This is a genomic window from Bdellovibrio sp. ZFWA1 (genome assembly GCF_056175665.1).
Genome location: NZ_JBJKJH010000002.1, coordinates 172,870 through 230,540, shown reverse-complemented (window position 1 = coordinate 230,540; position 57,671 = coordinate 172,870). Strand labels below are relative to the sequence as shown.

Here is a 57,671-nt window from a genome sequence, read left to right as displayed (position 1 = left end):
AATCCTGAGTCGGAGAGCTGCCAGGGTTAAAATCCGTTGCTAATGCCACCCGAGCGCCTTGATCGATCAAACCTCTTGCCGGCGGATAAGCCATCTTCATGTAAAGATCGGCAGCTGGCAGAAGCACTGCTGTCACTTCGCTTTTTGCGATCTTACGAATGCCGAGTTCATCCAATTGCACTAAGTGATCCGCTGAAAGCGCAGACAACTCGATCGCTACCTCATGCCCCCCGCTTAGCTGTAACTGATCGGCATGAACAACAACCTCAAATCCTAGCTTCCGCGCTTTTTCTAAATAGACTTGCCCTGCAGCCTTCGGAAAAAAGCCATTTTCGATAAAGATATCTACCCGCTCGGCTAATTTTTTCCTGGCGATCACTGGTAAAACTTCTTCAGCCAAAAAATTTAGATAATCCTCGTAGGTCTTAAATTCTGGTGGCAAGGCGTGAGCCCCCAAAAAGGTATTTATCACACGAGCCGACCGAGTCCTTTGATCTAAAAGCCTTCCTACCTCTAGCATCTTCAGTTCATCTTTTAAGTTCAACGCATAACCCGATTTAGATTCAACTGTCGTCACCCCTTGCGCGACAAAATGGTCTACTCTTCGAACTGCAGAATCAAAAAGATCATTCTTTCGAGCTTGCCGGGTTTCCCGCATAGTCGACAAAATACCGCCGCCACGCTTTGCAATTTCTTGATATGAAACCCCTTGGTTGCGCATTTCAAACTCGGCGGCTCGATCCCCGCCATGAATCAAATGCGTATGACATTCAATAAACCCAGGCAAAACTGACGCCGCATTCAGCTCAACACTTTTCGTAATATGCTTTCTTATTTCTCGCGGAATTTCTTTGCGGACGCCAACCCAAACAATCTGCCCTTTTTTAACGGCGATGGCACCATCTCGCAAGCATCCCAAATCGATTTCTTGAATATGTCGCCCCTGCTTTTGGGCCGCAGGCGATAAAGTTAGTAGCTGATCAATATGCGTAAATAAAGTTGTCGACATACCCCATCCTAAGGTTTGCCCGCGAAGACATCAACCGCTTTGTGTCCAGCGCACCAGGCAAGATAATAAATTGCGGCGAGATACTGGCTTTGGTAGATGTTCGTTACACCCAGCCTCTAGAGACGCCTGCTTCTCTTCCCTCAAGGCCTGCGCAGTTAAGGCAATAACCACGGTGGGCGGTAGCTGCCGCTGAACTTCGATTTCTCGAATTTTTCTAGTCGCAGAGTTTCCATCCATACCTGGCATTTGAATATCCATCAAAATTAAATCCCAGTTCGGAGAATCTGAAAAAATTTGTATGGCATTTTCGGCATTTTCAGCCTCGACCACCTCAACCGGTAATTTCTTCAGATAGGTTCTGACGATGATTCTGTTTGATGCCGTGTCATCAACCAATAAGACACGGACCGGTCGCTGGATCTTGGCCATCAACTGCTCATCGGTTACTTCTTTGACGATATCCTGCGGCGGCAAACTAGCACGATAGGGCCAAGTAAAATAGAAAACGGTTCCCTCATTCGGCAAAGACTCAAAACCAATTTGACCATTCATCAGCTCGACGAAACTTCTAGAAATCGTCAACCCCAAACCCGTTCCTCCGTAACTGCGAGTGATCGAAGAATCCGCCTGAACGAATTGCTCAAAAAGCTGACCTTGCTTATCCAACGGGATTCCCACTCCCGAATCTCTAACAACGATATGTAGTAAATTAGAATCATCAGGATGAAGACAAATGCGAACAAAAACCTCGCCGCGCTCAGTGAATTTAACCGCGTTCCCTACGATATTAAATAGTACTTGTCTGAATTTTTGCCCATCCGTCAATTGATATGCGGCAATTTCGGGAGCTACATGAAATTTCAATAAAATATTTTTTTCCTGAGCCTTGACCCGCAACAACGAATCAACCCCCGCGACAAGCTCGCGAAAATGTACAACTTCCTCGTGAACCTCCATCTTGCGCGCTTCAATTTTTGATATGTCTAAGATGTCATTAATCAAACCCAGTAAAGATTCTCCGGATTTTTTAAAGAGCAGAATGTACTCTTTCTGCTCATCGCTAAGTGCCGTATCCATTAGGATGTCAGTCACCCCAAGAATGGCATTTAATGGCGTTCGAATCTCGTGCGACATATTAGCCAAAAAATCACTTTTTGCCTTAGAGGCAGCCAATGCTTCTTCTTTGGCTCTGACTAAGTCCAGATGGGCTTTGCGTAGCTCTGTCACATCTGACAGAGCCAAAACTTTTAAGCCCTCCACTCCATCATTTAAAAATGACCATGAAGCTAAAACCGGAACCCACTGTTTTCCTGCTTTAACCTCGGCATCAACACCGCTATTTTTATTTTCATTTAACAATTTTAATTGATTATCGCCAAAGTGACCTGAAAAGCGGAAATACTGATTAAGATTGTCACCTACGATATCGTCCGCAGAACACCCAATCAATTTTCCCGCAGCTGGGTTCGCCTTTAAAATTACAAAACCCTGCTCAGTTGTTCTCAATACAAAAAGAAGATCTTGAACCGTATCGAAAACATCGGAATAAAACTTTCCATGACGAGCCAAACTTTCGTTAGCAAGTAGAAGCTCTTCAAAGCCTTCTATCGAGTTAGAGTCTGAAAAATATTTTCTCGATCGATCATCACTCACACGTCACCCTCACCTTAAGCGGCTTGAACCCGTGCTTTAAGGCGATGGAGTCGATCTGCTAACAGAGGATAACTATTTTCAAGTTGGGTCACCACGATGTCTGCCTCGAGACCAGAAACCTTATTCTGCTTAATACCCGCATCCAAATCACCACAGGCTTTCATAAAACCCACCATCCCCAAAGTTCCGCTGGTAGACTTTAGACCATGCGCCAAGCGCCCCACTGCCTGTAAATCTTTGGCAATTAAAGCAGACCGCATCTCACGCAAGATGCGAGGAGTGTCCTTCATAAACATATCCGCCAAAACACTCACCAGCGGCTCGCCTGTGTCAGCTTCGACAGCGCGTAAATCTGCAATGATACTCTCATCGATCAGAAGGCAGTTCATGAAATTCCACTCCTTTTCAGAGTACCTATCGGAATTTCTCAACCGGGGATTGAATTAAAACTTGGAATTTAATATTCTTGCCCAAAGCCCATTGAGCGCCTCAAAATGCGACGATTTCCATCAAAGACCAAACACAAGTTTAAGTCCATATGAATTAATTTGTTCTTGATACAATAAACAGGTTCCGTCAGGACTTAAAATCTGAAACAAAAAAGAAACCGAGGCCTGCTCAAATGGACTGCCGTCACTTTTTAAAATACGCCCCTGAAAAGTCATGGCCGACGGGATCGCAAAAGCCGCACAGGGCAGTCCCAAAAATAGACCCAAAAATACGAGCCGCAAATGCCAGGTCAACATTTGATTCCTCCGAAAAATACCAATTCCTCAAACTTATCTTTATTATGTTAACCTGAGCTTTTTGTAACAATCGTAATAATAATTCAAATCTAGATTATAAACTTTATTTAATAAACTTGACCCAATCAGAGACGGCAAAAAAACCGCCCCCAGCGTGGATAATATAGAGCTATTACTTAGCTTTCCCTTGATTAGCGACGGCTTCGATTGCGGCCTGCACTTCTTCCGGGTCACCAATGAATTCCTTCTTCAGGACTTTAAACTGAGAATCCAATTCGTACATCATCGGAATCCCAGTTGGCATGTTCACACCCATGATTTCATCAGGAGTCATGTTTTCAAGGTGCTGCATCAAGGCTCGCAGAGAATTTCCATGAGCCACAATCAGGACTTTTTTCCCAGCCTGAATCTGAGGTTTGATCTCGTCATTCCACATTGGTAAAAAACGAGCCACAGTATCTTTCAACGACTCTGCCGATGGGAGCATCGCAGAGGACACAGAGGCATAGCGAGGATCGTGGCTTGGATGACGAGGATCCTTCGCCTCCATCGCTGGAGGTGGAGTGTCATAACTGCGTCGCCAAATTTTAACCTGGTCTTCCCCATGACGGGCCGCGGTCTCGGATTTATTCAACCCTTGTAAGGCCCCATAGTGTCGTTCATTCAAGCGCCAGTCTTTTTTCACTGGCAGCCATAACAAATCCAACTCTTCCAAGGCCAAGTGACAGGTCTTGATTGCGCGTTTCAACATTGAAGTATAGGCGACATCAAAACTAAAGCCTCGCTCATGTAGGGCTTTGCCTCCTTTTTGAGCTTCTGCTCGACCTTTCTCAGAAAGATCTACGTCCTGCCATCCCGTAAAACGGTTTTCTTGATTCCAGACACTTTCACCGTGGCGAATAAGCACCAGTTTATACACGTTAAACTCCTTCATTTTCGACAATAAAAGAGCTAACATAATTAAGCCTTTCAATACAAAAAGCTTTTACCAAGCGTTGCAATCTGGCGCCTCGCATTAGATCGTGACCATGACTGAAGTTTTTGAAAAAAGAATGGCACAACATGAGAGCACCTAAACCACAACGAGGACCTTGTGAACAACAACGGAATGAATACATCCAATCTTGATTATATTGAGGGACTATACAGTCAATACAAAGCAAATCCAGACAGCGTTGACTTCGAATGGAAAAGATTTTTTGAAGGCGTTGATTTTGGAGCTGCCTCCAATCTTGGTCTGAGTGATAAAGAACTAAGTGTCTATAATCTGATTCAAGCGTATCGCGATTATGGCCACGAAGAGGCCAATCTAAATCCGCTAGGCACACCAACAGCTTCAGACAATTTGTCTTTGAAAAATTTTGGCCTTTCTGAAAAAGATCTAGATCAAAAATTTCAAATTGGTTCTTTGATTGGAAAGAAAAATGCCAGCCTCAAAGAAATTGTAGCGACTCTCAAAGCAACTTATTCCGGAACTGTCACGGTTCAAACTAAACATACAGAGCCTGCCGTACAAAAGTGGTTTATTAAAAATTTCGAAGCCGAAAATTATAAACTATCTAACGAGCAAAAGAAGGCCGCACTCAAAAGCATTACCAATGCCGAGGCCTTTGAAAAATTTGTTCACACTCGCTACGTTGGTACCAAGCGCTTTTCCGTTGAAGGCGGAGACGCTCTGTTGCCAATGATGGATACCTTGGTTGATAAGGGTTCAGAAAAAGGCGTTAAAGAAATCGTTATCGGAATGGCGCACCGTGGGCGCGTGAACATGCTGGTGAATTTTATGGGTAAAGGGCTCGAGTATGTCTTCGGAGACTTCAACGGCCCGCTTGAGTCTGAAGCTGTCATCGAAGACTTCGACAACGACGTTAAATATCACCTTGGCTACTCTAAAGAAAAAAAATCTGTCAGTGGCGCAGCAGTAAAATGCACGATGGCCTTTAATCCATCGCATCTTGAAACTGTGAACCCTGTCGCTATGGGTATGGCGAAGGCCTATCAAGCTCGCCTTGGCGATAAGAATGGCCAAGCCGTCGTGCCAGTATTGATACATGGTGATGCTGCTTTTGCCGGTCAAGGTATCGTTCAAGAATGTCTTCAAATGTCAGGTGTCGAGGCCTACAATGTCGGCGGCGTACTGCATATCATCATCGACAACCAAGTGGGCTTCACAACGTCTCCAGATCGTGCTCGCTGCACTCGATATTCCTCGGACGTGGCGTTAGGTTGGGGCATCCCCGTTATCCACGTTAACGGTGACGATGCGGAAGCCTGTGTTCGCGCAATGGACTTAGCTATTCGCTACCGCCAAGAATTCAAGAAAGATGTCGTCATTAATCTGATTTGTTACCGTCGTTTCGGGCACAATGAAGGCGACGAGCCTGCTTACACTCAGCCTAAGATGTACGACATCATCCGTAGCCACAAAACTCTGCGAGAAATTTACGGAGCCAAGCTTGCGGCTGAAAATGTGATCAGTCAGGCCGAAGTCGAAGCCCTGATGAACGGACGCATTGATGAAATCCAAAAAATCTACGACGAGACAAAAAAGAATCCGCCTAAGTTAAAAAACTTTAAGTACGAAGGCGCTTGGAAAGGTCTTCGCAAGGCAAAGGCTTCTGATTTTGAAAAGTCTGCTGATACTTCATTTGATCTTAAAAAGCTTCAAAGTGTTGGACAGAAAATCGTCGAATTCCCAGCTGGATTTGCTCCGCACCCGAAATTGAAAAAGCTAATCGAAAGCCGCTTGAATGCCATTCAAGGTAAGGAAAATATCGACTGGGGAACTGCAGAGCTTTTAGCCTACGCGACTTTGCTATCTGAAGGTCATCCAGTTCGCCTTGTCGGTGAAGACGTTATGCGCGGGACATTCACTCATCGTCACGCCGGCTTTGTTGACGTCAATAATGGACAACGAGCATTCCCAGTGGCTCAGGTGAATCCTCAGGCTGAACTTTATGTTGGTGAATCCATTCTTTCCGAGTACGCAGCATTGGGTTTTGAATACGGCTTCTCTTCTGCGGATCCTCAGTACTTAACGATGTGGGAGGCCCAATTTGGTGACTTCGCGAACGGGGCACAAATTGTTATAGACCAATATATCGCCGCTGCTGAAACAAAATGGCAACTAAACAGTGGCCTTGTTATGCTTCTTCCGCACGGCTACGAAGGTCAAGGCCCCGAGCACTCTTCAGCACGCCTAGAAAGATTCTTGCAACTTTGTGCTCAGTACAACATGCAAGTCATCAATCCGACGACATCTGCCCAAATTTATCACGCGTTAAGACGGCAAGTTCGTCGCGATTTCCGCAAGCCATTGATTGTGATGTCTCCGAAGAAACTACTTCGCTACCCATCCGCAGGCTCAAATATTGAAGAACTTGCAAAAGGCCGCTTCCAAGAAGTGATTGGCGACAGCAAAGTCGATGCTAAGAAAGTCACAAAAGCGATCTTTGTTTCGGGTAAGTTCTATTACGACCTTGCTGAAGAGCGAGAGAAAAATAAGCGCGAAGATGTTGCCATCATTCGGCTAGAACAACTTTATCCATTCCCGGAAAAGCAGGTTCTAGAGCTACTGAAACAGTATCCAAATCTAAAACAAGTCGTTTGGGCTCAAGAAGAACCAAAAAACATGGGTGCCTTCCAAAGCGTCTATTTCAATTTTGTTGAAATCATGTTGAGCGCAAATATCAAGGCCAACTTCGCCTACGTAGGACGTCCAGATCGAGCCTCTCCAGCGACAGGTTCTGTCTATCGCCACGCAAACGAACAAGCCGAAATCATAGCAAACGCATTTAAGGGGTAATTAAAATGAAAATTGACATCAAAGTCCCTTCCGTAGGTGAATCTGTAACTGAAGCCACTATTGGTTCTTGGAACAAAAAAAGTGGTGAATTTGTAAAACGAAACGAAGTTCTACTATCCCTTGAAACAGACAAGGCCTCTGTGGAAGTGGTTGCTGAAAACGATGGTGTATTGACGATCTCGGCCAATGCCGGCGACGTTGTTCAAATTGGCGCCACAGTCGGAAGTTTAGACACTTCGGCTTCAGCTCCTGCAGGTGCACCTGCCCCTGCGGCAGCTGCAGCACCAACTCCCTCAGCTACGCCAGCAGCACAAGCTGCACCAGCCTCTACGGGCTCTATTCATCCTGATTTAAAAAATCATTTGTCTCCGGCAGTTCAACGCGTGGTAAATGAAAAAGGCATCGACCCGTCTGGAATTTCAGGCACAGGCAAAGACGGTCGCCTGACAAAAGCTGATGTTATGAGTGCGAATCCCGCACCAGCAACTACGGCGGCTAAACCTGCCACCCAAGCAACACCTGCTTTCGTTGCGCCAGTTTCCTCACGCCAAGGAGATAAAAAACTGGTGCCAATGACGACGATTCGCAAGCGCATCGCCGAGAAACTAAAAGAAGCTCAAAATACGGCAGCACTTTTGACAACCTTCAATGAAATCGACATGAGCAAAGTGATGGAACTTCGTGCGAAGTACAAAGATTCCTTCAAAGAAAAACATGGTCTAAGCCTTGGCTTTAATGGTTTTTTTGTAAAAGCGGCAGTCGAAGCTTTGAAGGCTTATCCAGCGGTCAACGCTTGGATCGCAGGTACAGATCTTGAGTACCATAACTACTACAATGTCGGAATCGCCGTTTCGACAGAAAAAGGTTTGATGGTTCCCGTAATTAAGGATGCTGATCTATTGTCTGTTGCCGGCATTGAAGCTGCGGTTCGCAACTTGGCAGTCAAAGGACGTGACGGCAAAATCGGAATTGATGACCTTACGGGCGGCACTTTTTCAATTACCAATGGTGGCGTTTTTGGATCTTTACTTTCAACTCCGATTCTCAACTTCCCTCAGTCTGCGATTTTAGGACTTCATAAAATCCAAGATCGACCTGTTGCGATCAACGGCAAAGTCGAGATTCGCCCAATGATGTATGTTGCTTTGACATACGATCACCGCATTATCGATGGTAAAGAAGCAGTCAGCTTCCTGGTAAAGATCAAAGAGCTTGTAGAGGATCCAGAAAGACTTCTTCTTGAAGTGTAACAGTAACAATAAAATCATTTATACAAGGCCCTGCGGGAATCTGCGGGGCTTTTTTTATTGCTAATTATTACTCGCTTGCTAGGATCTTTTTAAATAAGGGATCCATCATGTTGTCTCGATTTTCGTTCATATTTGCGGTGATACTCGTGCTATCTTTGCCAAATTTAATCCAAGCTGCAAATCGAACTCTTGTAACCTTTCATGGCCCCGAATCAAAACTCGACGTGCGCTATAAATTTCATTGGACAATTCTTGAAAAGGCTTTGGAAGTTACCACCTCCGAGTATGGCCCCTTTGAATTAAAGCAGGGACTCTTCATGACTGAAGACCGTCAACTCGAGTTAATGAAGTACAAATCCTCGTCCCTTCAAGTCATGATCCGTGAAGATTCAGACCTTCTAGAGATATTACTTGAACCCGTTCGCCTCCCCATAGATCGCAACCTGATCGGATACCGCATTTTTTTAATCAACAAAAATCAGCAACAACGATTCAACAGTATTAAAAGTCTTGAAGATTTAAAGTCTCTGACTCTAGTTCAAGGGGCTGGCTGGGGCGATGTGCAGATTTTAAAACGTGCGGGTCTTAATGTAAAAACGGAAGTCTATTACGATGACCTGTTCAAGCTAACAGCTTACGGTCGCTTTGATTCATTTCCACGAGGCCTCAATGAGGTCGGCCCTGAATTCGAAAAGTTTAGCGGACTTTTTCCAAGTTTGACGATTGAAAATAACATTCTTTTATTTTATCCCCTCCCTACCTATTTTTGGTTTCAAAAAAATCCACAAGGTCGTCGCTTAGCCCAAAGAGTCGAAAAAGGTATGCTCAAGTTAGTAAAAAATGGAAGCTACCAAAGAATGTTCGCAGAGTTTTACCTTTCAGATTTGAAAAAATTAAATTTAACAGGCCGTCGGCTTATCAAAATACAAAACTCTTTATTGCCCGCCCAACAACCAGCCCTTGATGAGTTCTGGTTTTTCAATCCTTTGGATGGAAAAATTTAATGCCGCGCAATATTTAGGTTCTCTTGCCTTCAAATTACCAAAGTCACCAAATTAATGTTAGGCTATTCCCATTGAATAAAAATCGAGGTCACATATGTCAGAACAACAATTTGATTTAGTAGTTATTGGCTCGGGTCCCGGCGGTTACGTGGGTGCCATTCGCGCCGCTCAGTTAGGATTAAAAACAGCAATCGTTGAAAAAGACAAAACATACGGTGGAACTTGCCTGAATGTTGGCTGCATTCCTTCTAAAGCACTTTTGCAATCGTCTGAACACTATCATGCCGCCCTTCATGATTTCGAAGCTCATGGTGTAAAGATCAATCGCGTTGAACTTGATTTAAAAACGATGATGGCCAGAAAAGATAAAGTCGTTCAACAAAACACTGAAGGCATCGCATTTCTTTTCAAAAAGAACAAAATCACTCCTTTCCAAGGACTGGGTAAAATTCAAGGACAAGGTAAAGTAGAAGTAACAGCAAACGATGGCAGCAAAACGATTTTAAATGCAAAAAACATCATGATCGCTACGGGCTCGGTGCCTGTCGAATTGCCATTTTTGAAGTTCGACGAAAAGAAGATCGTTTCGTCAACTGGCGCACTTTCACTTTCTTCAGTTCCAAAGAAAATGGTTGTTGTGGGTGGCGGAGTCATCGGCCTTGAATTAGGTTCTGTCTGGGCTCGTCTTGGATCTCAGGTAACAGTGATTGAATATGCAGATCGTTTAGGTGGCGCCATGGACCAAGACTGCATGAATGTGCTTAAAAAATGTATGCAAAAAGAAGGCGTCTCGTTCTTAATGTCTACGAAGGTCACAGGCTCTCAACCTAAGGGCGAGCAAGTTGAATTGACCTTTGAAGCGCTCAAAGACGGAAAAACAGATAGTATCGTTGCTGATGCTGTATTGGTTTCTACCGGTCGTAAGCCATTTACCAATGGGTTGGGCTGCGAAGAGGCTGGAATCGAAAAAGATCCTCAAGGTCGCATCAAAACCAATTCACACTTTCAAACTAATATTCCCGGAATTTATGCGATTGGTGACGTAATCCAAGGCCCAATGTTGGCTCATAAAGCTGAAGAAGAAGGTGTTGCTTGTGCCGAATTTATCGCAGGCAAGCATGGCCATGTAAATTACGGTACAGTTCCTTCAGTGATCTATACTCACCCAGAGATTGCATCCGTGGGAATCACTGAAGAGCAGGCCAAAGCGCAAGGAATCGAAATCAATGTTGGGAAATTCCCTTTCTTAGCAAATGGACGCGCACGTGCGGTTGGCTTTACTGAGGGTTTTGTTAAAATTATCGCAGATAAAAATACAGATAAAATCTTGGGTGGACATATTGTAGGCCCGATGGCTTCTGAACTTTTGGGTGAAATCACAGTTGCTATGGAATTTGGTGGCTCGGCAGAAGATCTTGCTAGGTCTTTCCATGCTCACCCAACCCTATCTGAATCTATCCGCGAAGCTGCTTTGGCCGTCGACAAACGTCAACGCCAAATGTAGTTACTGCTTCTATAGGAATATAGGCAAAAACAATAACCCCTGAAGCTGTTGATACTTCAGGGGTTTTTTATTTACCTTTGTTTATGATCTTAAACATAACTGGACATATTCAAAATAAAGTACATTCTTATAGTATAGCGGCAACGCCACAACAAAAGGAGGCACCATGGCCGTCATCGAACTTAATAAGAACAACTTCCAATCCACAGTTCAAAGCAGCGAAATGATCTTCTTGGACTTTTGGGCTCCATGGTGTGGACCTTGCCGTCGTTTTGCTCCTACATTTGAAGCCGTTGCTGAAAAAAACAAAGATATTGTCTTTGCAAAAATCAATACGGAAGATGAAGTTGAGCTTGCCGCAAACTTTCAAATCAAATCTATTCCCACACTGATGATTATTAAAGACGGAGATATTATCTTTTCTCAACCCGGAGCGCTTCCAGAAGACGTGCTTCAGCAACTTGCGGACAAAACACGCGAAGTAAATATGGATGAAGTGCGAGCTCAAGATAGCGAGTAATCAGAAGCCCCACTGGAACATCAAAAGCCAGTGGGATTTTTAAATTCATTTTTTTTAATCCAAAGGAATAGAGACATTGTCTAAACTAATCCATGCATTAGACGACATCGTCTCTACATACATCACTCCGGTGGGACCAATGATGATATTCGCAGTCCCCGAAGGCGCCGCCACCGAAAACTCAACAATATACTGAGGACGATATCCAACGGGCAAAGTAAAGAAGGCATTTGCGGAACCTGCCGCCCCGTTCTTGATAAGCCCCCGCAAGCGTAGATATCCCATACTATCAATGCGATATCCAAAGTTCGCATAACCAAGACCGTAATTAGACCATCCGTTTGTTAAAGTCGGATAAATCCAAGGCGCTTGTTCAAGTTTTGTCGTCCCACCTACAACTTCTAATTTATTTGTGGGTGCAGCAGTTCCAATTCCTAATCGATTATTGGCTAAGTCATAATTTAAACCCGAATTACCGACAAGAACTCCGCTGTTATTTATCTGAACTTGGCCAGTAGAGCCTGCTGCTGCATTAGAGGGAGTGCCTGAAACATAGGGAATCCAAAAGATAGCATCGGGAGCACAACTATAGGTCGTTGTCACTTTCCAGTAATCATCTTTTTTTACAGGAATCGTCGCACCAGCTTGTGATCCCCCAGTCGCATATGCTTTGCCCTTAATTCTTTCAGTCGTAGGTGGATTGTTTGAATCTGAAAATACGGAATAGTATCCATATCCACAACTAGATGGGTTCACGACAACAACACCGTCCGACGGTGCCTGATAAACAGTATCGGCAGATCGAGATATCCAAGCGCCAAAGACCACCCCAGAAGAACCCGAAGCAGCCGTCGTTTGCGTACTTCCATCAGGAAATTTAATTCCGCCCGCCGTGGATTCAATCACCCCGGCAACTGAAAGCTTCTGCCCCGGTATTGCCGTACCAATTCCAACATTGCCACCTGCGTAATTAATTCCACCAGTTGCAGCAGACCAATAGGTCGCCGAAGCTGGAAGGCGAGCACTTGCAATGGTTCCCGATGCAATCACTGCGGCATCTAAGTTTGCGATATTTGCGCAAGTAAATGCATCCGTCACTGCAGACCAAGTTAAAGTCTGCGATGATGTACAGCTGGTTGAAAATTGAGATGCCCCTACAGATGTTCGTAAATCATCAACACCAAAATACACAGGTTCAAATTGCGTGGTACTGTTGTTGTATCTATAAACTTGCCCATCTAACGGAGTTGTTGAGACAACCGTCACTCCGCGGATTTTATTCACTGATGGGTTTGGATATGTTCCACCTAAATCCCCCGCTGCTGATCCAGTCGGAGTTCTAGAATCCGTAAAGCGTGCATCATTTCCTGCCGCCAATGTGTTTGCCACGGTGCCTACGTTGGCTGTGATCGTGGGCGTAGTTCCACTATTAGCAACCGTTAAATAAGCATTCGCGCTACTGACATTGGTCACCGTTCCACCACTCGCCGCTGGCCATGCTGAACGACAATCTGCACCGATACAAAGCTGAGTTGCTTTAATATTGCCATTAACTTCAAGTTTTTCAGACGGATTTGTCGTATTAATTCCAATGTTACCATTAGAATGAACACGCATCCTTTCCGACCGAGAAGCACTTCCAACCGCTGTGGTTTCAAAAATAATTCTATTGCCACGATTCGTCGCACTTTGATCTTCACTAGCTGAAACCTCAATGGCCGCGGACGTTGTTCCAGTACCAGCACCATCATGAGCCCTAAAGTAAAAACCGCCGATTGTATCATTATTTTGAACACTGACTCCGCTGGCTACAGATCCACGAGTCCTGGTCATCATCAATGCAGCCCCATCGTTAGCTCCATTCGATGCATGATAGAGCCTTGCTTGAAACGCACCTGAACTTTGTACATCTAAAGGAAAGCTTGGCGAATTCGTACCGACCCCTATATTTCCCGATGTCGTTAAAGTACCAGTCATTGAGTCGCCGGCTTTGGCTACGTAGCTGTTTAATGTCGAACTAAGTGTTGAACTCGAAACGGCATCCGTGATTCCATACCCCGACAATGTTGTGGGTTTGCCCGAGATATTTGCCCATGCTGCCGCCACCGTCGCACACTCGATGCGATCTGTTGCGCTCACATAAGTCAAAGCTGTGCCTGCAGCACAAGACGGCGTCGTGTTCAAAAAACTCAGTCCACCAATGGAAGAATAAATATCATTGATTTTTAAAGTTCTAAAACTTGGGGCCCCCGCAGAACCACTGGGGGCGGCAAATACAGTATTTGCTGTTTGCGATGCTAAAGAGACCGCCAAAGTTCCACTTGAAGTCACCGGTCCACCACTGACAGACAAAAATGAAGGCACCGATAAGCCAACCGAAGTTACGGTCCCCAATGTGGGATTCGCCGCCGACCAGTTACTGCCATCAAACTTTAATACTTGCCCAGTCGTTGGAGCTGGACCCGAAACGGCGACTCCTTTAATTTTATCAACCGAAATCGCGGAATAGTTGCCACTGATATCGCCAGCAAAAACCGTGGATGATTGTAAAGCATTAGCAATACGAGAATCATTCCCTGCTGCGACCGTACCTGCAGTGCTCCCGATATTAACAGATATTGTCTTTGTCGTGGTACCCGCCACAGAGACACCTGTCCCAGCAAGAACATCCGAGATAACTCCAGAACCCCCGGCATCCGTCACGCAACTTAAATTTGTACCATCCCAATAGACCACCTGCCCAGCGACGCATGAAGCTCCGGGAAGATTTGTCTTTAGAACGAAGTCGTTAATTGTTTTATCGCCTAACTGTGTTGCAGATCTTGCAGTTAAGGCAAAAGGAACAGATCTAATCACATTATCAGGAGAGATGACCTTCCAACCAACACCATCATGAAACTGAACTTTTAATTTTCTAAAAGAATCCACACTTGAAGCCCATGTTCCCGAACCAGAGCAATTATGAGATACACCATTAACAAAAGAATCAGATAATTTGAAAGTAGGGTTCGAAGCGACATCTGGAAACAGGCGTGTTCCTGTGCCGATAGCGACATCGAAAACCCCTTTTGAGTTGACCAAATTAACGCCGTCTTTTTGCTCTCTGAAAAGTACACACGAGCCGTCTTCAGAAGTAATCTCAAATAAGAAGCTAACGTTTGAATATTCAAGCCCTTGTCCATCGGATTTTAATATTCGCCCCTGATAAGTCAAAGAATTCGGGGAGGCCTCAGCATTACCATTAAAAAGTAAGCTTGCCCCCAGCAAAAATATCAATGAAATGTCTTGTTTGCATAAAAACTTATTTTTTGCAAAACTCATAACGCCCCATTTGGCATAATGCCTGTTCCATTGCTTCGTTTTTCTTTTTAAGTTCTTCTACTTCCTGTTTGGTCTTTTTTAACTCATCTATCTGCTGTTGCTGATGCGTAAACGCTCTATAGAGTTCTTTTATGGAATCAATAATTGGTGCCACTAACACTTGGTAAGCTACAGACTTAAATCCATCTTCATTCGTTTTTACAGCTTCTGGGAAAACTTTTTCAACATCTTGTGCAATCAAACCGATCTGAAGGCTCTGATCGCGGCTAGAGTCTTTCCATTTATATGTAACACCTTCCAAGCTCAGCACTTTTTCTAAAGAACCTTGAATCGACGAGATGTCCCGCTTTAATCGACGATCAGAGGACTGAGTCAAGGTACCAGACAAAGTCGCATTCCCATCTCCACGCACTCGTAAAACTGGCGTCGAAGCTCCTCCACCATTTGGCGAAATATCAATTAAATCAGGACTCCCCTCCGTATAGAAGATTCCAAAATTTGGATCTGCAGATGAAAATCTCCAAATACCCCGAGTGCCACCATAAAGTCCTCCGTAGACACTTCCATCAACTTGAACATCACCGTTAACATGTAATTTTCGCGTCGGAGAAGAAGTCCCTATGCCTACATTCCCACTTTCATTGATCCTCATGATCTCGGTCATAGCCCCACTGGCTGGTCGAGTATTAAAAGTCAAGCCGCCACCTGAGGTTCCGTCCGCAACGGTATTATATCCATTGATCTGCGCAAAAGAGGCTACATTTTCATCAGTCGTCGAACGTGCACCAGAGGCAAATTTTATTGCGCCCGGAGTATTTACCGTATTGCCAGATCCCCAGAGCACCACTCCCGAGCCTGTCGGCCCTTGCACATGCAAACCACTCCAAACTTTGGAAGTAGAGGTAGTTAAAGCACCGAACAAGAACATCTCTTCACTTGCGATCCCTGAGTTTGAAATTGTGGTTTGCCCCGGCGGCTGAACTTGCAATAACCCCAGAGGCGAAGCTGTTCCAATTCCTACAAAACCTGTTGAGTCCACTGTCATTCGCGTCAAACGAGTGGTTGACCCCAAAGGAGTCGTCCCAAAATCCACTTTACTACCTTGGGCTGTCGCCGTGAAATTTTCTGCAGCCAAAATTTGAACCGCACCTGAATTGACTCCAAAAGCAGAACCCGAATGATAACCAGTTCCATAGATTCCCGCTAAGCGATCACCAGCTTGTACCGCTGTGGGAGCGGCCACTGTGCCTCGAGATTTATAAAATCCAATCGCTGCACCATTTGTATCAGAGGAACTGTTTTGAACACGAACCCATCCATTCGTATCTCGAACAACATCCAAAGGCGCTAGAGGCGTTGTCGTACCCATGCCGACATTGCCACTGATTCTATAGACGTCACTCCCTGCCTGGGTCCACTGCCCATTAGCAATCGCGGCCGTTCCACTACCTTGGAAGATTGCGACATAAACTTCTGGATAATCCATCACCGTACCGTTTGAATGATAAGTAATTAACTTAACAGAACTTGCTGTCTTGCCACTTCCCGAAGTATTATCCACTGAAACCCATCCACCATCACTGGCAGCCGTATTAACTCCACCGAAAACAACAGCATAATTCGAATCACTCAGTGTATTTGAAAAATTCACGACATATCTACCAGTAGAAGACTTCGTCACGGAGGCTACATTAAATGAACTAGAGATAGTGCCAGCAGCATTAAATGCAACCCACGCAACAGCGGAACCCGCACTTCCGGCCATACCGGTAAATGCCGTCGACTGTGTACTTCCATCTGGAAACTTAATTCCACCCGTTGTGGATTCAATCACCCCCGCGACTGAAAGCTTCTGCCCTGGGGTCGCAGTGCCGATTCCCACATTACCAGAGGCATAGTTAATTCCACCCGTCGCGGCAGACCAGTAAGTCGCCGAAGCTGGAAGCCGAGCATTTGCGATGGTTCCAGATGCAATCACTGCGGCATCTAAGTTGGCAATATTCGCGCAAGTAAATGCATCCGTCACAGCAGACCAAGTCAACGTCTGCGATGACGTACAGCTGGTTGAAAATTGACTCGCGCCAAGTGAAGTGCGTAAATCATCAACTCCAAAATACACAGGCTCAAATTGCGTGGTGCTATTATTGTAGCGATACACTTGACCATCTAAAGGAGTCGTTGAGGCAACCGTCACTCCGCGAATTTTATTCACTGATGGGTTTGGATATGTTCCACCTAAATCCCCCGCGGCTGATCCAGTCGGAGTTCTAGAATCCGTAAAGCGAGCATCGTTTCCTGCTGCCAATGTATTTGCTGACGTCCCCACATTGGCTGTGATCGTCGGCGTAGTTCCACCGTTAGCAACCGTCAGATAAGCGTTCGCACTACTGACGTTGGTCACCGTTCCACCACTCGCCGTTGGCCACGCCGAACGACAATCTGCACCGATACAAAGCTGAGTTGCTTTGATATTGCCGGATACATCTAAAGCCTCACTTGGAGAGGTCACGCCAATTCCCACTTTACCAGTTGAATCAATTCGAATTCGCTCGGAACCAGAGGTCGTAAATCCCAAAGTATTCGCCCCCGCACTAAACATCCCTGTATCCGAATCGCCATTAAAAGTGAAAGTCGGTAAGGCGGCAGAGTTGGCATTTGTAAGTTGAAATGTATTTGCCATATTCGAACGAATCGAACCATTACTTAATGAATACTCACCAAAACCACCAAATGCGATCCCCATCACCCCTGGGCTGACTCGATAAAATCCGGTGTTAGATTCACTAGAAAAAGTGATCGCTGGTGCCGCCGAAGTTCCTGATGGTATTTGTAAAACTCCGGTCATCACATCGCCAGACTTCGCAACATAGTTGCTTAAAGAGGCCGTCGATACAGCATCGGTGATTCCATACCCAGACAATGTTGTAGGTTTACCTGAAATATTCGCCCACGCTGCGGCCACAGTCGCACACTCAATGCGATCTGTTGCGCTCACATAAGTCAAAGCTGTACCCGCAGCACAAGACGGTGCTGTGTTCAAAAAATTCAGTCCGCCAATAGAAGAATAAATATCATTGATTTTTAAAGTTCTAAAACTTGGGGCCCCCGCAGAACCACTGGGGGCGGCAAATACAGTATTTGCTGTTTGCGATGCTAAAGAGACCGCCAAAGTTCCACTTGAAGTCACCGGTCCACCACTGACAGACAAAAATGAAGGCACCGATAAGCCAACCGAAGTTACGGTCCCCAATGTGGGATTCGCCGCCGACCAGTTACTGCCATCAAACTTTAATACTTGCCCAGTCGTTGGAGCTGGACCCGACACTGCGACTCCTTTAATTTTATCGACTGAAATAGCAGAGTAGTTGCCACTGATATCACCTGCAAACACCGTTGTAGACTGCAAAGCATTCGCAATTCGTGAATCATTCCCCGCAGCGACTGTGCCTGCAGTGGTCCCGACGTTCAAGGTCAAAACAGGATTAGAGGTAGGACTTGCGACACTGATGTAAGAGTTCGCCGAAGACACATTCATCACGGTTCCACCAGCGGCCCCGCCAACGGCAGCACACGAAAGACTCGTTCCATTCCATGTCAAAAACTCGGAAACTGCGCAGGTCGGGATACCCGTTTTGACAACAAAATCTGTTGCTGTATATGCACCCAACTTCATGGCCGTAGCCGCGAATCCAGCATAAGGAACCGAACGAATAACCGAATCTGGCGAAATAAGCTGCCATGCCGATCCATCATAAAATGAAACTCGTAAAATTCTACCATCAGAAAGACTTGGGCTGTACTGAGATCCTGAATTCGAGCAGTTATATCCAAGACCACTTGAGGTACAAACCCCGCAGTTTACACTATTTGAATTATTAAAAGCATCGATGATTGAAAATCCCCCAGACGTGGGAAATTGAACAGAACCCGATCCAATTGGAACGTCAAAGAGACCCTTCGAGTTCACCATATTATGACCATTTTTTTGTTCTTGATAAACTAAACAAGAACCATCAGAGCTTAAGATCTGAAATAGAAAAGAGACTGAATTGTATTCTAAAGGTTGACCATTCGACTTCAGGATACGCCCCTGATACGTCAGGTAATTCGGAGTTGCCCACGCCGAACCTAAATGAATAAGGATTATTGAAATGACAATAAACCAGAACCGCACTAAAACACCGCCTATTGATAATCTCTTAACAGAGTTTTTATCGGCATTTTTTATGCGGACCTAAATACTTAATTACGGTTCCTAATTAAGGACAGACTGAAGCAATAACTCTTTGTGCCCTCTTAAGTGACGGATGCGAGACTTCCCCATCTTCTGATGGTTCATATTGAGAATTAATATATAACTTAAAGTAAGGACAATTGTCTGCGCGGTATTCGCTTTGTACAAAGGCCTGCAGCGGCTCGATCAAATAATCCATACTTACTTCGCGAGACATACTTTGAGTCCCTGATGCCTTTCTCAAGGCTTCTATCCACGCCAGAGTATCCCGAATTTTTTCAACTCTCTGTTCTGCAGTTTTAAGCTTCGTCAACTCTGCCGGCAAAGATTCGATCTTTCGAGTCACATCCGTAGAAACATCTTTAGATGCCGTCAGTGTATATACAAAAGCAGATCCACCTTCGTAATCGGCGTGCTTGTAATAGCCAAAACCTGATAGAAGAAATAATCCTAGAACTGCAAGTATTGATTTTCCGTACATACACCTTCTCCCATTGATCCAACTAAATCTTTATGTTTACCAGCAAGAAAACTGAGGTATCCTGGAGCACCACCACCTTTTTTAAAGGCAATTGTCCAGGCATGCCCTAGTCTCATGTACTCGGGCAAAGTGAGATATTCTGAACGATCAAAAACATCATTCAAGATCGCCCGACGAATTTCTTCTGTTTTATCGATGAACGCCACTTTCGCTTTTTTGGTAGCGGCTTCATCCCCCTGAGATTCCAATTTTTCTAAGCTCGAGCGAACTTTTTTACGCAAACTTGCCATTTGCTTTAAGTAATTGGCAGAATCCAATTTTACGACCTTCACGACGGTGATTTTACCCAAACCTTTTTGGTATTCATCCTCTGAGGGATTCGCAATCAAATTCAAAAAGGCCACTGGATTTGAAATAACTGACCATGGAGCAATAGAAACAGTCTGGAAATCTAAATCGGCAGCGCTCAAAGGCAAATTGCGCGCTTCACGAAGCTTCAGATAATTATCCAAAAGAGTCTGACCTGTTCCGATCCCTCCGTTAAATCCAAAAGCCACAAGAATCTGACGAACCACTTCCTGCGAAGGATTGCGAATTCCTAAATTTTTCAAACGCTCTGTCAATTGTTTACGAGCAATATACCCATTGAAATCAAGTCGATCAGTCAGTGTTACAAAACCGCCGTCTTTCCAAACAACATCTTCACCTGCACGATAAGTAACCCCTGTCGCATTGATCAGCATTGTACGATAATAAATCCCAGTGAAAAGAACATTGCGAAGCGGGCTATCTGGAGCACTCATGAACTCACAGCGGCTTTGAACCATCCACGGCTTAAAGCAATTTTCATCCTCTTCGTGAATCATGCAATTCTTTTTTCCGGCTGGTATATCAATCTGATAAGCAGATTTTTGAGCAATAATTCGCTGACAAGATTTTTTACCACTCTTACCCATTTCCCGAACATAGTATTCTAATGTTGACTCTCGATCAGGAATATTCTCGTACCTCATGTAGACGGACTGTAAAGCTGATCGAGTCAGTTGCCCAACCCCACCGTCAGCATCAGGCCCTAGGGTGTTGACATGCAGACCACTTTCATTTGCTAACTTTGGCATTAATTCTTTGATTGGAATATTCAAACAGTCCGAAACATCCAGCAAAGAATTATAGACTGAGTTCACATAGGATTCGGTCACACAAGGCATATAAGATCCGCTACCATCTTCCCCCCGCGTTGGCTGCCCAGATTTTGTAGCACAATACCCATAACTTCCACTTTTTGTCGTCTTTGCATTTATAAAGTTTTGCATTATATAGGTCACACAGGCTCGAGGGATCTGGGACGATCCCACCTGCTGACGCGTCTGCCGATATTCTGCCGGCAATGCTGTAATTCCTTTTAATAAATAATTACGTTCCGCCCCGCATGAGCCTACCGTCTCTATCTGCTCTTCGGCCATCGCAACTCCACGAGAGGCAAAATCAGCTTCGGCGATATGACCACCAGAGTAGCTCCCAGCAGAAAAAGACCACTGATACAGACAATATGCACCGACAGTACACAGCCCGACAAAATAGACAGGAAATGATCTTTCGCGAAATAACATATGCGGAATCCTTTCAAAGACTTCAAATGCTTATCTGATTTTTTTTTAAAAACTTAAGGTCCTGTATCAGTTTGAAACGAAAAGACTACTGACCAGAAAACTTCTTCCCTAAAGTCCTAGTTCTATATAACCGATAATACTTAGGTCCAAATCAAGGGGATGGGGGCGGTTTTGCGTTTCACTAAGTTCGTTATTATTTTCACGATCATCATAGGAAGTACATCCTTCCTGTTTACCAATTGCGGTGAACAAGTGAAATTAGATGCCTCGTCGTCATTGGAATCCTCTAGGGAATTCTCTGGTTCCGAGGACTCGTTAGTTCGAACCCAAGCCTCAGCTGGAAATTCAGGTAGAAATTCTGGAATTTCGGGAACATCGACAAATAACCAAAATCCGTTCGTTCAGCAAAAAGTTCAATTAGATTTAAAGACGGCCTCTACCGCACTGACGGATTCTGGCGCCATCGAAAAATTAGGATTAAAAACAAAAACTGGCGAGACTCTTTTGCCTGCAGGCACGCGCTTAATCGTCATTCTTTACAACAATTGCGAAAATCCGTCGGCCTGGACCCAACAGATCAGACAGTCCGAGCCCGCATTATCAATCCCTATTCAAAACTACTCTTGGACTCTGCCTGAGGATTCAAGCATCGAAAACATTCAGCGTTTGGCCAGTGCTGATGCCTGTGTGCGCGGCATCGCCAACGATGGTGAGCTTTCAGCCGAGCAGTTTAATGACTCTTTATATGCAGCTCAGTCAGGCTTGAAATCTATCGGGCATCCGGCTGCTATGAATTTTTTTAATATGACTGGGATTGGAGCTGCTAGCCGGGTGGTTGTTGCCGTGATTGACTCTGGTGTTGACTACACTCATCCAGATTTAACAAACAATGTACTTAAAGATGCTAATGGAAAAGTTGTCGGCTACGACTATAAAAATCTTGATGCCGACCCTTTAGATGATTTCGGACACGGCACCGCGGTTGCTGGAATCATTGCTGCGCAAAGTAACAATAGTATCGGCACCACCGGCGTAATGGGGAAAAACATTAAGATCTTGCCAATCAAAGTCCAAGACAAAAACGGTAACGGGCTGATCTCGGATATCGTGAAAGCGATCGATTATTCAATTGCTTCAAAAGTCGATGTCATAAATATTTCAATGGCTGGTGAAGCCACAAGCACGGCACTACTTGATGCCCTTCAACGTGCAGCCTCGGCAAACATATTTGTAGCAGTGGCTGCAGGAAATTCAAACGTGGAAATTTCAAGCATGAAGGTGATCATACCTGCTTTTTATGCGGCCAGTGTCTCGGGAGCTATCTCTGTAGGAAGTATTGATTCAGGCACAAGTTCGCGGTCTTCTTTTTCAAACTACTCTGCAACCTACGTTGAAATTTTCGCTCCAGGAAAAGGAGGCATCTATTACCCATGCCTTGCGGGGACCTCAGGCTGCACAGGCGCAGCCAGCTATTCTTCAGGTCAGGGTACTTCGTATGCTTCTCCGATTGTCGCAGGCGCGGCCGCATTGACGATTTCATTTCTAAAGACCCAAGGGGTTTCGTACTCGGCGGCTAATATCGAAGGCTTATTAAGTCGCACTGCTAAAACCGAAAGTGCCTTAACTTACGTTGGTAAAGAGGGACGCAGTTTAGCCTTAGATCGCCTTGCACACTATCTTAAGACTGGCTACTCGCAAAGTTCATCAGGGGGATTTGATGAATATTAAGCCCATGATGAAACTAACAGCCGTTTTAGGAATTCTTACCATATTAACCGTGGCGTTTCAAAACTGCTCGAAGCAGTTTCAATTAAAAGAAATGACCAACATGCAGTTGTCCAGCATTGCGAATGGAAGTGGCATTCCTATTTCCTCGAAAAATTGTATGACTGACAGCGAGTCCACGGCATGTATTTATGCGAAAAGCCCTACTGCACAACTGGGACGAAGTGCGAGTGAAAATGAACTGGGTGTTGCCCAAAATTATGGAGTCGTACTTCCAAATCTAAGTGCTGCCAACTCATTGGCAAGCTCGGACTTTGTTGCGACAGATGTTTCGGGAAATATTTATGCGACAACAACCAACTGGAAGTACAAATATTCAGAAAATCCGGAAAAACTAGCAGCCGTTTCGGCCTACTATTATGCTCAGACTTTTAAAAACTGGATGGTTAGCGAATTTAATTCGATTGCCTTGAATGGACGCGCGCTCAAGCTTCTGCAAAGTCCAAATACTGAATCCGGCTACTTCCATTCCGCTAAAGAAATTCGTCTATCCACTGATAGCGCTCACATCGCGATGGGATTGGATGGCACCGCAGTCGTAGGACTTACAGCCCAGGCTCTGATTGCCTATTCCGGTGGCGGAAAAAGCGTTTTAAATCTTTCCAGTTCGACGAACGAGTGCCTAAATAACAAAGGCCTTTTGAGTGCTCGTGGTTGTTGTAAATCCCAAGTCCTTTGTGGCCCGGCACTGGTTCAAGGCGCTGCTGACTATTTAACTGCTTTGTATTTTTCTCAGTTTTCGAATTCAACGATCGGAGAATCTTGGATCAACAACCCTGAAGGAATGAAACACTGTGGTGTTAGTCGAAATCCTGCCAGTAATAAATCCCTGACCGCGTCGTTGGCGTTCAATGCATGTTCTGATCGCGGCGCATTGGGATATGTGCTTCCTGCGGCATCACTTTATTCGTCGGTCTGGTGGGAAGCGCGTAAAAATGCAACTGACAAAAAGAATTTTGATTTACTATTTGTGCGACACCTAGCCCTCTTAGCTGGCGAAGACACCTGGACAAGTTTAAAAACAAAGCTCGAGGCCCTTTGTAGCTCTGAGCCTCAATTTCGAGACAGCTATGATACTCTGTTAGCTGAAATCAATCTTCGAGGCTTGCCATGAGAACCAATGCAATAGTCGCAGAACTAACACTAATAGCTGGTATTGCGCTGACAGTTGGTTGCTCAAAAGTCACTCCGCAAATAACATCAAGCTTCAATACTGATACCTTTATATCCTTTCAAGAGTCCCAATCGGTCTCGGATTTAAATCAAGTTTCCCTTGTTGGCATCTGCAAAAAAGAAGTCAATTCTATTCAAATTCTTAATTCCAACTCGCAATGGGTGGAAGCTTCAACTATTGCTGAAAGTGGTTCTGATTTAGACTGTAGCGATGGAAAATTCAGTCTTATTGTTTCGTCCTCAAACGCGAACCTTTCCTCGGGAAAGATCTCTCCAGAACTTTTTCAATTAGATCTACGAGCTGTCCTTAAATCCATCTCGAGTAAATCAAAACGAGCTCAGTTTAATTTGAAAACGAACTGGTTGGTTCGCGCCACGGCCTCAGAAGCCGCCGTAGCGGGCAAAACCGGGGATGGCTACACCGCCAACGTTCAAATTCGAGACAGTGTTTCAGGGTCAACTCCTCAATCTGAAACGGTTCGAGTGTACACCAATCATTAAAAGCTCTCACAGATATTAATTCTCCCTAAATAATTCCGATAAGTTACCTATGCTTTGGGGAATCTCTGATCGTATTTTGCGATCGATTCAAATTTTAGCGATCACTTTGCTTGTTGTTGGAACGACCTCTATGGCGCATGCCTTGAGTGTCAGTGGCGATATCAAGAAGTCCGATGCCGCGCCACTTGAATCAAGCAGCGTTCATTTTCAATTTGAAGTTTTAAACCCATCACAATCATGCGTCGTTTACCGCGAGATACATGCTTCGACAAATATGACCGGCAGCGGTGGACACTTTTCATTTGTCTTGGGTTCTGGCAGTCGTGCTTTCCCGGCAGCAGCCATTGAAATGCAGGCCATTTTTTCAAACTCGACGGCCAACTTGTCTTGTGAAGGAAGCGGTAGCTATACTCCGGGTCTTACAGACAACCGGTACGTCAGAGTCAGTTTCATGGACAACAATGAAGCTTCACCTTCTTATCGCGTCGTGAGCCCTAGCTTAAAACTTTCGCCCACAGCCTGGTCCTACAACTCTTCGAATGCAAATCGCCTTGGCGGCGAGCTAGCTTCAGCATACCTACTTAAGCCTGCATCGGCATGTGCCAGTGGCATTGTGGGTTTTGATGGTACGAGTTTGACCTGTACCGCACCTTCGAGCCTAAGTTTGGATTGGGCAAATATCAGTGGGAAACCAACCAGCTATCCTCCGTCGGTCCACGGACACAACGTCGACGAAGTTACTTCTGCTACCGGAAAATATTTTGGCTATAAACCAAATAATATCGCCTGCACGACCAACGAAATTCTGAAATGGAATGGCACTGCGTGGACTTGCGGCGCTGACAACGTCGGAATCGCCAGTGCGCTCACGGCACTGACCGGAGATGTCAGTGCCTCAGGTTCGGGATCCGTTGCCGCGACCGTCAATTCTGTCGGTGGAAAAACGGCGTCGCAGATATCGACGGCGGTTGACACCATCAACAATGCTTCAACTGTATACCTGGCCAAAGCTGGAGGCTCACTCAGCGGTGCTCTGAATATGAATGGCCAAAACCTGACAAATTCAGGTTATATCACAATGAACGCCAACACGAGCCTTCATCTCTCGAACAACGCCACTACTCCCAGTGGACTGGTGACCGCGGACAAAGGGAAAGTCTGGTTTAACTCGACAACCAATAAGATGGAATACTGGGATGGTTCAGCCGTAAAGATTGTTGGCGATGGAGGAAGCGCCTCGGACCTGACATCGATCACCGGAACTGGGATTGTTGTGCGAAATGGCGCTTCGAATTACTCTACTCTTGGAACGACGGCTCCTCTTGCTATCGTCGCTGGAAATTTAGTCTTAAATAATACAGCTGTCACTGCAGGAACTTATGGAAGTGCCTCACAAATTCCTACACTTACCGTTGATTCCCAGGGGCGTATCACTTCGGCATCCAGCGTTGCCGTCGCCTCGGGAATTACTTCTTTAAACGGATTAACTGGAGCTGTCCAGACGTTCGCCATTGGGTCTGCTGGAACGGCTCCAAGCTTCGCCGCCGCTTCTACAACTCATACATTAAATTTACCCATGGCTTCAACCGCTGCGGTGACAGCTGGTCTTATCAGTAAGACAGACTACGATAATTTCAATTCAAAGTTATCAGCGACGATCACCTCCCCCACTGCGGGACAACTGATACGCTATAACGGTAGTAACTGGGTGAACTCATTTGTCGCCCTTTCAACAGATGTGTCTGGAACTTTACCAATCGCAAATGGCGGCACTGGGGCGACCACAGCTGCGGCGGCTCGAACTAATTTAGGGCTGGGGACCTCTGCCATCCTAAATACAGGCGTTTCTGCTGGCAGCATCCCTATTGTTGGCTCTGCAGGTATTACCAACAACAGTATGTGTACTTCTGATGGCTCCGGATCTATTGTTTGCAATACGGCGATCCCAACCGGAACTGGTGATTTTAAAGCGGATGGTTCCATTGGCATGACTGGAACCTTAAAAGGTTTTGCCGGATCCGCAAGTTCCCCCTCGTTTGGTTTTTCTGGAAGTACAGGTACCGGAATCTTTTTACCCACCACAAATACAATTGGATTTTCAAACGGCGGCACCGAAAAAGTTCGAATTAGCGCCTCTGGCTTTGTTGGAATTGGTACGACAACTCCGGCCTCGCCTTTAGATGTAAAAGGTGCAATCCGCATGACCGGTGCCACTTCAGGCTATACCGGTTTTCAACCGGCGGCAGCCGCTGGAGCAACCATTTGGACTTTACCCTCAGCAGACGGTACTTCTGGTCAAGTCTTAGCTACAAATGGTTCGGGCATCCTCTCTTGGATTACACCATCGACCGGAGGCCTCTCAAGTTTGAATGGTCAAACTGGCGCCTCACAGAGCTTTGCTTTTACAAACTCTGGAACATCACCAGTGTTTTCTTCGAACTCGAATATTCACACTCTTTCTATACCCATGGCCTCTGATTCTGGTGTCACCGCAGGTCTAATAAGTAAAACTGATTTCGATAACTTCAGTTCGAAACTTGGCCCCGCCAGTCCCGTTAATGGTGATGTTAGTGGTCCCATCAATGCGACAACAGTAAACAAAATCAAAGGAATTGAAATTCAAACACCAACAACGGGTGGTCAGTTCTTGATTTATGATGGCTCGACCCAAATGAGAAGCGTTCAAATGAGCGGAGATGCCTCTCTGTCGGCCTCTGGTAATTTACAAATTCTAAATGGCGCAGTAACAAGAACCAAAATGAATTGGAGCGGAACCAATACCGCCTCGTCAAAAATTGCCGCTGTGGACTCTACTGGAAACTTTTTTGATTTAGCCTGCGGTACCGTTGGACAATCCTTAGTTTGGAGTGCCGCTGGATTTATCTGCACCGACGTTTTAAGTTCTAATGGTGGAAGCTTATTCGGAAATCTGACGATGGCAAACAACACATTAGTTAACTTCCGGGAAAACAATGCGAACGGTAACAATGTGGTATCAGTTCGAGCCCCAGCTAACTTAGCCGCAGATGTCGCGCTGGTTTTACCACCTACCGCAGGGGCAGCAGGACAAGTGCTTTCGACTGATGGCACGGGCAATTTAAACTGGCAAACTCTTCCAGGGGCCGCCATTCCAGCCCGAAACAATATCAATCCTTTTTCTGGAGGCGGTGTAAATGGAGCGTTTCAAGATGCCAACTGGAGCACCGACGGCGCTTATGCAACGGCGAGCTACACCCTCAAAGATTCTATAGTTCGTCTTCGCGGCTCGGTGACAACTTCGATGGCTCGCTCAGCGACTCCCGCCACTCCAATTTGCGTTTTCATCTTACCATCTGGATTCCGTCCTCCGACGGGTTCGAACTTGTATTTCACTGTCCCCATTTTATCCAGTGGAACATTTGGAACTAGAACTCTAAAAATTGATCCAGCATCTGGTTGCGCCAACCTCACAGGGAACATGGCTGCAAGTGATATCCTATTTCTAGATTCAATATCCTTCGAAACGTTCTAAATTTAATGCGCGCCCTGCGTTAATTCTAAGCTATTCCCTCAGTCATTTGCTTTATATCTAATAACACAGCTCGTTGTCTTCTTTTGATTGATCCCACCGCGCCTAGCCTTTAAACAGCCCCTAGCAGGCCATCAAGTCCACTGCCGTTCTTGATGCTAGCGCTTTGGGGGATTTATGCGCCTATTCACGTTTCTAACTCTATTGATAGTTCAACTGCTTTCAGCACAAGTGCGTGCCGATGTATGGAGCGACGTAAATACTTGGGATTCAAAATGGGAACAAGCCTATTCAAATTGGGTAGAGCAAAACTGGCAGATAGACTTCTTTTCTCGCGCACAACTTCCTAACGGACAAAGCAATCCTTATTACGGACTGCGCGTCGACTGCGCTGACACCGTCTATTCAATGCGACTGATTTTTGCCTATGAAAACAAACTCCCTTTTGTTGTTCAAGATCCAACCACGACTGACAAAACGATCAGCAATCGAATGAGCCGCTGGGACGGCAAAAATGAAACAGAGCGCGTGCGCCAGTTTCTTGTCTATATTTATAATATGATGAGCACTCGTTCATTAGCAAATGACACCTACCCAGTCGCGATCACTCGAGCAGCTGTGCGCCCTGGTACATTGATGAAAACCACCGCAAAAAATCATCACTCTTGGACCGTTAAACAAATTCTTCCCATTGGCGTACCTTGGCTTGTTTTCAACTCCGTGGTCGGCGCTGGCACATCATTGACGATCCAACAACGTCAAAGCTGGCCAAACCCAGAATGGGTTTTTGAAGGTGATTTCTCGGCAGCAGGCACAGCAGGATTCCGTGACTTTCGACCGCCGAACTTCATCAACAAGCCTGTCTGGACGGTGCCAGGTTATAGTGAAGAACAATACCGCATTCCACTTTCCTCTTGGGTAAAAACGGTTCAAAGCAAACTGGCTTTACGTGCGGAAACGGACCTACAACAAATACAACGTTTACTAAAAACCGTTTGTGATGGAGTTCAAGGACGTGTTGTTGCTGTCAAAGAAGGCGTCGATTACTTAACTTCGTCAGGTGGTAAGTGTATGGACTATGCCACTTATGACAATTTTTCGACACCAAACCGAGATCGTCGAGTCTTTGATGATTTGATCTCTTTGCGCCAGGCCTACAAGGAGATTTTAGCTAGTAATCAAGGTCGTGACCTTTCTGAGGCCCTCATGCTTCAGTTAAACAAAGTATTTCCGTTCATTAAGAACTCTGCAGCTTATGAAACTCAAAACATGCAGACTCAAACCATCAACAGCTTAAGTCTTTGCTCTGTCGATTACGCAGTAGGAAAAAAAATCGATTTAGCAGAGTTTAAACGACGCCTTTTCTTAGGCTTGATTTCGAACAACCCACATGATCCAATGGAAGTCCGCTGGGGTGAAATCAAAGGGCCTTCGAGCAAAGCTCGCTCTTGTCAGAGTTGGGACCCATGGTCACCTAGCTTTGGAGAATAACGATGAAAAAGGAACCCCCGTCGAACAACTCAAAACCGATTCGTTGGCACTTTGCGATTCCCATAGTCTTGGTAATCGCACTTGCCGTCGACTATTATGTCCTTCATATTTTATTTCCAATTAAACAAAAAGCTTTGATCGAACGATCCTTGAATGAAATGACTGCCGCTGAAAAATCCGTTTTTCAACCGGCCGAGCAAAAACAGGCGCCGCCTGAAAGATCAGAGATCACGCCTGATATAGCTCAATCACTTTTTGAGGCCAGTTTCCGAAAAGCCCTCGGCAACTGTGCCCCTGAAATCGCGGCTCAAGGAATCGGCTCACCAAAAGGCCTTCTAGAATATCTTAAAACGGCCGTGGGAATTGAAATCGATCAGGTACAAATTGAAAATTACAATTTTATTCTTAAAGACGGATCTGAGCGCCGAATTCATTTAATTCCCGCCGATGAAAGCAACTCGTCTTCAAGCAAAGAGATGCGCTACTATAAACTTGATGCCGAAGGTCTTCCTGAGCGAATTTTCTTACCCAAAGAGGAAGCACTCAATCCTTCACCCGCAGTCATTGAAAAGCTAATGAAGGATTCGACCCTAAAACTTCATCAGATAAAAAGTTCTATAAAATACAAAGATCAAACTCAGGTGGCCGTTGATTTCGTTAACGATGGAGTTCAGAGTCTTCAATTTTTCGGCCCTCAAAAAACTCTAAACTGTGACACTCAAGAATGCGTCTGCCAGTAATCTTTATTATGCCCTGGTGGTACTACTTTATTGCGTTCTTCTTGGGATGTCTTTCGCTGATGGCGCAAGCGACGGGGGTTGTTTGGGGTGGAGACATGATGAGCCTGCTTGGAGTCTCTGGACTTGTGTTAGGGGCCTTCATCCCTCAAATAATAGGAGTATTCACGGCCACCATTGCGGTCTTGTTGGGATACTTCAGTCCGTTATTTTTAAATATTTTTTTAAAAAGCAAACATCTTGATAAATCTGCACTTCAGGATTTTTCGAGCGCCTTAACAGCAACCTTTGTGTTTGCTTTTTCTGGAATTCTTTTAGGCTATGCCGCGGGATTCATCTTGCGGCTTTTGTGGAAGAAATGGGCACCGCACTTCAAAGGCCGAACCACTTTTAAGGGATAGATTCTATGTTATCTAATTTTATTAGTCTTTTTACGGCCCTTATGATTCTACTTCCATCAGAAGTATTTGCGATTCAATGGGAAGTCATCGGCGCCTGTTCTAAGACGCCTTTATTTCAGGGAAGTGCAAAAACGAATTTTCAAGAATCGGTAGGCAAATATTCGCTGCGAATTTTTAATGAAAATAAAATACCCTTTATCGGCGTCGAGCAGGGCTTTAATTCAATTGCAAATAGCCCTGTTGGATTAGATGCACTTGAAGTACTAAGCGACAACGAAATGCGGGCTTACGGATGGTGTTACTCTATCAATGGTCTAATTCCTGATGTCATGCCAGACCAACTTCGCTTTTTAGATCAGGACGACAAACTTACTTGGTTCTATGCCTTCTCTCTTAATAAAAACGGCGAATGGATTAACTATTGCGTTCCGGCTTGGACGGTCCAATCTGCTCAGTTTTGCTCTGAGGCCCACTAAAGATCGCAACCAATTTCGCCTAGACCTTGATCCTAGCCGGCCTTGTGCCTCGGCGGATAAAATTGAACTCACCTCGAAACAATGAGAAATTATTTACGAGGAGAGCGCCGATGAAAAAGCAACTGTGTTCGACAATTTTGGGACTCTTAGCCTTGAGTGGTACCGCTCAGGCTCAATTCAATGACATGTTTCAAGAAACGGAATCAACCCCTATTCGTTTCTACTTTGAACCCAAGGTCGGATTAGGCTCTGCCGGGGTGAAGTATTCAGAAAATGGCACGACCTCAAATCAATCTGGTGCAAATACCTTCTTCGTCTCTTCAATTTTGGGATGGTATGCAAATGATATCTACTTCGGTTTAGACTTACGCTATGACAACGCCATGAGTGCTGTCGAACAAAATTCAAAAAAAGAAGCTTTAAATATCTTCTCCGCAGGCATAGGTTTTGGGTATACCTTGGAATATGTTCCCGTGCGCTGGTATCTATCGTTGGACCTTCAGCAACGTGCATGGGCCTCATCGGACGCAATGTCGAGTGGTTTTGTAACTGGCGGCTATCGCGCTGGTTTATCTTATTATGTCTCGGATAAAATGCTAGTGAACTTTGATATGTCCGAGCCAGTCTACCTGTCTGGAAGTGGCAGCTCGCTTTCAGGGGTTGAGGCCAAAATTTACGGCGTTTCCTTTTCGCTACCGATGGACTTTGAAAGATCGACAACTCCATGGCGTGAACGTCGGGGTTATGTCTCTGACACCAAGCCTGACTCTGCGATTAAAAACTTAGACATCAAAGATGAATTCACTCCAACCAACACTCCAAATACGACTGAGTCCTCGATGGTAGATGAGGCTATTGACGATGTCGCAACTGAAAAACAAAGCACTCCGCCGGAAGCAACTTCAAAATCTGATGACTTTGGTGATGACCTTCAGCTTGAAAATAAACCAGAGACCAGTGAAGAGCCGCCGACTCCAGAAATACCGGACTCACCAGAGGAATCAGGAAGCGACGATGGAGAACTTGAACTTTAAAAAAAAGCCCACATCTGTGGGCTTTTTCTTTATGCTTCCCGATCTTTGAGTTCAGAGTTTCGTCCTAAGACTTCTCGTTCTAAAACCCAAATGATTTGATTTAAGCGAAGGGCTTGTTCTTGCAAGTTTTCAGCTGTATCGGCCACCGATTCTATCGACCGGCTATTAGTAACTGTGCCCGCCTCTAACTGCAACATGGCTTCATTGATTAGATCTATGGCTTGCGACTGCTCTTTAGAAGACTTAGCAATTTCGCTATTAAAACCACTCAACTCGCGAATCGCTGCCACAATTTCATTCAACGAACGCTCAGAATCCAATGCCTGCAAGGCACCTCTTTCAATAGTTTCTACATTTGATCCAACTAACGTTTTGATATATTGAGCCGATTCAGCACTTCGTGTCGCCAAACTTCTTACTGCTTCAGCAACGACAGCAAAGCCTTTGCCATGCTCGCCAGCCCTCGCCGCTTCAATCGAGGCATTGAGTGCCAATAGGTTTGTTTGAAATGCAATATCATCAATTAAAGTTAAAGTTTCTACGATCTGGGCCGAACTTTTTTTAATGTCATCCATGGACATTCTCATCGACGAAATCTGACGCTCGCCTTCAACGGCTTTCTGATTAGCCATTGAGGCGACATCGAAGGCTCTCTCGGTATGGCTCGCATTTACTTTGATCATCGCACCCATTTCAGTCACCGAGGCTGAGGTCTGCTCAATGGCCGCCCCCTGAGAGGCCACACTCACCGCAACTTGCCGGCTTGTTTCTGCCAATACACCACCAATCTCGGTTGAACTGGCAGAGCTTTCGCGAAGATTCACGATCGAATTCAAAATATTTTTAATTGTCGAACTTAATGAAAAACCAACCATTATTGAAAATAGGATTGCAACCAACAAAGCCAAGGACGCCCACATAATGGAACTACTTCTATGATCCTTTAAAACAGTCAAACGCCGTTCCAACATTAAAGACATAAGCTGCGAATAGTCTTTCCAGACCGAGGAACTTACGCCCTCAAGTACTTCTTTTTTCGAAATGACATCTGTTAAACCATCTTTATTTTTTAATACTTTTAAAGATTCAACGAGTGCTAAACTTGCTTTTTCAAGTTTTGATAGTCCTGTGGGTAATAGAACTTGAGTTTCTTCCAGGGGACCATAAAAGTTCTTATCTTCATTTAAAATAGTGGCAACATCAGCTTGAATTCTGGCTAAGTCAGATTGTTCAAATTGGCTTGCCAACACTTGGGCCTCAATGATCTTGTTAAGTTTAACAGATTCATCACTCCAATTTACGCCTTTAGCACTCACTACCCAATTATGCAGATTCCACAAGCGATCTTGCATCTGCGGCAAAGCTAAAAGAGTCACATCCATAAGATAGTAGGTATCTAAATCAGGGTCTAAAATTAAATTTGAGGTATCACCAATATGAGTGATCGCTGCACGAATAGAAAGCCATGCTTGATCCAAATTTTTTGCTTCGATCCGCTGTAATATCTCGGACATTTTTGCATGCCCACGCTGACGATCTTCAAGTTCTTTATCGCTCAACTTCAATGAGTCAAGCTCAACCTTATAGGCAAAATCTAAGCTGGCGATCGAATCTTGAAGACGTTTTTCAGTCCCCGCATCACCTGGTGATTTTTTTACTTCCACCAATGAATCTGCGACATCCTGCAGTTTCTGTTGAAATAAATTTCCTTTGAGTTCTTGAGACGCAAAGTCGATATTCGTGGTCTCGGACCTGAACATTAAATAAGTCAGAACCAAAATAGGAATAGAAAAAACAAGAACATTTAAAAGAAGCCGAATACTTAAGGGAAGCCTTTTCATAGATGTAAAATTCCTCAATTTATTATTAAAATTTCGGAATAATTGGAAGATTGATGACTGGACTATCGTTTAGTATTTTCTGAATTTGTAATAAGAGTCCGCAGATCAAACAAATACTGACCACGTAAAATAAACAAGCCCGCCAAAAGGCGGGCTTGTTTATTAACGAGAAATCGAATCCACAATATCACTTAAAGCTGTTTGGTCCTGAATATTTACAAATTGAATCTCGACTCGTCTGTTCACAGATCTTTGCGCCTCGGCCTCTCCGGCAACCAAAGGCATTGTTTCACCTTTCCAGTCGATAGTGATCATGCCAGCCGGAACTCCAGCTGCGCGTAGCTCGGCAGCCACGGCCTCGGCCCGTTTTTTTGACAATTGCATATTGTGCTGAGGAGTCCCCGTATCATCGGCATGACCGACAACGTGCAAACGCTCCACGATTTGATTGCGATTTGCAACCGCCATGGCAAACCGCTGCAAATACTCTTTTTGTGCCAATGCAATTTCTGCAGAGTCGATTTTAAATTGAGAGTTGCGCGCATCTTTTTTGATCTCGTCTTGAATTACAATTTTTTGCGGCACAAGCTTAGCAACCGGTCGATATGCAGGGCGATCGTTCCGGGCTACAGTCTGAACTTCAGGAAAACCTAAAGCCACTTCGACCATGGCATAATTGACCTGTTCTTTAGATACGTTTAAGTCCGTCATCAAACGGCCTCCAACCCGAAGAACACTTGGGAAATCTAATTTAACTGGAATTTCTTTAATTAATTGAACCCCAAGAAACTGAGCATTTTCAGAGCGAGCCCCGACATGCTTTCCTTTGCCGGCCATCATCTGAACAACGCCACCAGCAGACCAAGCGTCCTGCAATTGATATCGCAATGCCCCTTCGATATTCCCTGAAGTCGTCTCTTTGCCGCCGATTTTTTGCGAATAACTTTGATGACGAAGGCCCAAGCCTAGATCTAATACAAAAGGCTTTTCTTCAAAATAATATGAGCCAAGTAAACGAATATCAGATGGAACACCTTCGGTTTCATAACGTGAAGAACGGTCCATATATCCAATACCAGCTCCAAAGAACGGAACGAAGCCCAAGACTTTTCCATCCATTGACATCGTTGATGCCGGTATATACTCATAATCCGAGTTGGCCGACTCTACAGAACCTGGAGACTGTGATGACGCTGAAGCCGCCAAAGCCAACTTTGGCGGTAATGCTACAAAGCTTGCAAGCAAAGCTGCCGCTACAAATGAACCCGTTGTCAGTCTGTCTAGTTGTTGAGCTTTCATCATCCACTCCTTGATTGATAAATGATTCTTCAATCCGTCGATTATTTGCCAATAACTAAACGATGACACGCTTTTTTAGATCCAACAGCTTTTAACGCCTCGCTCAATAGCAACTTCTTTTGCTGACTCGTATCCTGCATCCAAATGCCTAAAGACTCCCATCGCTGGATCTGCAGTTAGCACTCGCTCTAAACGAGCTGCGGCCTTTTCTGTTCCATCGGCAACAATCACTTGGCCCGCATGCTGGCTAAAACCCATGCCCACTCCGCCACCATGATGAAGGCTGACCCAAGTCGCCCCACAAGCCGTGTTCACCAAAGCATTTAAAAGAGCCCAATCTGAAACGGCATCAGAACCATCCTTCATTGCCTCTGTCTCACGGTTTGGCGAAGCCACCGAGCCGCAGTCCAAATGATCTCGACCAATAACAATTGGCGCTTTGACCTTGCCTTCAGCAACAAGCCTATTAAATAGTAAGCCCGCCTTCACGCGCTCTCCATACTCAAGCCAGCATATACGAGCTGGCAGACCTTGAAAAGCAATACGCTCTTGAGCCATATCCAACCACTTCAGCAAATGTTTTTTATCAGGGAACAACTCGCGCAGTGCTTGATCAGTCACACGAATATCCTCGGGATCTCCCGATAATGCCACCCATCTGAATGGACCGCTGCCTTTACAAAATAACGGACGTATATAAGCGGGAACAAATCCAGGGAAATCAAAAGCGTTCTCAACACCAGCCTCTTGAGCCCGCGCTCGAAGATTATTTCCATAGTCAAAAGTGATCGCACCAGCAGATTTCATTTTAAGCATTCCACGGACATGCTTTGCCATCGCAGCATAGGCGGCCTCTAAATAGGCTTTTTGATTTTCAGTTCTAAACACTTTCGCCGTTTCAACTGTGTGGCCCTCTGGGATATAGCCATTCAACGGATCATGAGCCGAAGTCTGATCGGTCAAAACGTCAGGAGTAAATCCTTTTTCAATCATTTCCCAAATTACAGTGGCCATATTGCCTTCAAGAGCAATGGACTTCGCCTCACCTTTGGCCGCATAAGCTTTCGCTCTGGTGATCGCGTCTTCGATGGAGTTTGCTTTTTCATCCACATAACGAGTTTTTAAACGGAAGTCGATACGTGTGGGATCAATTTCAACTGCGATGACCGTGGCTCCTGCAAAGACTCCAGCCAAGGGCTGAGCCCCACCCATTCCCCCAAGACCCGCTGTTAAAATAATGCGGCCTTTAAGGTCACCACCAAAATGCTGACGACCCGCCTCCGCAAATGTCTCGTAAGTGCCCTGAAGAATTCCTTGAGTTCCAATATAAATCCACGAACCCGCCGTCATTTGGCCGTACATCATCAGGCCCTTTTTATCTAACTCGTTGAAGTGTTCCCAGTTGGCCCACTTCGGAACCAGGTTTGAATTGGCAATCAGGACTCGTGGAGCGTCCTCGTGGGTCTTTAAAACACCAATCGGTTTTCCGGACTGAACCAACAAAGTTTCGTTGTTCTCGAGTTGAGTTAAAGCCTCCAAAATTTTATCAAAACTCTCCCAATTTCGAGCGGCCTTACCGATACCACCGTAGACAACTAAATCCTCGGGGCGTTCGGCAACCATGGGATCCAAATTGTTTTGAATCATTCTGTACGCGGCCTCTTGAAGCCAACCTTTACAATGCATCTTCGTTCCCGTTGGGGCTTTTACGACTCTTTGACCTTTTGCTGCTTGTTCCGCCATCCCTATTTCCTCGTACTTGGATAAAAATACTGAACTCAAAAACCTTAATAAGATTTAAAGAATTGCCACACTTTGGTTTAGACATAAAGCAATAACTCTGGTTTGCTACAATTTATTACTCGCAGTAGAAACTTTAAGGAGTTTGATTCTATGTTTCCTAAACAGATTAAATACATCATTGGCAACGAAGCGGCAGAGCGCTACTCATTTTACGGCATGAAGTCTATTTTGGTCGTTTTTATGACAACTTCATTGCTGATGGACAAAAATCAGGCAGTTTCTAACTACCACATTTTTTCTGCGGCTTGTTACTTAACTCCTCTGTTTGGGGCTTGGCTCGCAGATCGCTATTTAGGAAAATATAAAACCATCATGACTCTTTCCCTTTTTTATTGCGTTGGCCATGGGATTTTATCCATATGGGAAAATGCATTGGGGCTGACAATTGGCTTGGGATTTATCGCTCTAGGAGCCGGTGGTATTAAGCCCTGTGTTTCAGCCCATGTCGGCGACCAATTTCAAGCAGGACAAGAAGCTTTGCTTAGGAAGGTTTTTGACCTGTTCTACTGGATGATTAATTTTGGCTCTTTCTTTTCGACTCTTTTAACCCCATGGACCTACCAAAAATACGGCGCCGGCGTGGCTTTCGGCATACCGGGAATATTAATGGCCCTTGCAACCTTGATTTTTTGGATGGGCCGCAAACACTATGTCCACGTCCCCCCTTCAGGCCCCAATCCTCATTCGTTTTGGATTATTCTGAAAAACATTCTGATCCATGGTAAAGAAAAGGCACTTCAAATTCATGGTCAGCAAAAAATGGAAGGCGTCAAAGCGGTCTTTGGCGTGATGAGTATTTTCGTTTGGATCACTCTGTTCTGGTCTTTATTTGAACAGCATGGCTCGACATGGACCTTGCAAGCTCAACAGATGGATCGACAAATTGCAGGCTTCCAGCTGCATGAAGCACAAATCCAAGCCCTGAATCCAATCATCGTTTTATTATTTATTCCGCTTTTTTCTTTGGTCATCTATCCCACTATTGAAAAGCTGGGCATTCGCCTCACACCACTGCGAAAAATGAGCAGCGGAATGATATTAGCCGGTTCTGCCTTTGCTTTTGCGGCCTTTATTCAACAAAAATTAGAGCTGGGGCAAAACGTCAGCGTCCTTTGGCAAATTGTCTCTTACGGACTTATCACCTCGTCAGAGATTTTAGTTTCTATTACCGGTTTAGAATTTGCTTACACTCAAGCCCCGCGGGAAATGAAATCCACCGTGATGAGTCTTTTCTTTATTACCGTCTTTTTGGGAAATACCCTGACGGCCATCATGAGTAAGCTCAACACCTTTCCTGTCGCCAGCAGCTCTTATTTCCTTTTCTTTGCGGGATTGATGCTCTTGGCCGGGATCCTTTTCTCGATCAATGCTCACTTCTATAAAATGCGGAATTACATGGAGCAAAAAGCTTAAAATAACAAACGCAACAAATTGTGGCAATGACGGGCAATCCTTGCCCGTCGCCGCAAAGGTTGATACGTTCCCGCCATGTTACAATGGCAGCTTTCAACGACAGTTTGGCGCTTACTTTATTTCTTTATGGCCTTAGGCCAACTGATCTTTGGCGTGCTCTTAAACTTAAGCACAAGAAATAATATCACACTTTCCATTGGCGCCATGAGTTTGTATCTTTTTTGGCTGATGCTTTCCTGGCTTCGGCAGGACTCTACATCAGTACATGTGAAATGGCGTCCTTTTGCTGAAACTTTGATCATTCAGTTTTTTTTATTTGCCACAACTCTGACGTCGGGGGGTATTGAAAATCCTCTGTGGTGGCTTGCAGTTATTCCCCTTTTTGTTGAAACAAGACATCTCGATTTTCGCCAAAGCTTTCTGCATTTAATGTTTTCATTACTAGCACTTTTTGGTCTGCTAATAATGCCTTCGGAAACCCAGCCACTACCTCTTTCGACTGTCTTTGAAAAAGTGCAGGCCTTGTCCGTCATTTGTGCAGCTTTCCTGATGTGGATTACTGGGCAAGTCTCCAGAAAAAGCTTCGAGCAAATAAAACGGAATCACCAAAATTTATGGTTCCGCCAAACACAAAAAGACAAATTAGTGAACCTACATTCACTGACCTCGGCCCTTCTTCATAAAATGGGCACCCCGCTGAATACCGCAATGCTGGACATCGAAAGAGAATTAAATTTAAACTCTAAAAATGAAAACTTAGCCGATGCCATGTCCGCCTTGGAATCGTGCGAACAACTGCTTCGTCAAATAAATCTAGCATTTGAAAATCAAGCCGACTTCATCGAAGACCGAGTCGACCTTACATCTTTTCTGAGTGAATGGCTTCCGCAATTCCCCCAAGTCACGACCTACCTCGATGAAAATGTCCATTGGCGTGGCGACAAAGAGGTTTTAAAAGAGAACATAGAAGTTCTTATACACAACGCCTTAGAGTTCGCAGGAGCTTGCCAATTTAGGATGATCAAAAAAAACGATTCCCTTTCTTTAGAAGTGATCGACAAGGGGCCAGGCTTTCCTGCTGAAGTTGTCTCCAACTTGGGGCAACCTTATAACTCGAGCCGCGGTAGTCACCATGGCATGGGACTCTACAATGTATACTTATATGCCTTATCGCAAGGCGGAAAACTGAGTGTCGAAAATTTACCTAAAGGTGCCAGAGTCCGTCTTGATTTGCCTTATCAAACAAATACCGCAGTCCCCCCAATCGAAGCCTTAACAGGAAATCTGCCATGAGCACGCAAAAAAAACGCATTCTATTGCTAGATGACCAAGTTCATTTCTTAAGATCCTTAAGCAAGGACTTTGCAGCGTTGGAATACGACATCACCACTGTGACATGCCTGAAGGACATTCCAAACCAAAGCTTTGATGAAGCTGTATTAGATATTCGACTTGTTGGCGAATCAGGACTCGACGCCATCGAGAAACTGAAGGCTACCAATCCGAAAATTAAAATCGTCATGCTGAGCGGATATGGAAGTATCGCTACTTGCGTTGAGGCCCTTAAGCGTGGGGCAACAAATTATTTAATCAAACCCGTGCGCTTTAAGATTCTTCTAGCCGCTCTGGACGGCCGCGCCACACAAGATCAACCAGAAGATCTTTCATTGCCTACCTTATCCGAATTTGAACACGAATATATAGACTTTGTGTTACAAAAAAATGAGGGCAATATAACTCATACCGCCAAAGAATTGGGTCTACACAGACAGAGTTTACAAAGAAAGCTTAAAAAACTGAAATAAGCAGCCGCAACAAATTGCGGCCTTTAAAATTGGATACAAAAAGCCTATAACCACGCTATTCACAAAGGAATACTTATGACAAAAACTATTGCTTTAGCTTTTATGACCCTTTTAGCATTCCAATCTCCGGTCCTTGCCTGCGAAGACCATCAACACGGCGGAGGACACGATCACGGTGGTCACGCCCCGGCTCCTCAGAAGCCCGTAGATCAAAAATGCTCGATCGAATTTAAAAGTCTAATGACATGCGCTCAGGTGCAATTTACAAAAGCTCCAAACTCAAATGAAGATTCTACATTTACTTTAAAGCTTGAGTCTCATCATGCTTTAGATATTAAAAAAGTTTCTGTCGAGCTTTGGATGGATATGGGCCACGGTCATGGACATGGCTCGGCACCCGTGACTATCGAACAACTGGATGCTGCGACTTTCAAAGTCAGCAACGTGTGGTTTGTAATGATGGGACAATGGCAAATCAAAGTTAAAATCGAAACTCAAAATGGCGAAGAGACCGGCATCCTTCCCGTTGTCATCCAATAAAGAAAAAGGGCTCCAGAATGGAGCCCTTTTTTATTTGTTTACCTGGAAAACTGGATTGATCAAATTTTCAAAAGAAAAGACTTCATCCCAACGTTCTTGACTCAATAGCTTGCGCTCTTGCACAACAATCTGATGTAAAGACTTATTTTGATTGTATCCTTCACGAACAATCTCTGCACACTGCTTATAACCCAAAATAGGATTTAGCACAGTCGCAATTCCTAAAGAGTTCATCACCTGTTGCTTACTCACTTCCGCGTTGGCCGTGATACCCTCGATACAATTTACCCGAAGACTGCGAACTGCATTTTCCATACTGCGTATACTGCTAAATAAAGCGTAAGAAATCACCGGCTCCATCACATTCAATTGCAATTGACCTGCCGAGGCGGCCAATGTCACCGTCAAATCCATTCCGATCACAAAGAAGCTGGTTTGATTTACCACCTCTGGTATCACAGGATTCACCTTGCCTGGCATTATCGAAGAACCTGGCTGCATCTGAGGTAAATTGATTTCATTCAAACCACAGCGTGGCCCCGAAGCTAGCAGACGAATGTCATTACAAATCTTCGTCAGTTTCACGGCGGTGCGCTTTAATACTCCCGATACAAAAACATAAGCACCTGTATCAGAAGTGGCCTCGATAAGGTCCCCAGCTAAAATACAATCTACTCCTGACACCTGCGACAGATAACGAGTGACAACCTCAGGATAGCCCTTCGGCGCGTTCACCGATGTGCCAATAGCTGTAGCCCCCATATTCATTTCGCGCAGAAGCTGTCGAGCCTCTTGAACTCGTTCGACTTCTTCACCAATCGTAGTGCCCCAACCATGAAACTCTTTACCTAATGACATCGGCACCGCATCTTGTAAATGAGTTCTTCCCATTTTCATGACCGCTTCGAGCTCGGTCCCCTTAGCAAACAAAGCCGACTGTAAATCTAATAAAGTACTCTTGTATTCTTGCAAACGTAGGATCAATGCCAATCTAAAAGCCGTCGGATACGCATCGTTCGTAGACTGAGAACAATTCACGTGATCGTTAGGGCTAATAACATGATAAGCACCTTTGGAGTGTCCCAAATGTTCAAGGGCCAAGTTTGCAATAACTTCGTTCGCATTCATGTTTGTAGAGGTACCTGCGCCACCTTGAATAAAATCAGTGATAAACTGATCATGATAACGACCGGCAATAATCTGATCGCAGGCCCAAACGATGGCATCCGCAATACTGGAATCCAATGCGCCAAGTTCTTTGTTTGCCAAAGCCGCCGCTTTTTTTACAAATCCAAATGCTTTCACAAAGGCCGCTTCTTGCGACATCGGAATTCCGGTGATGTTAAAGTTTTCTTTTCCTCGCAAAGATTGAACACCGTAATAGGCTTCAGTAGGTAAAGCCTTTTCACCCAAAAAATCTTTTTCTATTCGAGTCATATTTCACCTTCAAGAAACTTTCAAAACTGAATCTTTGCATAACAACTTAAAATAGAAAACCGATTTTATGGACTCTGAAAGTCATAAAAAAGACATTTTGACTTCATGTTACACGAAGCTACACTTTTAATCACAGATTCATTTATATCTCGAAGGAGCCCTATGGAACAACCGAACACAAAGTCGACACAAGAGAAAATGAACGAGCTGGAAGGGCAAATGCAAGAGCAAATGGCTAAGTACAGAAAATCTCTGGAGGAAGCAGAAAAGAACTTAAGCGAAACGGCCCAAGAACTACGTACGATAATAAAAAAACATCCTTTGGCTGCGGTGGGCATCGCGTTGACTTTAGGCTTCCTGATTGGACGCTGCTTTGGATCAAGAAAGTAGAGGCTTGTTATATGGATTTTTCTCAGATTTTAAAACTTATCATTCAAACCTTTATTAAAGCCAATGGCCTAGCAGGGATGACTAATCTAGCCGGCATGGGATTCGATAAAGCCCTCGAATTGTCTCAAGAACTTATTCAACAAATTCGCCGTATTCTTATTCTTTTTGCCGTGACCTTTGCAGCTCTTCTGCTTTTTTTGTTGGGTATGCACTTTTTTATAATTCGACTTTTAGATCAACTTGATAAAGGAGAGTTTGCTCTGACGAACTCAATTATCTTTTTGCTGTTATTCAATGCCGCCTGCATCTTAACAATTGTCTACTCAACAACTCGCAAAACATGGTCAAAGGCATTTGCAGAAAAAGAAGAAATGACTTCCAAGCCAGCGTCCCAGCCGTCTCAAGCGAAAATGGATTCTGCCCCCATAGAGTCAGCAATCAGTCTTCTGATTTTAGACTTCATAAAGGAACGTGAGTGGAAACGCCAACAGCAAACAGGACAGACATCTAATGATGAACATCAAAAATCAGATCAGTAGGAATTTCTTTAAGGCGGCATCAGCGATCCTGATTCTAGCTTCATTCGCGTACTTACTAATGCCCTTTCTGCCAGCCATGATTATGGGAGGCATTTTAGCATTAGCTTTAAGTTCGTTATTACAAAAAATCGAAAGTCGAGGCTTCACTAAAAAGACGTCGCTAAATATTTTAATGGCAGGTATTTTTTTAATTTTCCTAGCTCCTACCTTGGCATTTCTTATTCGCGGCTCAGCATTGCTCACTCATGCCATTAACGACCCAAGTACCATGGCAAAACTGAAAGAGATTCAAGATCACACGCTGCAGCTGATTGACAAGTACGCCCCCAGCTTTGGTATTAGCCTCGAGAGCCTTCAACAGTACATTGATCAGGGCTTAGCCACAGTCACTCACTTCATATTCAATATTTTTAGCAACCTATTGGGCCAAATTCCTGATTTAGTGCTTTTCACATTGATCATGATTCTTTCAATTTATTTTTTCCTATTTTACGAAATCGAAATTCGCCAACTTTACGAGCGCTACTTTGGATTTCAAAATGAAAATGGGAAAAAATTTCTTCAGGTTTTAAAGTCTAGCAGCCGCGAGGTCTTTCTATCCAATGTGCTTACGGGGATTTTACAAGCTAGTGTGGTCACTATAGGCGCTGCCGTTTTCCAAATGGGCGAATGGTTCCTGATTTTCTTTGTGACATTCATTGCCTCGTTCATTCCTGTTATAGGTGCTGGCCCTGTGGCCTTTTTGATCTCACTATATTCGTTTGCCGTTGGCGACAATGTTGCAGGCATCGGAATGCTTGTGATCAGTGTGGTCTCGGGAACCGCCGACAATATCATTCGTCCTTACTTGGCTTCGCTAGGAGAAGTTGAGGTTCCAGGAATTATCAGTTTCCTGGCTGTCATTGGAGGCGTGATCACTATGGGACTTCCTGGCCTTTTCTTGGGCCCATTGATTGCGTCTTTGGTTTTTGGAGCCCTTCCTATTTTGATTGACGAATTCTTCCCAAAATCTAAAACAGAATCAATGGAAGAACTGAGCGATCAGCAAGCTCTTCACGAGATTGAATAAAAAAAAGCCACGCTTTCGTTTGCGTGGCTCCTTTTTTTACCATTCTAATTCCCCGACAGCGTCTTGAGCCGCTTTCAGTAGCTCTCCGGAAATCATCAAGCCTCTGATTTTCTCAACATCTTTACTAAAAATACGATCTTCTTTTGCAAAAGGAACATGCTTTCGAATCAAATCAAATGCCGCTCTCACACCAGCATTTGGCTTATGAGGCAATACTAAATCCAATGACTGAGTCGCAGATAAAAACTCCATGGCCACTACATTTTCTGCGTTTCTTAAAATCTGGGCAAACTTACGGGCCGCAATGGTGCCCATTGATACGTGATCTTCTTTTTCTGCCGAAGTTGGAATTGAATCCACGCTGGCTGGGTGGGCTAAGACTTTATTTTCGCTAACAAGTGAAGCTGCAGCCACCTGCACGATCATATGTCCTGAATTCAAGCCACCGTTAGGAGCCAAGAAAGGTGGAAGCTCGCTCATCTGAGTCGAAATCATTTTAGAAACTCGGCATTCACTGATACTGGCTTGGGAAGAAATCGCAATACCTGCAAAATCCATTGCATGGGCCACCGGCATTCCGTGGAAATTTCCACAAGACAGTACTTTATTCGCGTCAGCAAACACCAACGGATTGTCTGTCGAAGAATTCGCCTCAGTTTCTAAAACTTTTACGGCATAACGAATGGCATCTTTAGCGGCACCGTGAACCGCCGGCATGCATCGCAATGAGTATGCATCCTGAACTCGCGGATCATCAACTAAATGCGAATTTCCAATTTCACTTTCAATGCCTGCTAGTTTTAAAATATTACGGGCCGTTTTCGCCTCGCCGGGATGCTGGCGAGTTGCACTAATCAAAGGATCAAAGGCTCTTCTAGAGCCTCGCAAGCCCTCAAGTGACATCGAGCCTGCCAAATCTGCCAACCATAACAAACGACGAGCCTCAAACAAACTCAAAAGCCCAATCGCCGTCATCACTTGGCAACCGTTGATCATCGATAGGCCCTCTTTAGCCTTTAGCTCTAAAGGCGCAATACCTTTTTGCTTTAACAACGAGGTGACTTCTAAAATCTGACCTTGAGATCCCCACGCTTCCCCCTCGCCGATAATCGCCAAAGCTAAGTGCGACAAGGGCGCTAAATCCCCAGAAGCCCCAACGGACCCCTGTGAAGGAACCACCGGAATGATGTCGTTATTTAAAAACTCTAAAATTTTATCGACAACTTGGGGACGAATACCCGAATGGCCTTTAGCCAGAGCATTCGCTCGTAAAACCATCATCGCTCGAGTTTCGTTTTTAGTAAAAGGAGTGCCAACTCCCATCGAGTGAGACCGGATCAAATTTCGCTGAAGCTGTTCGATTTCCGAATCGCTGATACGTACACTTGAAAAGGCCCCAAATCCAGTATTAACCCCATACATGACTTCGCCGTTGGCAATGCGATTTTCGATGTAGCTTCGAGACTTTTGCATCTCGGCACGGCTGGAATCAGATAAACTAACCTTCGTAGATGGATTGTAAGCCGCCTCATAAAGAGCTTCAAGTGTGATACTTTCACCGGTCAATTGCATAGAGCCTCCCCTGCCAAAAATACGCTGCTAATTCGCTGGCATCTTAGGCAAGGCTTTTTAATTTGTCCACGCTTGATTCATATTGAGGATGAAGTTTTTGCTTATTTTTTAAGCAATAAATCCTTGCTTACTGACCGCAAATACTCTTTATGTCGCCGTGAAAAATACTGTTTCTTTTTTAGAGCCTCAATGGCCCCCGTTATCTCTTTTGATTGGGCCTCTGAAAAGACTTTGGGAACATAAACATAGACCGGCATGGGAGCCAAAAATAAGATGTCCCCAAAATCCGAATATTTCATTTTCGACTCCACCATATTAAATGCAATCGAGTCTCGAGTCGCACAAAAGCCATCCAAGCGATCGTTTTTTACAATCAGCAAAGCACTTTCAAAGGAGTTGGCATCAATGAATTGGATTCGAGGATCATTTTTCGATGCCAGAAAGTTACACCCTCCACGCATTCGAGTAATTCTTAAATCTTTTTTTTCATCCCATTTTTTAATCTTTAAATTTTTATTTAAAAATAAAACTGCATCCGTATCATATAAAGCATCCACGGCTCGACAACAATCCTGCATTGCCTTGTATTCATTGGATATTGTAAAAGACAAACCTTCCAAACTCATTTGGTGGGCGACGCGCGCGAAAGGCACCACCTGAATTTCGGCTTCTGATTAACAACAGCAAATGATTTTTTTTAATCATAGCTTCTCTTAAAAAGGGAAGCTTATGTAAGCTCCCATATCGTTCGAGACCACTTTCTTCTTGGTCTGATTTTCACCAATAGTCGTTTCAACCCCTGCAGAGTCGATCGACTTATTAAAGTCTCTCATTACATACTGCAAACCGAAATTAAAATGATTTGTAATTAAATAAGATGCTGAAATTTTAATATTGGACCCAGTGTATTTGGTTTTAGTGGAGGTGGATTCAACCTCGTAGGAATTGGAAACACCATAGCTACCCCACAAACGAAAGCGGTTGGAGTGAAAACCCAATTGTGCGTACGCATCTGTTACTTTTAGATCGGAACTAGCGCCAGTTTCCGGTTTGTACTTGCCGCTTAGATACTGTCCCTCAACCCCAACCAGAATAAAGCCGGTCAACACCTGTATTTGAAGGCCACCTTGAGGCCCCGAAATTTTTATTTTTTCTTCGACCCCAAGATTCGAGGTGGAAACGAACTGTCCATCGACATAACCCACCGTCGGCTCGATTAAAATCAAAGCCTGGGCCTTGCTAGTCGCAGATACCAGAAGGAATAAAGGCAGCAATAAGAGCTTCAGCATAAGTCACTTCCTGTGATCAAAGCAGATAGGCTAGCGTACTCGAAAGGCTCTTTGCACCTGAGAAAGACAACGAACCTGCTTATCATCTGTAAACACTTTAGCACAGGCATCGACTTCTTCTAAAAAAATCGCACGGTCTTTAATAAGGCCCAGACAATCGACTTTATTTTTATCGGTGAATTGTTTTTCACATAGACCAACGGCCGGGCTGCTAAAATATCTTGCCGAGGAAGTCACCTGCAAACAAGCCGAGCGATCAGAACTCATAAACATATCTGAACACATGCGAGTGGCCATATCTAGCCCTGGCTGAGCGGATACTTTTACAGAAGTTCGGTACGGGTAACTGCGATTGATATTTTGCAAACAGCGGGCTTTATCTGATTCAAAAGTTTCCTCTGAACAAACTTGGACTTCGGCATCGGTGACGACCCGATTAATCAGAATCTGAAGGCAATTGGTCTTATCTTTATCCCAGGTCTGTTCACGACAAATAGATAAAGCATTCACTGCGATATAATTCGCTGCACTTTCAATACCAACGCAACGAGTGATTTGGGCATCATCAGAAAGTTCAGAACAAAACTGCGCCCCCGCCACCAACGTGGGATAAGGATCGGGATACCCTCCGACCTGAGCTGCTGCAGAACTTAAAATCAAAGAAAGCCCAAAAGAAAAGAAAACAGTTCCTACGTGACGAAAACTTAGTTTAAAAGATTCCATGATCTCTCCTGGCGAAAGGCCCTAGAGCGAATCATCTTGCTCTGTATCGGGCTCGGTAGGATCAGAATCCAATTTTAAATCGATATAGTCACGCAAACTTTGCTCGTCCGCCGCACCAGAGCTTTCCACTGAATCAACGGAATCGACTTTGGCAGATTCTGCCTTTGGTCCTTCGGTATTAGCTTTGAGGGTCGTCTTTGAAGCCACACTATCAGCGGCTCCCTCGGTAATAACGGGAATCCCAACAGATGACCGAGACATGATCTTTGATTGACGCCGCAATACGTAAGCCGATGGCCGATCTATTCGAAAACGACGCGGATTTGGCAATACCGCAGCCATCAACGACGCTTGCGCATTGGACAGGCCCTTAGCACTCTTTTTGAAAAACTTTTGAGAGGCAGCTTCGACACCATAGACACCCGATCCCAACTCGATCACATTTAAGTACACTTCTAGAATGCGCTCTTTGGGCCAAACAAATTCAATTAAAACTGTGAAGTAGGCCTCAAGCCCTTTTCGAAGCCAGCTGCGTGATGGCCACAAAAAAACGTTCTTAGCAGTTTGCTGCGATATCGTACTGGCACCTTTTTTTCGCTTATGGGTTTTATTATACTTCATCGCCTTTTCGATAGCGTCCCAATCAAATCCACTATGCTCATAAAAGCGATAGTCTTCGGCTTTGATCACGGCTCTTTGCATCGACTTATTGATTTGCTGGATCGGGACCCAAGTTTTACTCATCGATACGGACTCGCCCACAACCAAGGCCTCGGCACTTCGCCAAATCATCAGCGGAGTCACGTAAACAGGGACAAAACGATAAAGAACTACAGCACCAACACTGGCAATTAGAAAATATAAGATAGATTTATAGAGAAATCTAAAAAACCGTGCCGCAAAAGATTTTTTAGCAGGAGGAGGCTGATGTGGAGTCCAGTATTGAGAGTGATCCATCAAAGTTCCAAACTTCAAACCTTAAGCTTCGAAATATTTTGTGCGTAGTCTCCTTTAAAAACAAAAGAGCCCGCCACGTACACATCGGCATTATGACATTGTTGAACAGTTTCGGCGTTGATACCGCCATCGACCTCGATAAGATAATTAAAGCCCATTTTTTGGCGCAGATCAAAAAGCTTATCAATCTTCTGAACTTGCTCGGCTATAAATGACTGACCACCAAACCCAGGCTCGACAGTCATCACCAATACCAAATCCACCAAACCAAGATAGGGAACAACCTTATCCAAGGATGTTTTAGGTCTTAAAGTGATTCCAGGCTTTGCTCCGAGCTGACGAATGCGTCGTAAAGTTCCCTCAACATCCTCACTGGATTCCACGTGAATGGTAAGATAATCACTACCGGCTTTGATAAAGGCCTCGATATATCGTTCAGGCTTATCAATCATCAAATGCACATCCAATGGAAGAGGAGACACCTTTTTTAAAGACTGCACGACTGGAATACCAATTGTTAGGTTTGGAACAAAATGCCCATCCATCACGTCGACATGGGCCCAATCGGCACCCGCCTTGGCGATGGCTGCCAATTCACTTTGCAGGTTTGCAAAATCCGCCGAAAGAATGCTTGGAGCAACCAGCTTTTTAGACACCGAACAAATCCCCTTTTTTAAGCTGATGCCCTTTAATGAAATCAGCCGCCTTCATACGATTGCGTGATTCGGGTTGAAGTTCTAAAACCTGTAGAAGACCGTTACCACTTTTAACAAAAATAGAGTCTGAATCTAGAGATACGACCTCACCGGGTTTAGCCGCAGCGCCAAGGCCATTTTCAACCACCGCTGCACGATGCAGTTTCAATTTCTTTCCTTGAAACAAGGTATAAGTGCCTGGCCCATAAACAAATCCACGGATTTTCTGCTGAATTTGCTTCGCAGGCATTACCCAATCTATCGCGGACTCTTCTTTTTCAATTTTTTTTGCGTAGGTCACCAAAGATTCATCCTGAGGAACGGCCACAAGATTGCCGCGAATCCAATCCATCATCTCGATGCTCAGCAAATCCGCGCCCAAACGCGCCAGTTCATCGTGCAATTCCATGGCGTCCATCATGTCGGGAATTTTTATCTTGCGAACACCGATCACATCTCCAGCATCTAGTTTTTTAACCATCTTCTGAAGCGCAACGCCCGTTTCAACATCACCGGCTTCGATTGCACGCTGAATCGGAGCCGCCCCCCGCCATCGCGGAAGTAATGAGCCATGAACATTCACGCAACCATACGAAAAAATCGACATGAACTCTTCAGTTAAAATCTGCCCAAAAGCCACAACAACGCCGACCTCAGCTTTCCAACTTTTGATCAGCTCCACAGCTTCAGGTTCTTTTCTTAAAGATTCAGGCGTTATCACCGGCAGGCCCTTTTGCAGAGCCAATTGCTTTACCGGACTAGGGGTCAACTGGAGCTTTCTTCCAGCGGGTCGATCGGGTTGAGACACCACACCGACCACTTCATAATGTTCATCTTTTAAAAGAGACTCAAGGCAGGTCACCGCAAAATCCGGTGTCCCTAGAAAGCAAATGCGGACCTTACTCATGCCTCACACTTTTCTTCCTCGGCTTCCGCTTGCTTTTCGTCTTTCACAGGGTAGCCGTACTTCTTGATTTGATTTTTAATTTTGTTGCCTTTAACAAAGCTCAAGCGATCAATGAAAAGAGTGCCTTCCAAATGATCCATTTCGTGCTGCATGCAAATTGCAAGAAGACCGTCGGTCTTATAGATATGCTCTTTTCCATCAGCATCAAATGCCTTTAATTCGATATATTCGAAGCGAGACACCGTTTCGTAAAATCCAGGCACCGACAAGCAACCTTCATCAAAAGTCGTTTTTCCTTCGCCTTTGACGATTTCAGGATTGATCAAAACTAGGGGCTGCGGAATCTTTTGCTCTAGCTCGGTCATTTCATCGTATTTATAACGACGACCTTTTTCGTCTTTGGGACGCGTATCAATCACTAACACACGAACTAGTTCACCAACCTGAGGAGCGGCCAAACCAATACCATTGGCGTCGTACATTGTATCGACCATGTCCTGCACAAGAGTTTTTAGTTCTGGAGTGAACTCGGTCACGGGTTGCGATACTTCACGCAATCTAGCATCAGGAAATGTTAAAATCGTTCTTACAGACATAATGTCCTCCGGGATCTTCGCTTTAGCGGTGCGAATTTATACGGCTAAATACTTTGAAAGACTAACATATTTTTAGTAAATATGCACCTTTCCTAAACGACTTTGTGGGATTCCATGGAGCTCTTACAATGCTAAGCCAAAAGCCCCAAATAACTGAAATTACTTAGTAATTAGTCCTTTTCAACATCCGATCGGCAAAGACGGCCATCAATAGATTCGGCCCCCAAGCCACAATGAGGGGGCTCAAAGCCCCGTGCTGTCCCAAGGTGGTCGCCGAAGAAGTCAAAACGTAGTAGATCAAAACTAGAACCATGCATAGGCCGATATTTAACATCGCCCCACCCGACCGCCCTCGGCTGACGGAAAATGGAATCCCCAAAAAGCTTAAAATCAATCCGGCCACGGCAAAACTAAACTTATTGTGATAGTCCACTTCATAGCTCAGAGTATCCAAACCTGCTTCTTTATTCTTTTTAATAAAATGCTTTAGCTCTTGCTGCGACAACATGTCCGAGGTCTGCCCCGAGCTCTGTAAATCCTGAATATCTTCGCCCATGATGATCGACTTTTTCTTAAAGGTACTGGTCAAAGGAAAACTGGATTTGTCGGTGAACAACGTGATCGAACCTTCCGCCAAATTCCAATTGTTTCCCATGATCTCGACTTGCTTCGCGGTTAGCATTTGCAACAAATTCCACTCATCACTAAAAAAATAAAGCGTCAATCCCTGCGCTCGGTCGCCTTTTTTTGAAAGAGTCTGCAAGTTGAAAATAGCGTTTTTAGAGCGGTACCAAATTTTATCCGTACGAACCATTGAAAATTGCGCCGGATTTTTCTTAATAAAGTGATAGTAAATATAACTTTTTTGCTGGTTCATTCGCGGGATGACTCGGTCTCCGGCATAAAATCCCACCAGGCAAATGAAGGCAACTGATAACAAAATAGGCACCGTGACTCGCAATAAACTCATTCCACTAGCAAACAATGCCACCAATTCATTTGATTTATTCAAGTTTGATAAAGTCAGTATCGTTCCCAGCAAACAGGCCACTGGCAACATTTTCATAATGATGTCAGCTGAACCATAACTGTAGTACTGAGCCAAAATTGTCGGACTCACTCCGTCAAAATTCACCATCGTCGACATTGCATCGACAGCAGTAAATATAGTCACAAATACTAGCAGGCCCCCAATGAAATAGCCCCAGAACAACATGATGGTGTATCGATCAATCGTATTCATACATCTTAATAATGCCTTGACTCGAATAAAAATTCCCTATTAACTTTGATCATGGCTTTGCGCGTCTTGCTCGCCGATGAGAGCACTACAATCAAGAAAGTAATGCAACTGGCTCTGCAAGATTTTGCAGTGGAAGTGAAAGCCGTGCCTATTGGGTTGGACGTCCTCCCCGTTACGAAGAACTTTAAGCCTGACATTATCTTCGTTGACGTTCTGTTAACAAAAAAATCTGGTTATGACGTTTGCCTCGAACTTAAATCCGATGCAGCGACAGCTCATATCCCTATTGTTTTGATGTGGAGTAGCTTTATGGAACTCGACGAGCAGAAATTCACTTCAAGTAAAGCCAATGGACGCCTTGAAAAGCCTTTTGATGCAGACAGCCTAAGACAACTTGTAGAGACTCTGGCGCCGAAAACACAAACTCAGCCGACAAGTAGCTATCTTCAGTTTCCACCGTTGCCAGAATTTGACGAAAAAGTGGCCACTCCAACCAATCCTCTGGATAGCATTCCAAGTATTGAGGCCTCGCCCGAGCTAAACATTCCTGTCGTTGAAGAAGTTATAAATATTGATGAGATTCCGATGATTGAATCGGTTGACGATTTGCCTGATTATTCAGCAGCTACAGCAATTGAACCTATCGAGCTTCATCCCGAACCATCCTCGCACTCTGCAACATCAACAGCTAAAGATAATTTATCAGGTGCGATGATGGTTGCGGACAGTGCTGATGAAGACGAAGGATGGACGCGACAAGATCTAACGAAGTTTAAAATTCAACTTCCAGAGGTTGAATCCGACGACTTTGCGTCCAAATTTGTCATTCCTCAGGATGATCTGTCACAGGTTCAAATTGCAGATTCCGAGGATTTCCAAGAAATTACATTTGCCGAGCCTCGCCGTTCGCAAAATCCAAAGCCGTCTGCCCAGCCGCAACCGGTAAAAGAAAATACGATCAGCGCTCAGACCCCAATCCCAACTCAAAGCAGCAAAGCTTCGGATAAAGACATGGACAATGACCGTGTCGAGAGAATAATTAGAGAAGAAGCCCGAGCTGCTATCGAGGCGATCGCCTGGCGTATTTTACCAGAGATCACCGAAAGAGTGGTTCGCGAAGAGCTGCACAAGCTTCTTCGGGACACCGAGAACTCTCTGTAGATAAAACCACAGAGACTTCGCAATAAGGCGGCTTCGGCTGCCTTTTTTATTTTTTAATCGGAAGGAAATTCATCATGACACTTTTAGAACTGATCCGCGCCGCCGTTAAAGAAGACATGCCTCAGGGCGATGTCACCACTGAATCCCTGGCTTTAAAACCCAAAATTGGTCGCGCAAAACTTCGCGCCAAAGAAGATATCGTTCTATCAGGAACCGCTCCGTTCGAACAAACCATGTCCCTTCTAGAGCCCGGCTGCCGGGTGAAATGGCACTTTGAAGAAGGTGATCAAATCCTAAAATCCCAAATCATTTGCACCATCGAAGGTGATCTAGTTCAAATTCTAAAAGCAGAACGCGTGGCTTTGAATTTCTTAGGACGACTTTCTGGAATTGCAACTTTGACCCATGCCTTTGTGAAACAACTTGAAGGTCTTTCAACGCGAATTTTGGATACTCGTAAAACAACACCAGGTTTCCGTGATTTAGAAAAAAGAGCCGTCGTACATGGAGGCGGACTCAATCATCGCATGAACCTCTCGACGGCCATTTTAATCAAAGACAATCACATCGCGGTAATGGGCGGCATTAAGAACGCAGTTCAACGAGTTCGCGAACACAGCCAACTTCCAATCGAAGTTGAGGCCCGCACTCTGCAAGAGGTCCAAGAGGCTGTCGCCATGAAAGCTCAGCGCATTTTATTGGACAATATGAATAACGATATGCTGACTCAAGCATTGAAGCTGATTCCTACCGAAATTGAAACCGAAGCCAGTGGGAATATGAAACTCGAGCGCGTGCGCTCGGTAGCTGAACTTGGCGTTAACTTTATTTCTGTAGGCGCTCTCACACACTCGGCGCCTTGTGCTGACGTCTCTTTAGAATTTGACTGGGAAAATACGTAAATATGGAAACACCTACTCAGGATATTCGCTTAGGCGAATTAACATCAAAATGGGCCAAGAATAATCATCTTTATGTCGAGTACAAACCGCAAATGTCCTCGACATCGGATCTTGCAAAAAACAAAGCCTTCGATGAAGAGCTTCTAGACGAAGCAGTTTGTTTGTTCTTAACTGACTACCAAAGCGCCGGGCGAGGCCGAGGCCAAAATAGCTGGCTATCCCCACAGCCGGGCTCGGCTTTACTAAGTAGCTGGAGCTACCTAGTCAATGCTCTTCCGCAACCGACATTAGCTCCGCTGATGGGCCTGGCAGTTTATCGAGCTTTGTCTTCGACATGGCCCTATCTAGCCTGGAGCTTAAAAGCCCCGAATGATATTTACTTAGGTGATAAAAAAGTGGCCGGAATTTTATTAGAAAATGTCACTCAAGCCGACGAAACCCGCATCATTGTAGGCCTTGGATTAAATATCTTCAGCACTCCAGAAAATATCGAGACCGCTACCAGTATCGCCGCCGCTCTACCCGAGGGCGTGCCTCTACTTGGACAAGATTATATGTCTTTCCTTGATCGTTTGTTCTTTGAAATTACGGATGCAATTTCAAATTGCGAACAAGGCCTATCCCCATCAGATCAAGCCTCTTTGAAAATGATTTTAAATAAAAATCCTTTTATGAAAAAGAAGATTGATTTTATTGGAACCGATGGAAGCCTGCACTTTGAAGATCAAAGTCAAACCCACTGGAGTCAACTGTAATGGCCTTAACTTTCACCCCAGCATCTAAAGCAATGCTTTGCCCTGATTTTCAAGTGAAGGGAACGGATGGGAAAATCTATTCACAAACTGATCTAAAAAAAGGAAAACCGTTCTTGGTTGTTTTCATGTGCAATCACTGCCCGTATGTGCAAGCAATCGAAATCCGCCTTATTAAGCTGGGCAATCAGTTAAAGCAATTAGAAGTTCCAATGCTAGCTATTTCCTCGAATGACAGCGAAGAGCATCCAGAAGATAGCTTCCCAGAAATGAGCCGAAGGGCTTTAGAAAAAAACTATTCATTTCCGTACGCGATTGATGAAACTCAAGAGGTGGCAAAATCTTTTGGAGCCGTTTGCACCCCTGACTTCTTCTTATTCAATGCAAAAGCAGAACTTGCTTGGCGCGGACGACTTGATGATAGTTGGAAAGATGAACAAAAGGTCCGTCGACATGAACTTCTATCAGCTGTGCATGCGCTTATAAATGAAACTGAACTTCCAGAGGAAATACCTTCAATGGGATGTTCAATTAAATGGAGAACTTAATCTATGTTTCGTTCGGCCTTAGTCTTTATTTTCTTTGTCCTTATCGGATTTACCGGATTCATGACCTTTCATCTGGGCGTTTGGAAAGGCGTCAACATTCAGAAAAAGACTTACCCTGATTTTATCCTCTTATACAAAGAGCATATGGGGCCTTATCACAAAACTGTAAGTGCTATCGAAGAAGTGGAAAAGTGGGCCCAGGCGAACAATATTGATTGCCGTCTTTCTTTTGGAAAGTATCTAGATGACCCACAAGCAACTGAAGAAGCTCGCCTTAGAAGCTGGGGTGGATGTTTAATCTTGAATCCTAGCAAACAAAGCGCAGAAGCTTTTAATGCCGCACTCCCCAAGCACCCTGGGGATTTTAAGATCGAAGGCTCGGCCGAACGCGAATTTGTGATCGCTGAATTTACGGGTTCACCAGGAATTGGCCCCATGAAGGTGTATCCCAAAGTGGCAGATTTTATGGAGCAAGCACGGCTTCGTCAAAATGGCCCTGTAATTGAAATTTACGAGATCCTAGATCGTGCCGCCAAAAGAGAAATGAAAACAACCTATCTTTTTCCATTCTAAAAAAAAGCCCACCTTGAAGGTGGGCTTTTTAGTAGATAGCCTTGATTACTTAAGCTTTGCAGCCCATTTGTCTTCAATCTTTTTATACTCGCCACTTTTTTTAATGGCATCCATTCCCTTATCAAAGATTTCAGCAAACTTTGCTCCATCTTTATGAACTTTAGAGAATGAAATATAAAGTTTATCTGAAGTCACATTACCAACAATCTTAATTTTTCCATCAAGATCTGCTTTGTTTTCAGAAACAATCGATTTCATCACTTGGTCATAAATCACGCCATATTGTGTGCGACTTGCCGCTAGCTTTTTTAGCATTGTTTTATCGTCAACAGCTGGATCTTTTTTAATTGCTTTATTCATATCGAACTCGTTACCGTAAGTATAACCGTTGGTAATACCAACTGTCTTACCTTCAAGCGATTTTGTAGCTAGCCCAGACTCTGAAGAGCTGGCAGGGCCTGCAATAACGATATTCGCCGTGAACAACTCATTTTTGTGGAAGATATAATCTTTTTCTAAGTCTGAATTTTTAGACGTATCAAAAACCCCAACTTCAGTTCCTTTTTTAACTTCTTCCATTCCACGCGCATAAGGCATGATTTTGAAACTCACTTTAGTACCAGCAGCTTTGAATGCTGCTTCAACCACATCAACTGCAAAACCTTCGGCTTTACCATTTCTTTCCGCGCAGTATGGATACCAATCATTTTCTGCAACTATGGTTACGGACTCTTCTGCCTGGGCAAAAGAGGTCGCCAAAAACAATACTGGAACGATCGACTTCATAAAATTCTTCATGTACTACTCCTTGGTGTCATTGAATTTTGATGTATAAGTTTTTTATTTTATTCTATTTAAACAGGGAATCCGAAAAGGACTCCCCCTTTTGAACTTGCCGGAAGCAACTTAATTAAGATGCTTTGCCTGTAACGACCTGATTCAATTCTTTCACCAGATATTGCAAGCGCTCTGCTTGCTCAGACAGCTCTTTTGAAGACTCGGAAACCTTAACTGAATTATTCGCCGTTTCTTGAGTCGAAGAATCGATCTGGTTCATCGCTTGACTGATCAAGTTAAGACCTCGAGTTTGCTCGCTTGTGGCCCCCGAAATCACTTCGTTAAGACTGCTAATTTTATCAACACCGTCAGCAATGCGTGCGAAGACCTCGCCATTGCGCTCGACTGCTTTGCGGCCGTACTCGATCTTCGACACTGAATCGTTGATCATTTGACCGATATCTTTCGCCGCAGAAGCGGATCTCTGCGACAAGTTGCGAACTGCTTCTGCAACCACCGCAAAACCTTTACCGTGCTCACCAGCTCGAGCCGCTTCGACAGAAGCGTTCAAAGCAAGAAGGTTGGTCTGAAAGGCGA

General features: G+C 44.6%; 49 protein-coding genes and 1 pseudogene (2 of these 50 only partly in view). 26 read left to right on the top strand and 24 right to left on the bottom strand.

Annotated elements, in window-relative coordinates; all coding sequences use genetic code 11:
• From hutI to gpmA, 5 genes are all read right to left on the bottom strand, one after another.
• Positions 1-1,009: the 5' portion of an imidazolonepropionase gene (hutI, locus tag AC04MN_RS10620; RefSeq protein ID WP_475383184.1), read on the bottom strand. It extends 245 nt beyond the left edge of the window; only the first 1,009 of its 1,254 coding nucleotides appear in the window; the start codon lies at positions 1,007-1,009; its stop codon lies off the left edge, out of view.
• A gap of 30 nt (positions 1,010-1,039) precedes the next feature.
• Positions 1,040-2,662: an ATP-binding protein gene (locus AC04MN_RS10615; protein ID WP_475383183.1), complete on the bottom strand. Its 1,623-nt coding sequence runs from the start codon at positions 2,660-2,662 to the stop codon at positions 1,040-1,042.
• A 14-nt stretch (positions 2,663-2,676) separates the two neighbouring features.
• Positions 2,677-3,051 (bottom strand): Hpt domain-containing protein, encoded by a 375-nt coding sequence (locus tag AC04MN_RS10610; protein WP_475383182.1) that lies wholly within the window; start codon positions 3,049-3,051, stop codon positions 2,677-2,679.
• A 120-nt stretch (positions 3,052-3,171) separates the two neighbouring features.
• A complete protein-coding gene (locus AC04MN_RS10605) occupies positions 3,172-3,408 on the bottom strand; it encodes a hypothetical protein (RefSeq protein ID WP_475383181.1) in 237 nt (78 codons plus the stop codon).
• Positions 3,409-3,580: 172 nt separating this feature from the next.
• Positions 3,581-4,327 (bottom strand): 2,3-diphosphoglycerate-dependent phosphoglycerate mutase, encoded by a 747-nt coding sequence (gpmA, locus tag AC04MN_RS10600; protein WP_475383180.1) that lies wholly within the window; start codon positions 4,325-4,327, stop codon positions 3,581-3,583.
• A gap of 174 nt (positions 4,328-4,501) precedes the next feature.
• Here gpmA and AC04MN_RS10595 point away from each other — a divergent pair, with 174 nt between their 5' ends.
• The 5 genes from AC04MN_RS10595 to trxA all read left to right on the top strand — a co-directional run bounded on the left by AC04MN_RS10595 (position 4,502) and on the right by trxA (position 11,491).
• The gene (locus AC04MN_RS10595; protein ID WP_475383179.1) at positions 4,502-7,213 is read left to right on the top strand and encodes a 2-oxoglutarate dehydrogenase E1 component; all 2,712 of its coding nucleotides are present in this window, start codon (positions 4,502-4,504) and stop codon (positions 7,211-7,213) included.
• A 5-nt stretch (positions 7,214-7,218) separates the two neighbouring features.
• Positions 7,219-8,463 (top strand): 2-oxoglutarate dehydrogenase complex dihydrolipoyllysine-residue succinyltransferase, encoded by a 1,245-nt coding sequence (gene odhB / locus AC04MN_RS10590; protein ID WP_475383178.1) that lies wholly within the window; start codon positions 7,219-7,221, stop codon positions 8,461-8,463.
• Positions 8,464-8,570: 107 nt separating this feature from the next.
• Complete coding sequence (locus AC04MN_RS10585) at positions 8,571-9,467, top strand: hypothetical protein (protein WP_475383177.1); 897 nt, start codon at positions 8,571-8,573, stop codon at positions 9,465-9,467.
• A 94-nt stretch (positions 9,468-9,561) separates the two neighbouring features.
• Complete coding sequence (gene lpdA, locus AC04MN_RS10580) at positions 9,562-10,971, top strand: dihydrolipoyl dehydrogenase (protein ID WP_475383176.1); 1,410 nt, start codon at positions 9,562-9,564, stop codon at positions 10,969-10,971.
• A 166-nt stretch (positions 10,972-11,137) separates the two neighbouring features.
• Positions 11,138-11,491 (top strand): thioredoxin, encoded by a 354-nt coding sequence (gene trxA, locus AC04MN_RS10575; RefSeq protein ID WP_475383175.1) that lies wholly within the window; start codon positions 11,138-11,140, stop codon positions 11,489-11,491.
• A 54-nt stretch (positions 11,492-11,545) separates the two neighbouring features.
• On the opposite strand, the gene AC04MN_RS10570 is transcribed toward trxA, so the two are convergent.
• The 4 genes from AC04MN_RS10570 to AC04MN_RS10555 form a co-directional block, all read right to left on the bottom strand.
• Positions 11,546-14,812: a hypothetical protein gene (locus tag AC04MN_RS10570; protein ID WP_475383174.1), complete on the bottom strand. Its 3,267-nt coding sequence runs from the start codon at positions 14,810-14,812 to the stop codon at positions 11,546-11,548.
• A complete protein-coding gene (locus AC04MN_RS10565) occupies positions 14,793-18,986 on the bottom strand; it encodes a tail fiber domain-containing protein (RefSeq protein WP_475383173.1) in 4,194 nt (1,397 codons plus the stop codon). Before AC04MN_RS10565 ends, AC04MN_RS10570 begins: the two co-directional genes overlap by 20 nt.
• 85 nt (positions 18,987-19,071) lie before the next feature.
• Entirely contained in the window at positions 19,072-19,527 is a 456-nt protein-coding gene (locus AC04MN_RS10560; protein WP_475383172.1) for a hypothetical protein, read from the bottom strand.
• Positions 19,497-21,137, bottom strand: coding sequence for a hypothetical protein (locus AC04MN_RS10555; RefSeq protein ID WP_475383171.1), 1,641 nt, complete (start codon positions 21,135-21,137; stop codon positions 19,497-19,499). Before AC04MN_RS10555 ends, AC04MN_RS10560 begins: the two co-directional genes overlap by 31 nt.
• Positions 21,138-21,308: 171 nt before the next feature.
• Here AC04MN_RS10555 and AC04MN_RS10550 point away from each other — a divergent pair, with 171 nt between their 5' ends.
• The 9 genes from AC04MN_RS10550 to AC04MN_RS10510 all read left to right on the top strand — a co-directional run bounded on the left by AC04MN_RS10550 (position 21,309) and on the right by AC04MN_RS10510 (position 32,243).
• Entirely contained in the window at positions 21,309-22,865 is a 1,557-nt protein-coding gene (locus AC04MN_RS10550; RefSeq protein ID WP_475383170.1) for a S8 family serine peptidase, read from the top strand.
• Entirely contained in the window at positions 22,855-24,036 is a 1,182-nt protein-coding gene (locus AC04MN_RS10545; protein ID WP_475383169.1) for a hypothetical protein, read from the top strand. The genes AC04MN_RS10550 and AC04MN_RS10545 overlap by 11 nt, the downstream gene beginning before the upstream one ends.
• On the top strand, positions 24,033-24,596 hold the full coding sequence (locus AC04MN_RS10540) for a hypothetical protein (protein ID WP_475383168.1): 564 nt from the start codon (positions 24,033-24,035) through the stop codon (positions 24,594-24,596). Before AC04MN_RS10545 ends, AC04MN_RS10540 begins: the two co-directional genes overlap by 4 nt.
• A gap of 49 nt (positions 24,597-24,645) precedes the next feature.
• Positions 24,646-28,107 (top strand): beta strand repeat-containing protein, encoded by a 3,462-nt coding sequence (locus tag AC04MN_RS10535; RefSeq protein WP_475383167.1) that lies wholly within the window; start codon positions 24,646-24,648, stop codon positions 28,105-28,107.
• A 174-nt stretch (positions 28,108-28,281) separates the two neighbouring features.
• Complete coding sequence (locus tag AC04MN_RS10530; protein WP_475383166.1) at positions 28,282-29,595, top strand: hypothetical protein; 1,314 nt, start codon at positions 28,282-28,284, stop codon at positions 29,593-29,595.
• A 2-nt stretch (positions 29,596-29,597) separates the two neighbouring features.
• Positions 29,598-30,335 carry a hypothetical protein gene (locus AC04MN_RS10525; protein WP_475383165.1) on the top strand — a complete coding sequence of 246 codons (738 nt, stop codon included), beginning with the start codon at positions 29,598-29,600 and terminating at the stop codon, positions 30,333-30,335.
• An 8-nt stretch (positions 30,336-30,343) separates the two neighbouring features.
• Positions 30,344-30,733, top strand: coding sequence for a hypothetical protein (locus AC04MN_RS10520; protein WP_475383164.1), 390 nt, complete (start codon positions 30,344-30,346; stop codon positions 30,731-30,733).
• Positions 30,734-30,738: 5 nt separating this feature from the next.
• Entirely contained in the window at positions 30,739-31,209 is a 471-nt protein-coding gene (locus AC04MN_RS10515) for a DUF4430 domain-containing protein (RefSeq protein WP_475383163.1), read from the top strand.
• Positions 31,210-31,319: 110 nt separating this feature from the next.
• The gene (locus AC04MN_RS10510) at positions 31,320-32,243 is read left to right on the top strand and encodes a hypothetical protein (protein ID WP_475383162.1); all 924 of its coding nucleotides are present in this window, start codon (positions 31,320-31,322) and stop codon (positions 32,241-32,243) included.
• 29 nt (positions 32,244-32,272) lie between these two features.
• Here the strand turns inward: AC04MN_RS10510 and AC04MN_RS10505 are convergent, their stop codons facing one another.
• The 3 genes from AC04MN_RS10505 to hutU form a co-directional block, all read right to left on the bottom strand.
• Entirely contained in the window at positions 32,273-34,084 is a 1,812-nt protein-coding gene (locus AC04MN_RS10505; protein WP_475383161.1) for a methyl-accepting chemotaxis protein, read from the bottom strand.
• A 162-nt stretch (positions 34,085-34,246) separates the two neighbouring features.
• Entirely contained in the window at positions 34,247-35,383 is a 1,137-nt protein-coding gene (locus tag AC04MN_RS10500; protein WP_475383160.1) for an OmpA family protein, read from the bottom strand.
• 75 nt (positions 35,384-35,458) lie between these two features.
• Entirely contained in the window at positions 35,459-37,126 is a 1,668-nt protein-coding gene (hutU, locus tag AC04MN_RS10495; RefSeq protein ID WP_475383159.1) for a urocanate hydratase, read from the bottom strand.
• A 150-nt stretch (positions 37,127-37,276) separates the two neighbouring features.
• Here hutU and AC04MN_RS10490 point away from each other — a divergent pair, with 150 nt between their 5' ends.
• The 4 genes from AC04MN_RS10490 to AC04MN_RS10475 all read left to right on the top strand — a co-directional run bounded on the left by AC04MN_RS10490 (position 37,277) and on the right by AC04MN_RS10475 (position 40,944).
• A complete protein-coding gene (locus AC04MN_RS10490) occupies positions 37,277-38,599 on the top strand; it encodes a POT family MFS transporter (protein WP_475383158.1) in 1,323 nt (440 codons plus the stop codon).
• Between the two features lie 75 nt (positions 38,600-38,674).
• The gene (locus tag AC04MN_RS10485) at positions 38,675-39,892 is read left to right on the top strand and encodes an ATP-binding protein (RefSeq protein ID WP_475383157.1); all 1,218 of its coding nucleotides are present in this window, start codon (positions 38,675-38,677) and stop codon (positions 39,890-39,892) included.
• Positions 39,889-40,404 carry a response regulator transcription factor gene (locus tag AC04MN_RS10480; RefSeq protein ID WP_475383156.1) on the top strand — a complete coding sequence of 172 codons (516 nt, stop codon included), beginning with the start codon at positions 39,889-39,891 and terminating at the stop codon, positions 40,402-40,404. The genes AC04MN_RS10485 and AC04MN_RS10480 overlap by 4 nt, the downstream gene beginning before the upstream one ends.
• A gap of 75 nt (positions 40,405-40,479) precedes the next feature.
• Complete coding sequence (locus AC04MN_RS10475) at positions 40,480-40,944, top strand: FixH family protein (RefSeq protein ID WP_475383155.1); 465 nt, start codon at positions 40,480-40,482, stop codon at positions 40,942-40,944.
• Between the two features lie 30 nt (positions 40,945-40,974).
• On the opposite strand, the gene AC04MN_RS10470 is transcribed toward AC04MN_RS10475, so the two are convergent.
• On the bottom strand, positions 40,975-42,381 hold the full coding sequence (locus AC04MN_RS10470; protein WP_475383154.1) for an aspartate ammonia-lyase: 1,407 nt from the start codon (positions 42,379-42,381) through the stop codon (positions 40,975-40,977).
• 162 nt (positions 42,382-42,543) lie between these two features.
• On the opposite strand from AC04MN_RS10470, the gene AC04MN_RS10465 reads away from it, so the two are divergent.
• From AC04MN_RS10465 to AC04MN_RS10455, 3 genes are read left to right on the top strand one after another with little or no spacing between them, the layout of a single operon-like run.
• Positions 42,544-42,771 carry an ElaB/YgaM/YqjD family protein gene (locus AC04MN_RS10465; RefSeq protein WP_475383153.1) on the top strand — a complete coding sequence of 76 codons (228 nt, stop codon included), beginning with the start codon at positions 42,544-42,546 and terminating at the stop codon, positions 42,769-42,771.
• A gap of 11 nt (positions 42,772-42,782) precedes the next feature.
• Positions 42,783-43,310 (top strand): hypothetical protein, encoded by a 528-nt coding sequence (locus tag AC04MN_RS10460; RefSeq protein WP_475383152.1) that lies wholly within the window; start codon positions 42,783-42,785, stop codon positions 43,308-43,310.
• Complete coding sequence (locus AC04MN_RS10455; protein ID WP_475383151.1) at positions 43,282-44,379, top strand: AI-2E family transporter; 1,098 nt, start codon at positions 43,282-43,284, stop codon at positions 44,377-44,379. Before AC04MN_RS10460 ends, AC04MN_RS10455 begins: the two co-directional genes overlap by 29 nt.
• 36 nt (positions 44,380-44,415) lie before the next feature.
• On the opposite strand, the gene hutH is transcribed toward AC04MN_RS10455, so the two are convergent.
• The 9 genes and pseudogenes from hutH to lptG all read right to left on the bottom strand — a co-directional run bounded on the left by hutH (position 44,416) and on the right by lptG (position 52,361).
• The gene (gene hutH, locus AC04MN_RS10450) at positions 44,416-45,951 is read right to left on the bottom strand and encodes a histidine ammonia-lyase (RefSeq protein WP_475383150.1); all 1,536 of its coding nucleotides are present in this window, start codon (positions 45,949-45,951) and stop codon (positions 44,416-44,418) included.
• A gap of 101 nt (positions 45,952-46,052) precedes the next feature.
• Positions 46,053-46,604, bottom strand: a complete 552-nt coding sequence (locus AC04MN_RS10445) for a hypothetical protein (RefSeq protein WP_475383149.1) — start codon at positions 46,602-46,604, stop codon at positions 46,053-46,055.
• A gap of 60 nt (positions 46,605-46,664) precedes the next feature.
• Entirely contained in the window at positions 46,665-47,240 is a 576-nt protein-coding gene (locus AC04MN_RS10440) for a hypothetical protein (protein WP_475383148.1), read from the bottom strand.
• Between the two features lie 30 nt (positions 47,241-47,270).
• Positions 47,271-47,963: a hypothetical protein gene (locus AC04MN_RS10435; RefSeq protein WP_475383147.1), complete on the bottom strand. Its 693-nt coding sequence runs from the start codon at positions 47,961-47,963 to the stop codon at positions 47,271-47,273.
• Positions 47,964-48,221: 258 nt separating this feature from the next.
• A pseudogene (gene mtgA / locus AC04MN_RS10430) lies at positions 48,222-48,920 on the bottom strand (monofunctional biosynthetic peptidoglycan transglycosylase); the annotation flags it as partial.
• 14 nt (positions 48,921-48,934) lie between these two features.
• A complete protein-coding gene (rpe, locus tag AC04MN_RS10425) occupies positions 48,935-49,576 on the bottom strand; it encodes a ribulose-phosphate 3-epimerase (RefSeq protein WP_475383146.1) in 642 nt (213 codons plus the stop codon).
• Entirely contained in the window at positions 49,569-50,522 is a 954-nt protein-coding gene (gene fmt / locus AC04MN_RS10420; RefSeq protein WP_475383145.1) for a methionyl-tRNA formyltransferase, read from the bottom strand. Before fmt ends, rpe begins: the two co-directional genes overlap by 8 nt.
• Entirely contained in the window at positions 50,519-51,118 is a 600-nt protein-coding gene (def, locus tag AC04MN_RS10415) for a peptide deformylase (protein ID WP_475383144.1), read from the bottom strand. Before def ends, fmt begins: the two co-directional genes overlap by 4 nt.
• 163 nt (positions 51,119-51,281) lie before the next feature.
• On the bottom strand, positions 51,282-52,361 hold the full coding sequence (gene lptG / locus AC04MN_RS10410; protein WP_475383143.1) for an LPS export ABC transporter permease LptG: 1,080 nt from the start codon (positions 52,359-52,361) through the stop codon (positions 51,282-51,284).
• Positions 52,362-52,412: 51 nt separating this feature from the next.
• On the opposite strand from lptG, the gene AC04MN_RS10405 reads away from it, so the two are divergent.
• The 5 genes from AC04MN_RS10405 (at position 52,413) to AC04MN_RS10385 (ending at position 56,297) form a co-directional block, all read left to right on the top strand.
• A complete protein-coding gene (locus AC04MN_RS10405; protein WP_475383142.1) occupies positions 52,413-53,522 on the top strand; it encodes a response regulator in 1,110 nt (369 codons plus the stop codon).
• A gap of 74 nt (positions 53,523-53,596) precedes the next feature.
• Positions 53,597-54,424 (top strand): carboxylating nicotinate-nucleotide diphosphorylase, encoded by an 828-nt coding sequence (gene nadC / locus AC04MN_RS10400; RefSeq protein ID WP_475383141.1) that lies wholly within the window; start codon positions 53,597-53,599, stop codon positions 54,422-54,424.
• Between the two features lie 2 nt (positions 54,425-54,426).
• Positions 54,427-55,179: a biotin--[acetyl-CoA-carboxylase] ligase gene (locus AC04MN_RS10395; RefSeq protein ID WP_475383140.1), complete on the top strand. Its 753-nt coding sequence runs from the start codon at positions 54,427-54,429 to the stop codon at positions 55,177-55,179.
• Entirely contained in the window at positions 55,179-55,724 is a 546-nt protein-coding gene (locus AC04MN_RS10390; RefSeq protein ID WP_475383139.1) for a thioredoxin family protein, read from the top strand. Before AC04MN_RS10395 ends, AC04MN_RS10390 begins: the two co-directional genes overlap by 1 nt.
• Positions 55,725-55,727: 3 nt before the next feature.
• Entirely contained in the window at positions 55,728-56,297 is a 570-nt protein-coding gene (locus tag AC04MN_RS10385) for a GyrI-like domain-containing protein (protein ID WP_475383138.1), read from the top strand.
• Positions 56,298-56,342: 45 nt separating this feature from the next.
• Here the strand turns inward: AC04MN_RS10385 and AC04MN_RS10380 are convergent, their stop codons facing one another.
• The gene (locus AC04MN_RS10380) at positions 56,343-57,095 is read right to left on the bottom strand and encodes a substrate-binding periplasmic protein (protein WP_475383137.1); all 753 of its coding nucleotides are present in this window, start codon (positions 57,093-57,095) and stop codon (positions 56,343-56,345) included.
• A gap of 112 nt (positions 57,096-57,207) precedes the next feature.
• On the bottom strand, positions 57,208-57,671 hold the end of the coding sequence (locus AC04MN_RS10375; RefSeq protein WP_475383136.1) for a methyl-accepting chemotaxis protein. It continues 859 nt past the right edge of the window; 464 of the gene's 1,323 nt are visible here — the last part of the coding sequence; its start codon lies off the right edge, out of view; the stop codon is at positions 57,208-57,210.

Bases quoted from the DNA above. Each gene is read 5' to 3' on its own strand.
- AC04MN_RS10510 (WP_475383162.1), top strand. From the start codon at position 31,320: ATGAAAAAGCAACTGTGTTCGACAATTTTGGGACTCTTAGCCTTGAGT.
- AC04MN_RS10560 (WP_475383172.1), bottom strand. From the start codon at position 19,527: ATGTACGGAAAATCAATACTTGCAGTTCTAGGATTATTTCTTCTATCA.
- AC04MN_RS10390 (WP_475383139.1), top strand. From the start codon at position 55,179: ATGGCCTTAACTTTCACCCCAGCATCTAAAGCAATGCTTTGCCCTGAT.
- AC04MN_RS10535 (WP_475383167.1), top strand. From the start codon at position 24,646: ATGCTTTGGGGAATCTCTGATCGTATTTTGCGATCGATTCAAATTTTA.
- lpdA (WP_475383176.1), top strand. From the start codon at position 9,562: ATGTCAGAACAACAATTTGATTTAGTAGTTATTGGCTCGGGTCCCGGC.
- AC04MN_RS10505 (WP_475383161.1), bottom strand. From the start codon at position 34,084: ATGAAAAGGCTTCCCTTAAGTATTCGGCTTCTTTTAAATGTTCTTGTT.
- AC04MN_RS10605 (WP_475383181.1), bottom strand. From the start codon at position 3,408: ATGTTGACCTGGCATTTGCGGCTCGTATTTTTGGGTCTATTTTTGGGA.
- AC04MN_RS10460 (WP_475383152.1), top strand. From the start codon at position 42,783: ATGGATTTTTCTCAGATTTTAAAACTTATCATTCAAACCTTTATTAAA.
- odhB (WP_475383178.1), top strand. From the start codon at position 7,219: ATGAAAATTGACATCAAAGTCCCTTCCGTAGGTGAATCTGTAACTGAA.
- nadC (WP_475383141.1), top strand. From the start codon at position 53,597: ATGACACTTTTAGAACTGATCCGCGCCGCCGTTAAAGAAGACATGCCT.
- hutU (WP_475383159.1), bottom strand. From the start codon at position 37,126: ATGGCGGAACAAGCAGCAAAAGGTCAAAGAGTCGTAAAAGCCCCAACG.
- AC04MN_RS10540 (WP_475383168.1), top strand. From the start codon at position 24,033: ATGAGAACCAATGCAATAGTCGCAGAACTAACACTAATAGCTGGTATT.
- AC04MN_RS10455 (WP_475383151.1), top strand. From the start codon at position 43,282: ATGATGAACATCAAAAATCAGATCAGTAGGAATTTCTTTAAGGCGGCA.
- AC04MN_RS10485 (WP_475383157.1), top strand. From the start codon at position 38,675: ATGTTACAATGGCAGCTTTCAACGACAGTTTGGCGCTTACTTTATTTC.
- AC04MN_RS10435 (WP_475383147.1), bottom strand. From the start codon at position 47,963: ATGGAATCTTTTAAACTAAGTTTTCGTCACGTAGGAACTGTTTTCTTT.
- AC04MN_RS10515 (WP_475383163.1), top strand. From the start codon at position 30,739: ATGTTATCTAATTTTATTAGTCTTTTTACGGCCCTTATGATTCTACTT.
- AC04MN_RS10405 (WP_475383142.1), top strand. From the start codon at position 52,413: ATGGCTTTGCGCGTCTTGCTCGCCGATGAGAGCACTACAATCAAGAAA.
- AC04MN_RS10480 (WP_475383156.1), top strand. From the start codon at position 39,889: ATGAGCACGCAAAAAAAACGCATTCTATTGCTAGATGACCAAGTTCAT.
- fmt (WP_475383145.1), bottom strand. From the start codon at position 50,522: ATGAGTAAGGTCCGCATTTGCTTTCTAGGGACACCGGATTTTGCGGTG.
- AC04MN_RS10555 (WP_475383171.1), bottom strand. From the start codon at position 21,137: ATGTTATTTCGCGAAAGATCATTTCCTGTCTATTTTGTCGGGCTGTGT.
- trxA (WP_475383175.1), top strand. From the start codon at position 11,138: ATGGCCGTCATCGAACTTAATAAGAACAACTTCCAATCCACAGTTCAA.
- def (WP_475383144.1), bottom strand. From the start codon at position 51,118: ATGTCTGTAAGAACGATTTTAACATTTCCTGATGCTAGATTGCGTGAA.
- hutH (WP_475383150.1), bottom strand. From the start codon at position 45,951: ATGCAATTGACCGGTGAAAGTATCACACTTGAAGCTCTTTATGAGGCG.
- AC04MN_RS10475 (WP_475383155.1), top strand. From the start codon at position 40,480: ATGACAAAAACTATTGCTTTAGCTTTTATGACCCTTTTAGCATTCCAA.
- AC04MN_RS10380 (WP_475383137.1), bottom strand. From the start codon at position 57,095: ATGAAGAATTTTATGAAGTCGATCGTTCCAGTATTGTTTTTGGCGACC.
- AC04MN_RS10465 (WP_475383153.1), top strand. From the start codon at position 42,544: ATGGAACAACCGAACACAAAGTCGACACAAGAGAAAATGAACGAGCTG.
- AC04MN_RS10490 (WP_475383158.1), top strand. From the start codon at position 37,277: ATGTTTCCTAAACAGATTAAATACATCATTGGCAACGAAGCGGCAGAG.
- AC04MN_RS10585 (WP_475383177.1), top strand. From the start codon at position 8,571: ATGTTGTCTCGATTTTCGTTCATATTTGCGGTGATACTCGTGCTATCT.
- AC04MN_RS10570 (WP_475383174.1), bottom strand. From the start codon at position 14,812: ATGAGTTTTGCAAAAAATAAGTTTTTATGCAAACAAGACATTTCATTG.
- AC04MN_RS10520 (WP_475383164.1), top strand. From the start codon at position 30,344: ATGCCCTGGTGGTACTACTTTATTGCGTTCTTCTTGGGATGTCTTTCG.
- AC04MN_RS10525 (WP_475383165.1), top strand. From the start codon at position 29,598: ATGAAAAAGGAACCCCCGTCGAACAACTCAAAACCGATTCGTTGGCAC.
- lptG (WP_475383143.1), bottom strand. From the start codon at position 52,361: ATGAATACGATTGATCGATACACCATCATGTTGTTCTGGGGCTATTTC.
- AC04MN_RS10500 (WP_475383160.1), bottom strand. From the start codon at position 35,383: ATGAAAGCTCAACAACTAGACAGACTGACAACGGGTTCATTTGTAGCG.
- AC04MN_RS10530 (WP_475383166.1), top strand. From the start codon at position 28,282: ATGCGCCTATTCACGTTTCTAACTCTATTGATAGTTCAACTGCTTTCA.
- AC04MN_RS10545 (WP_475383169.1), top strand. From the start codon at position 22,855: ATGAATATTAAGCCCATGATGAAACTAACAGCCGTTTTAGGAATTCTT.
- AC04MN_RS10395 (WP_475383140.1), top strand. From the start codon at position 54,427: ATGGAAACACCTACTCAGGATATTCGCTTAGGCGAATTAACATCAAAA.
- AC04MN_RS10385 (WP_475383138.1), top strand. From the start codon at position 55,728: ATGTTTCGTTCGGCCTTAGTCTTTATTTTCTTTGTCCTTATCGGATTT.
- AC04MN_RS10440 (WP_475383148.1), bottom strand. From the start codon at position 47,240: ATGCTGAAGCTCTTATTGCTGCCTTTATTCCTTCTGGTATCTGCGACT.
- AC04MN_RS10610 (WP_475383182.1), bottom strand. From the start codon at position 3,051: ATGAACTGCCTTCTGATCGATGAGAGTATCATTGCAGATTTACGCGCT.
- AC04MN_RS10470 (WP_475383154.1), bottom strand. From the start codon at position 42,381: ATGACTCGAATAGAAAAAGATTTTTTGGGTGAAAAGGCTTTACCTACT.